Origin of the sequence: Kribbella sp. NPDC048915 (genome assembly GCF_040649595.1) — a bacterium.
Taxonomy (GTDB): Bacteria; Actinomycetota; Actinomycetes; order Propionibacteriales; family Kribbellaceae; genus Kribbella.
Genome location: NZ_JBEZFT010000026.1, coordinates 1 through 56,910 on the forward strand (window position 1 = coordinate 1; position 56,910 = coordinate 56,910).

57 protein-coding genes (1 of these 57 only partly in view) are annotated in these 56,910 nt (G+C 68.5%); 24 read left to right on the forward strand and 33 right to left on the reverse strand.

The annotated features are described in order from the left end of the window. The first annotated feature begins 485 nt into the window (after positions 1–485). The 5 genes from AB0B82_RS16045 to AB0B82_RS16065 all read left to right on the forward strand — a co-directional run bounded on the left by AB0B82_RS16045 (position 486) and on the right by AB0B82_RS16065 (position 4,932). A complete protein-coding gene (locus tag AB0B82_RS16045) occupies positions 486–692 on the forward strand; it encodes a hypothetical protein (protein WP_360167930.1) in 207 nt (68 codons plus the stop codon). Positions 693–696: 4 nt separating this feature from the next. Beyond that, positions 697–1,728: a lysylphosphatidylglycerol synthase domain-containing protein gene (locus AB0B82_RS16050; RefSeq protein WP_360167933.1), complete on the forward strand. Its 1,032-nt coding sequence runs from the start codon at positions 697–699 to the stop codon at positions 1,726–1,728. A gap of 76 nt (positions 1,729–1,804) precedes the next feature. Then, positions 1,805–2,644 (forward strand): hypothetical protein, encoded by an 840-nt coding sequence (locus AB0B82_RS16055; protein WP_360167936.1) that lies wholly within the window; start codon positions 1,805–1,807, stop codon positions 2,642–2,644. A 45-nt stretch (positions 2,645–2,689) separates the two neighbouring features. After that, complete coding sequence (locus tag AB0B82_RS16060; protein WP_360167939.1) at positions 2,690–3,790, forward strand: hypothetical protein; 1,101 nt, start codon at positions 2,690–2,692, stop codon at positions 3,788–3,790. A gap of 20 nt (positions 3,791–3,810) precedes the next feature. Beyond that, positions 3,811–4,932: a trypsin-like peptidase domain-containing protein gene (locus tag AB0B82_RS16065; protein WP_360167942.1), complete on the forward strand. Its 1,122-nt coding sequence runs from the start codon at positions 3,811–3,813 to the stop codon at positions 4,930–4,932. On the opposite strand, the gene glsA is transcribed toward AB0B82_RS16065, so the two are convergent. The 9 genes from glsA to AB0B82_RS16110 form a co-directional block, all read right to left on the reverse strand. Further along, the gene (gene glsA, locus AB0B82_RS16070; RefSeq protein ID WP_360167945.1) at positions 4,926–5,924 is read right to left on the reverse strand and encodes a glutaminase A; all 999 of its coding nucleotides are present in this window, start codon (positions 5,922–5,924) and stop codon (positions 4,926–4,928) included. The genes AB0B82_RS16065 and glsA overlap by 7 nt on opposite strands. Continuing rightward, positions 5,925–7,721, reverse strand: coding sequence for an SLC13 family permease (locus AB0B82_RS16075; RefSeq protein ID WP_360167947.1), 1,797 nt, complete (start codon positions 7,719–7,721; stop codon positions 5,925–5,927). It abuts the gene before it with no gap. Positions 7,722–7,730: 9 nt separating this feature from the next. Continuing rightward, entirely contained in the window at positions 7,731–9,398 is a 1,668-nt protein-coding gene (locus AB0B82_RS16080) for an AbgT family transporter (RefSeq protein WP_360167950.1), read from the reverse strand. A gap of 10 nt (positions 9,399–9,408) precedes the next feature. Further along, positions 9,409–10,920, reverse strand: a complete 1,512-nt coding sequence (locus AB0B82_RS16085; protein ID WP_360167953.1) for a leucyl aminopeptidase — start codon at positions 10,918–10,920, stop codon at positions 9,409–9,411. Positions 10,921–10,945: 25 nt separating this feature from the next. Then, entirely contained in the window at positions 10,946–11,428 is a 483-nt protein-coding gene (locus AB0B82_RS16090; RefSeq protein ID WP_360167956.1) for a DUF1269 domain-containing protein, read from the reverse strand. A 153-nt stretch (positions 11,429–11,581) separates the two neighbouring features. Further along, a complete protein-coding gene (locus AB0B82_RS16095) occupies positions 11,582–12,376 on the reverse strand; it encodes a c-type cytochrome (protein ID WP_360168150.1) in 795 nt (264 codons plus the stop codon). A 35-nt stretch (positions 12,377–12,411) separates the two neighbouring features. Beyond that, positions 12,412–12,921 (reverse strand): hypothetical protein, encoded by a 510-nt coding sequence (locus tag AB0B82_RS16100; protein ID WP_360167959.1) that lies wholly within the window; start codon positions 12,919–12,921, stop codon positions 12,412–12,414. Next, on the reverse strand, positions 12,918–14,186 hold the full coding sequence (locus tag AB0B82_RS16105; protein ID WP_360167962.1) for an amidohydrolase family protein: 1,269 nt from the start codon (positions 14,184–14,186) through the stop codon (positions 12,918–12,920). Before AB0B82_RS16105 ends, AB0B82_RS16100 begins: the two co-directional genes overlap by 4 nt. Positions 14,187–14,280: 94 nt before the next feature. Continuing rightward, positions 14,281–14,553, reverse strand: a complete 273-nt coding sequence (locus AB0B82_RS16110) for an alpha amylase C-terminal domain-containing protein (RefSeq protein WP_360167965.1) — start codon at positions 14,551–14,553, stop codon at positions 14,281–14,283. A gap of 357 nt (positions 14,554–14,910) precedes the next feature. On the opposite strand from AB0B82_RS16110, the gene AB0B82_RS16115 reads away from it, so the two are divergent. Next, a complete protein-coding gene (locus AB0B82_RS16115; protein WP_360167968.1) occupies positions 14,911–18,204 on the forward strand; it encodes a hypothetical protein in 3,294 nt (1,097 codons plus the stop codon). Here AB0B82_RS16115 and AB0B82_RS16120 read toward each other — a convergent pair. Both AB0B82_RS16120 and AB0B82_RS16125 read right to left on the reverse strand, forming a co-directional pair. Beyond that, complete coding sequence (locus tag AB0B82_RS16120; protein ID WP_360167971.1) at positions 18,189–18,836, reverse strand: DUF2461 family protein; 648 nt, start codon at positions 18,834–18,836, stop codon at positions 18,189–18,191. The genes AB0B82_RS16115 and AB0B82_RS16120 overlap by 16 nt on opposite strands. 10 nt (positions 18,837–18,846) lie before the next feature. Further along, entirely contained in the window at positions 18,847–21,264 is a 2,418-nt protein-coding gene (locus AB0B82_RS16125) for a LuxR C-terminal-related transcriptional regulator (RefSeq protein ID WP_360167974.1), read from the reverse strand. A gap of 806 nt (positions 21,265–22,070) precedes the next feature. Between AB0B82_RS16125 and AB0B82_RS16130 the strand changes: the two genes are divergently transcribed. Further along, positions 22,071–22,421, forward strand: coding sequence for a DUF488 family protein (locus AB0B82_RS16130; protein WP_360167977.1), 351 nt, complete (start codon positions 22,071–22,073; stop codon positions 22,419–22,421). Here the strand turns inward: AB0B82_RS16130 and AB0B82_RS16135 are convergent. Then, complete coding sequence (locus AB0B82_RS16135; protein WP_360167980.1) at positions 22,408–22,794, reverse strand: hypothetical protein; 387 nt, start codon at positions 22,792–22,794, stop codon at positions 22,408–22,410. The two genes, AB0B82_RS16130 and AB0B82_RS16135, sit on opposite strands and share 14 nt — an antisense overlap. Then, positions 22,787–23,497, reverse strand: coding sequence for a DUF2249 domain-containing protein (locus AB0B82_RS16140; protein ID WP_360167983.1), 711 nt, complete (start codon positions 23,495–23,497; stop codon positions 22,787–22,789). Before AB0B82_RS16140 ends, AB0B82_RS16135 begins: the two co-directional genes overlap by 8 nt. 75 nt (positions 23,498–23,572) lie before the next feature. Here AB0B82_RS16140 and fdxA point away from each other — a divergent pair, with 75 nt between their 5' ends. Beyond that, complete coding sequence (gene fdxA / locus AB0B82_RS16145) at positions 23,573–23,899, forward strand: ferredoxin (protein ID WP_360167986.1); 327 nt, start codon at positions 23,573–23,575, stop codon at positions 23,897–23,899. 4 nt (positions 23,900–23,903) lie between these two features. Continuing rightward, positions 23,904–24,635 (forward strand): helix-turn-helix domain-containing protein, encoded by a 732-nt coding sequence (locus AB0B82_RS16150; RefSeq protein WP_360167989.1) that lies wholly within the window; start codon positions 23,904–23,906, stop codon positions 24,633–24,635. Here AB0B82_RS16150 and AB0B82_RS16155 read toward each other — a convergent pair. Then, complete coding sequence (locus AB0B82_RS16155) at positions 24,614–25,216, reverse strand: TetR/AcrR family transcriptional regulator (protein ID WP_360167992.1); 603 nt, start codon at positions 25,214–25,216, stop codon at positions 24,614–24,616. The genes AB0B82_RS16150 and AB0B82_RS16155 overlap by 22 nt on opposite strands. A gap of 94 nt (positions 25,217–25,310) precedes the next feature. On the opposite strand from AB0B82_RS16155, the gene AB0B82_RS16160 reads away from it, so the two are divergent. Then, positions 25,311–25,838 (forward strand): DUF302 domain-containing protein, encoded by a 528-nt coding sequence (locus AB0B82_RS16160; RefSeq protein ID WP_360167995.1) that lies wholly within the window; start codon positions 25,311–25,313, stop codon positions 25,836–25,838. A 29-nt stretch (positions 25,839–25,867) separates the two neighbouring features. Here AB0B82_RS16160 and AB0B82_RS16165 read toward each other — a convergent pair whose 3' ends face one another. Both AB0B82_RS16165 and AB0B82_RS16170 read right to left on the reverse strand, forming a co-directional pair. Continuing rightward, complete coding sequence (locus tag AB0B82_RS16165) at positions 25,868–26,641, reverse strand: BTAD domain-containing putative transcriptional regulator (RefSeq protein ID WP_360167998.1); 774 nt, start codon at positions 26,639–26,641, stop codon at positions 25,868–25,870. A 213-nt stretch (positions 26,642–26,854) separates the two neighbouring features. After that, positions 26,855–27,076, reverse strand: a complete 222-nt coding sequence (locus tag AB0B82_RS16170; RefSeq protein WP_360168001.1) for a hypothetical protein — start codon at positions 27,074–27,076, stop codon at positions 26,855–26,857. Positions 27,077–27,307: 231 nt separating this feature from the next. On the opposite strand from AB0B82_RS16170, the gene AB0B82_RS16175 reads away from it, so the two are divergent. The 5 genes from AB0B82_RS16175 to AB0B82_RS16195 all read left to right on the forward strand — a co-directional run bounded on the left by AB0B82_RS16175 (position 27,308) and on the right by AB0B82_RS16195 (position 31,205). Then, complete coding sequence (locus tag AB0B82_RS16175; RefSeq protein WP_360168004.1) at positions 27,308–27,499, forward strand: hypothetical protein; 192 nt, start codon at positions 27,308–27,310, stop codon at positions 27,497–27,499. Positions 27,500–27,568: 69 nt separating this feature from the next. Next, positions 27,569–27,766: a hypothetical protein gene (locus tag AB0B82_RS16180; RefSeq protein WP_360168007.1), complete on the forward strand. Its 198-nt coding sequence runs from the start codon at positions 27,569–27,571 to the stop codon at positions 27,764–27,766. A gap of 57 nt (positions 27,767–27,823) precedes the next feature. Next, positions 27,824–30,133: a MinD/ParA family protein gene (locus AB0B82_RS16185; RefSeq protein ID WP_360168010.1), complete on the forward strand. Its 2,310-nt coding sequence runs from the start codon at positions 27,824–27,826 to the stop codon at positions 30,131–30,133. Next, on the forward strand, positions 30,130–30,807 hold the full coding sequence (locus tag AB0B82_RS16190; protein WP_360168013.1) for a hypothetical protein: 678 nt from the start codon (positions 30,130–30,132) through the stop codon (positions 30,805–30,807). The genes AB0B82_RS16185 and AB0B82_RS16190 overlap by 4 nt, the downstream gene beginning before the upstream one ends. A 14-nt stretch (positions 30,808–30,821) precedes the next feature. Further along, positions 30,822–31,205 carry a hypothetical protein gene (locus AB0B82_RS16195; protein ID WP_360168016.1) on the forward strand — a complete coding sequence of 128 codons (384 nt, stop codon included), beginning with the start codon at positions 30,822–30,824 and terminating at the stop codon, positions 31,203–31,205. A 14-nt stretch (positions 31,206–31,219) separates the two neighbouring features. Here the strand turns inward: AB0B82_RS16195 and AB0B82_RS16200 are convergent, their stop codons facing one another. Both AB0B82_RS16200 and AB0B82_RS16205 read right to left on the reverse strand, forming a co-directional pair. Continuing rightward, positions 31,220–31,360, reverse strand: coding sequence for a hypothetical protein (locus AB0B82_RS16200; protein ID WP_360168019.1), 141 nt, complete (start codon positions 31,358–31,360; stop codon positions 31,220–31,222). Between the two features lie 640 nt (positions 31,361–32,000). Beyond that, a complete protein-coding gene (locus tag AB0B82_RS16205) occupies positions 32,001–33,539 on the reverse strand; it encodes a hypothetical protein (RefSeq protein ID WP_360168022.1) in 1,539 nt (512 codons plus the stop codon). Between the two features lie 189 nt (positions 33,540–33,728). Here AB0B82_RS16205 and AB0B82_RS16210 point away from each other — a divergent pair, with 189 nt between their 5' ends. Further along, positions 33,729–34,973 (forward strand): GAF domain-containing protein, encoded by a 1,245-nt coding sequence (locus AB0B82_RS16210; protein WP_360168025.1) that lies wholly within the window; start codon positions 33,729–33,731, stop codon positions 34,971–34,973. Positions 34,974–35,053: 80 nt separating this feature from the next. Here AB0B82_RS16210 and dhaK read toward each other — a convergent pair whose 3' ends face one another. From dhaK to AB0B82_RS16240, 6 genes are all read right to left on the reverse strand, one after another. After that, positions 35,054–36,049, reverse strand: coding sequence for a dihydroxyacetone kinase subunit DhaK (gene dhaK, locus AB0B82_RS16215; RefSeq protein ID WP_360168028.1), 996 nt, complete (start codon positions 36,047–36,049; stop codon positions 35,054–35,056). Further along, the gene (gene dhaL / locus AB0B82_RS16220) at positions 36,046–36,690 is read right to left on the reverse strand and encodes a dihydroxyacetone kinase subunit DhaL (RefSeq protein ID WP_360168031.1); all 645 of its coding nucleotides are present in this window, start codon (positions 36,688–36,690) and stop codon (positions 36,046–36,048) included. The genes dhaK and dhaL overlap by 4 nt, the downstream gene beginning before the upstream one ends. A gap of 1 nt (position 36,691) precedes the next feature. Beyond that, positions 36,692–37,480 (reverse strand): HAD-IA family hydrolase, encoded by a 789-nt coding sequence (locus AB0B82_RS16225; protein ID WP_360168034.1) that lies wholly within the window; start codon positions 37,478–37,480, stop codon positions 36,692–36,694. Then, entirely contained in the window at positions 37,477–38,334 is an 858-nt protein-coding gene (locus AB0B82_RS16230) for a class II fructose-bisphosphate aldolase (protein WP_360168037.1), read from the reverse strand. Before AB0B82_RS16230 ends, AB0B82_RS16225 begins: the two co-directional genes overlap by 4 nt. Positions 38,335–38,407: 73 nt before the next feature. Then, positions 38,408–39,526 (reverse strand): adenylate/guanylate cyclase domain-containing protein, encoded by a 1,119-nt coding sequence (locus tag AB0B82_RS16235; protein ID WP_360168040.1) that lies wholly within the window; start codon positions 39,524–39,526, stop codon positions 38,408–38,410. 266 nt (positions 39,527–39,792) lie between these two features. Next, a complete protein-coding gene (locus AB0B82_RS16240; RefSeq protein ID WP_360168043.1) occupies positions 39,793–43,038 on the reverse strand; it encodes a discoidin domain-containing protein in 3,246 nt (1,081 codons plus the stop codon). A gap of 825 nt (positions 43,039–43,863) precedes the next feature. Here AB0B82_RS16240 and AB0B82_RS16245 point away from each other — a divergent pair. Further along, on the forward strand, positions 43,864–44,379 hold the full coding sequence (locus AB0B82_RS16245) for a DinB family protein (RefSeq protein ID WP_360168046.1): 516 nt from the start codon (positions 43,864–43,866) through the stop codon (positions 44,377–44,379). Between the two features lies 1 nt (position 44,380). Here AB0B82_RS16245 and AB0B82_RS16250 read toward each other — a convergent pair whose 3' ends face one another. Continuing rightward, entirely contained in the window at positions 44,381–44,695 is a 315-nt protein-coding gene (locus tag AB0B82_RS16250; protein ID WP_360168049.1) for a metalloregulator ArsR/SmtB family transcription factor, read from the reverse strand. 61 nt (positions 44,696–44,756) lie between these two features. Between AB0B82_RS16250 and AB0B82_RS16255 the strand changes: the two genes are divergently transcribed. After that, positions 44,757–45,827, forward strand: coding sequence for an NAD(P)/FAD-dependent oxidoreductase (locus tag AB0B82_RS16255; RefSeq protein ID WP_360168052.1), 1,071 nt, complete (start codon positions 44,757–44,759; stop codon positions 45,825–45,827). A gap of 67 nt (positions 45,828–45,894) precedes the next feature. Here AB0B82_RS16255 and AB0B82_RS16260 read toward each other — a convergent pair whose 3' ends face one another. Together AB0B82_RS16260 and AB0B82_RS16265 are read right to left on the reverse strand one after the other, a co-directional pair. Next, complete coding sequence (locus AB0B82_RS16260) at positions 45,895–46,998, reverse strand: MFS transporter (protein ID WP_360168055.1); 1,104 nt, start codon at positions 46,996–46,998, stop codon at positions 45,895–45,897. Then, complete coding sequence (locus tag AB0B82_RS16265) at positions 46,998–48,377, reverse strand: FAD-dependent oxidoreductase (protein WP_360168058.1); 1,380 nt, start codon at positions 48,375–48,377, stop codon at positions 46,998–47,000. Before AB0B82_RS16265 ends, AB0B82_RS16260 begins: the two co-directional genes overlap by 1 nt. A gap of 78 nt (positions 48,378–48,455) precedes the next feature. On the opposite strand from AB0B82_RS16265, the gene AB0B82_RS16270 reads away from it, so the two are divergent. Both AB0B82_RS16270 and AB0B82_RS16275 read left to right on the forward strand, forming a co-directional pair. Then, entirely contained in the window at positions 48,456–48,812 is a 357-nt protein-coding gene (locus tag AB0B82_RS16270) for a metalloregulator ArsR/SmtB family transcription factor (protein ID WP_360168061.1), read from the forward strand. Positions 48,813–48,814: 2 nt separating this feature from the next. Next, positions 48,815–49,870, forward strand: coding sequence for an ArsO family NAD(P)H-dependent flavin-containing monooxygenase (locus tag AB0B82_RS16275; protein ID WP_360168064.1), 1,056 nt, complete (start codon positions 48,815–48,817; stop codon positions 49,868–49,870). An 18-nt stretch (positions 49,871–49,888) separates the two neighbouring features. Here the strand turns inward: AB0B82_RS16275 and AB0B82_RS16280 are convergent, their stop codons facing one another. From AB0B82_RS16280 to AB0B82_RS16295, 4 genes are read right to left on the reverse strand one after another with little or no spacing between them, the layout of a single operon-like run. Further along, positions 49,889–50,290, reverse strand: coding sequence for an arsenate reductase ArsC (locus tag AB0B82_RS16280; RefSeq protein ID WP_360168067.1), 402 nt, complete (start codon positions 50,288–50,290; stop codon positions 49,889–49,891). Then, the gene (locus AB0B82_RS16285; RefSeq protein WP_360168070.1) at positions 50,287–51,021 is read right to left on the reverse strand and encodes an MIP/aquaporin family protein; all 735 of its coding nucleotides are present in this window, start codon (positions 51,019–51,021) and stop codon (positions 50,287–50,289) included. Before AB0B82_RS16285 ends, AB0B82_RS16280 begins: the two co-directional genes overlap by 4 nt. Then, a complete protein-coding gene (locus tag AB0B82_RS16290) occupies positions 51,018–51,686 on the reverse strand; it encodes an arsenate reductase ArsC (protein ID WP_360168073.1) in 669 nt (222 codons plus the stop codon). The genes AB0B82_RS16285 and AB0B82_RS16290 overlap by 4 nt, the downstream gene beginning before the upstream one ends. After that, a complete protein-coding gene (locus AB0B82_RS16295) occupies positions 51,683–52,369 on the reverse strand; it encodes a helix-turn-helix domain-containing protein (RefSeq protein ID WP_360168076.1) in 687 nt (228 codons plus the stop codon). The genes AB0B82_RS16290 and AB0B82_RS16295 overlap by 4 nt, the downstream gene beginning before the upstream one ends. 70 nt (positions 52,370–52,439) lie before the next feature. On the opposite strand from AB0B82_RS16295, the gene AB0B82_RS16300 reads away from it, so the two are divergent. From AB0B82_RS16300 to AB0B82_RS16315, 4 genes are all read left to right on the forward strand, one after another. Continuing rightward, the gene (locus AB0B82_RS16300; RefSeq protein ID WP_360168079.1) at positions 52,440–52,688 is read left to right on the forward strand and encodes a hypothetical protein; all 249 of its coding nucleotides are present in this window, start codon (positions 52,440–52,442) and stop codon (positions 52,686–52,688) included. 71 nt (positions 52,689–52,759) lie between these two features. Beyond that, positions 52,760–53,059: a hypothetical protein gene (locus AB0B82_RS16305; protein ID WP_360168082.1), complete on the forward strand. Its 300-nt coding sequence runs from the start codon at positions 52,760–52,762 to the stop codon at positions 53,057–53,059. After that, entirely contained in the window at positions 53,056–53,625 is a 570-nt protein-coding gene (locus tag AB0B82_RS16310) for a DUF6879 family protein (RefSeq protein ID WP_360168084.1), read from the forward strand. The genes AB0B82_RS16305 and AB0B82_RS16310 overlap by 4 nt, the downstream gene beginning before the upstream one ends. Positions 53,626–53,635: 10 nt before the next feature. After that, on the forward strand, positions 53,636–54,514 hold the full coding sequence (locus tag AB0B82_RS16315) for a helix-turn-helix transcriptional regulator (RefSeq protein WP_360168087.1): 879 nt from the start codon (positions 53,636–53,638) through the stop codon (positions 54,512–54,514). A 24-nt stretch (positions 54,515–54,538) separates the two neighbouring features. Here AB0B82_RS16315 and AB0B82_RS16320 read toward each other — a convergent pair whose 3' ends face one another. Both AB0B82_RS16320 and AB0B82_RS16325 read right to left on the reverse strand, forming a co-directional pair. Beyond that, positions 54,539–55,783 carry a DUF4041 domain-containing protein gene (locus AB0B82_RS16320; RefSeq protein WP_360168090.1) on the reverse strand — a complete coding sequence of 415 codons (1,245 nt, stop codon included), beginning with the start codon at positions 55,781–55,783 and terminating at the stop codon, positions 54,539–54,541. A gap of 242 nt (positions 55,784–56,025) precedes the next feature. Further along, positions 56,026–56,910, reverse strand: partial view of a hypothetical protein gene (locus tag AB0B82_RS16325; RefSeq protein ID WP_360168093.1) — the 3' portion only. It continues 294 nt past the right edge of the window; the window shows 885 of its 1,179 coding nt (coding positions 295–1,179); its start codon lies beyond the right edge, outside the window; its stop codon occupies positions 56,026–56,028.

Genomic DNA, 56,910 nt, shown 5'->3' on the forward strand with positions numbered 1-56,910 from the left:
CCACCACCGACCGCAACAACTACAAGATCACCCACACCATCCACATCCACGACGGTTGACAACCACACCCCAGCCCTAACTGAGCGGCATTGGGGTTGCCCCCTCAGATTTTCAGTGGGCAACCCTCCAGTTCAGGGGATGCCCATCCAACTGGAGGGTTGTGCCCAACGGCCGCCGATACGCGGCGCACGGGGGTGCGCGGGCGGGAGCGAGCGAGAGTGGGCGCGGGCGAGGCTGCGGGCGAGGGCGGACGGGTACGGGTGCGCGGGCGTGTTGGTCGCGTAGAAGCGTGCGGCGGCGGGTGAAGCGTGCGGCCGAGCGCGGGGCCGGGCTGCGGCGGTGGCGGTGGCGGTGGAGGCTGCGGCGGTGGCGGGTGGGGCGTGGGGAGCTTGGGGTGGTGGGTGGGGGCGGTCCCCCGGGATGGGTGATGTTGTTCGGGGGTGGGGGTCGCAGAGTGCTGTCAGGACTCGGAAGAGGACAGTGCCATGGCTCATTACGTGATTCGGGTCAAGGGCGACCTGTCGCCTGAGCTGACCGGCGTGTTTCCGTCGCTGACTGCGGATCGGGAGCCCGCGCAGACGGTGTTGCACGGCGAACTGGAGGACCAGTCGGCGCTGGCGGGCGTCCTCAATCATCTGGACACGCTCGGGATCACCATTGTCGAGGTGGTCCAGGTTCCCCCGTCCAGTTGAGGCGGTGGTGCAGATCAGGTTCGCCGGCCGCCGCGGACGCCTCGCGCGACGGCTGGTTCGGCTGGTGCGGGTCGTGCTGGTCGTGGTGTGCGCGTGGCTGCTCCTGCGGCTGTTGCGCGGCGTCGACTGGAGTGAGGTCTGGTACTCGCTGACGCATCTCGCCGCCTGGCAGGTCGCCGTACTGCTGGCCGCAATGCTCGTACGGCGGTTCGTGCTGGCCAGCCCGCTCGCGATTCTCATCCCGGGCCTGCGCCCGCGGCAGGCGATGGTGAACGACGTCGCCGCGACCGCCGTGGCCACGATCGCCCCGTCGCCGGGTGACGTGCTGGTCCGGCTCGCCATGCTGCGCTCGTGGCAGATCGAGTCGACCCATGCGACGACCGGGCTGACTCTGAGCACCCTGCTGTACTACGTGGCGCGCCTGGCCGGGCCGGCCGTGGGATTCCTGCTGTTCTGGGCGAGCCGCACGTTCTACGCACCGTTCGCCTGGACGGCGCTGTTGTGCGGTGCAGCCTCAGCGGTCCTCCTGGGCGGTCTGTTGTACGCCCTGCGCGCCGAACGGACCGCAGCGATCATCGGCCGCCTCCTCGGCCGGATTCTCTCCAAGGTGCGTCCGTCGACCGCAGGCCCCGAGGTATGGCAGGAGCGACTGGTGACGTTCCAGGCGCACAGCGCGGCAACGCTCCGCAGGCACTGGGCACTCACCTCGGCGGCGCTGGGTGCAGTGCTCGCGGTCGAGGCCGGCGTACTCATCCTGTGCATGGCGTTCGCCGGCGTACCGCTCGGGGGCTCGAACCTGCTCCTGCTGCTGTGCGCGTTTCTGGTGGTGTATCCGCTCACCGGACTGCCGCTGATGGGGGCCGGCGTGATCGAGGCGACGTACGTGACGTTCGTGGTCGGCCACAGCACGCTCGAGGCGACGGCCCTGACCGCCGGGTTGATCGTGTGGCGCGTGGCTGTCCAGTTCGTCCCCGTCCTCATCGGCCTGCTGACACTGGGGGCCTGGCGACGCCTCCAGGTCACCCGTAGCGGGTGATCCGATGGCCAATCAACGGTGGTGCCGCGGCAACAGGAGGCGAGACATGCTGCCGATCCCGAACAGGAGGCCACACATGCGGTCGATCGTGAAGGCAGTCGGGGCACTGGGCGCGCTGGTCGCGCTGATCCCACAGAACACCGCTGTCGCCGCCGAGGATCCCGAGGCGGCCGCCCAGCAGTTGGCCGAGCGCTACTCCCCCGTGGTCCGGATGCAGCAGGAGGCTCCGCGCTGCGACGACGGCGAGCAGTTCCGGCCGACCGACGTCGAGGCCGTGCTGGGCAATCAGCAGGTCGCGCTGCGTGGTCCCTGGCGCCCGCCCGACCTCGTCAAAACGCAGCCGAAGGGCAACGATGTCGGACGTGGCTACCCGGGCCACGCCCTGGACTTTCCCGGCGATCCGCTGCGCCCCGGCTGTGACTACGCCGACTGGTCGAAGGAGATCAACCGCGAGCACCCGGCCACGGTGTACGCGCACGTGGCTGCCGATCCGAAGTTCCCGGACAAGCTCTCGCTGGAGTACTGGTTCTTCTACATCTTCAACGACTACAACAACACCCACGAAGGCGACTGGGAATCGATCCGGCTCGTCTTCGACGTCCCGACGCCGCAACAGGCACTCACCACGGACCCCGAGGCGGTCGGCTACAGCCAGCACGGCGGCGCCGAGCGGGCACGCTGGGGTGATACCAAGCTCGAACTCGCAGACGGCACGCATCCTGTGGTGTACCCAGCGGCGGGTTCGCACGCCAACAAGTTTGGCCAACGCCTGTACCTCGGCCGCGGCTCCGAAGGTCTCGGCTGTGACGACACGACGAGACCCGGTACGGCGTTGCGCCCGATTGTCCGCTACGTACCGATGCAGCAGGCCGACTACCTGAAGGAGTACCCGTGGCTGGCGTTCGAGGGCCGATGAGGTGAACGTCAGCGCTCGTTCTTCGACGGGCCGACCGGGCCGAACATGAAGGAGTCGTGGACGGCCCCCATCCAGGACGCCGAGGCGACCTGGCGCGACGACAGCACCACGGTCCCTGGCGGTGCTCTCCTCGGCCCGAGCAGTACCGGAGCCTTCTGTTCGGTGGTCGCGACCGGGTCCAACCTGGTCCGCGAAACCCTTGACCGCACATGGCTTCTCGGTTTGTTGCTCGCGGCACTCGTCGTCGCCGTCTGGCTGGCCGGGAGCCGGACGAAGTGGTCCGATGCCGACCCGCTCCCCGCCCGCCGGCGGCGTGCCTGGGGGCAGTCGGTGGTCTCCGCGATCCGGCTGTTCCGCCTGCGTCCGTTGCTGTTCGGAGCCTTCGCCCTCGCCTTCACCGTCCTCAGCCTGGTCATCGTGATCCTGGCCAGACTCCAGGTCGCCCGGCGCGACGCCCCGACGGACCTCGGCGCGCCGACCGAGGACGCGACCGGCTTCTGGGCCTCGCTGCTCGCGCTGGCCATCACGATCCTCACGATCACGACGTACGTCGCGCTGCTGGCCGCTGTGACGAGGATTCTCGATCAACTCGATCGCGGCGAACAGGTGACCGCCGCATCCACGGCGAGGGCGCTGCTGTCGAGGCGCGGGGCACTCGCCCGCGCGGTCACGCAGTACGCACTCGTCCTGCTCGTCCTGACGTTTTTCGTCGCGACCATCCCGTTGGCGGTGTACTACGCCGTCAGCCGGGCGTTCGTCGTCCAACTGGTCGTCGCGGAGCATTGCTCAGGGCGTGACGCGCTGCGTCGCAGCCGCCGCCTGGTCCAGGGTCGGTGGTGGCTTACCGCCGTACCGCTCGCGGTCATCGTCGGGCTCGGTCTGGCCGCCGGACCGATCGCCGGCATCGTGCTACTGCTCGCGACGGACTGGTCGCCGACGCTCATCAACGTGGTCTCGTCAGTGCTGTTCGCGCTGGCGATGCCGATCGCCGCCGCGGCGGTCGCTTACCTCTACTTCGATCGGGCAGCAGAATCAGCAGCAGACAGCTCCCGGTCACCCGGATCAGGTGAGATGCCCGCCGCCCGGCACACCTATTCTCGGAACGACGGGAGCGCCGACCAGGAGGTCCCGCCGCTGCGCTCCTGAGCGGACCGAGGAGGCCGACAATGGCCCAGGCAGACAGCGGAGCACCGGCACCGCCGCCCTGGCGAACCCGCCTGGCGCGGGCCACCCACAGCCTGCCGGTCGCGGCCGTCGCCGGCGTGCTGGCCGGAGCGCTCGTCACCGCGCTGATCTTCCTCGCCGTACGGCGCGACTCCACGGCCGGTGCGGTGACGCGCGCGGGGGCCGCCGATCCGGGTACGGCGATGTGTGCGGCCGTCCCGATCGCGGACAAGGTGCTGCCGTCGATCGTCACGATCTCCGCCCGCCGCGGGCCTCAGGCGGGAACCGGCTCGGGGCAGATCTTCCGCGACGGCGGGTACATCCTCACCAACGACCACGTCATCTCCCCCGGTGCGAACGGCGGCGCGGTCACGGTCCGGTACAGCGACGGCCACACCTCCGCCGCGACGATCGTCGGGCGGGATCCGAGCACCGACCTCGCCGTCCTGAAAGCCGCCGACGAGGCGAAGAACTTCCCCGTGATCGGCTTCGGCTCGTCCGCGGCGCTGAAGGTCGGCCAGCCGGTGGTCGCCTTGGGTGCGCCACTCGGCCTGTACAGCACGGTCACCAGCGGAATCGTCAGCGCCCTCGACCGCTACGTCCCGGTCCCCGGCGACAGCGTGACCCACCATCTGATCGGGGCGATCCAGACCGACGCCTCGATCAACCCGGGCAACAGCGGCGGCGCACTCGTCGACTGCTCCGGGCAACTGGTCGGCGTGAACGCGGCGATCGCGACCGTGCCGGACGAGGCCGGTGTAGGCGGCGGAGGGAGCGTCGGGCTCGGCTTCGCAATCCCTGTCGACCTGGCGAAACCGATCGCCGATCAGCTCATCGCCACCGGCAAACCCGGCCATCCGACCACTGGGCTCCAGGTCCAGGAAATCACCGACCCGGCAGGTACGCCGGGGTTGTTCGTGCTCGGCGTCGACGCGGGCGGACCGGCCGTGCAGGCGGGACTCCGGGCCGGCGACGTCATCACGAAGATCGACGGCGAACCGGCCGTCAGCAGCGAACAGATCGTCGTGGCGACGCTGACCCGCAAGCCCGGGGACACGATCGAGCTGACCTACGTGCGCGCCGGCGCGACCGCGACCACCACGCTGAAACTCGCCGCTCAGTAGGCGGGCGCAACGGGCCGGGACGCCAGCAAGTCCAGGCCGAGGCTGCTCGCCAGGAACCGCGCGGCCAGCTGACCCGTGACACTGTTGCCGGCCGCATCGAGCCGCGGACCGAACGTCCCCAGCGCACCCTTGCCCGGTGACACGGTCACGATGCCACCGCCGATCCCGCTCTTGCCGGGCACGCCGACGTCGAGCAGCCAGTCGCCCGAGGTCTCGTACAGACCGGCGATCGTCATCACTGCCAACGTCACCCGCGCGACATCCGGTGCGACGACGCGCTGCTGCGTGACCGGACAGACTCCGCCGTCCGCGAGGGTCGCGCCCATCACCGCGAGGTCTTTGGCGGTGACGCTCAAACAGCTCTGCCGCGTGTAGAGCTCGACCGCCTCGCCCGGATCACCCGCGAGTGCACCGACACTCGTCAGGAGGGCGGCGAGCGCGCGGTTGCGATGATTCGTCGCCAGCGCCGAGGAGAGGACGTCGGTGTCGAGCTCGAGCCGGCGGCCCGCGAACGCGGACAGGCCGTCGAGAACGAACTGCCACCGGCGCTCCACCGACCTGCCCGGGACGAGGCTGGTCGTCGCGATCGCGCCCGGGTTCACCATCGGGTTGGTCCGTCCCTGCGGCGACTGCTCGACCGCCAGGACCGAGTTGAACGGCAGCCCGGTCGCGTTCACCCCGACGAGCTCCCGGACCGTGTCGACACCGACCGCCTGTGCCACCAGGGCGAACACGAACGGCTTGGCGACACTCATGATCGTGAACGGCCGCCGCGAGTCACCGGCCTCGAAGCACCGCCCGTCACTCGCCTCGACGCAGAGACCGAAAGCACCCGGGTCGGCGCGCGCCAGCGCCGGATAGACCTCCGACACCGCACCGTCCTCGACGTCGTGGAACCGCTCGTACGCCGTCCGCACCAGCCGATCGATCGTGTCCGTGCCGGGCAGGCCGCCTGTCGAGACGTACCGGTCGAGCATTCCGGAACCGGACATCTAGAACGGCCAGACCAGTGGGATGATCAGCAACGCCATCAGCAGCCACCACGCCATCACGACCAGGCCGAGCCGCCAGTAGTCGCCGAAGCGATAGCCCGCCGGGCTCATGATCATCATGTTCGCCGGGGTGGAGATCGGCGTCAGCAGCGCGGCGGCGCCGGCGACCGCGATCAGCATCAGCACCGGCTTGACCGACGTACCGGTGCCTTGCGCGGCCGCGACCGCGATCGGGGTCACGATCAGGACGGTCGCGGTGTTGCTCACCATCTGGCCGAGCGCCGCGGTCAGCACGAACAGGGCCAGCAGCAACAGGTACGGGCGTCCCGGACCGACCGCGTCGATGACCAGGTCGGCGATCCGGTCGGCGGCCCCGCTGCTCTGGATCGCCTTGGACAACGGGATCAGCGCGCCGATCAGCACGATGATCTGCCAGGAGATCGCGCGGTACGCCTGCCGCGGGCCGACCACCTTGGTCAGCACCATCGCGGTCGCGGCCAGCAGCCCCGCCATCGCCGGCGGGATCAGTCCGGTCGCCAGCAGCACGACCATCGCGCCAAGGATCGCGACCGCGATCGAGGCCTTGGATCCCCACGGGATCGCCTGCCGCCGGATCATCTCGGGTGAGTCGACCAGCAGCACGTCCCGATCCCGGGTCAGCTCGTCCAGGGCCTCCCACGGGCCGTGCACGAGGATCGCGTCGCCCTCGGCGAGCTGTGTGGGCTGGTTGCCGCGGTCCTTGCCCATCCGCTGGACGGCGACGATCAGCAGGTCGCGGCTGCGCAGCATGCCCGGGAACACGGTTTCACCGACCATCGACGACCGCGGCGGGATCACCGCCTCGACGACACCGGTGTCGCGGTTCATCCACCCGTTCGCGGGCACCGGCGCCGCACTCACGGCCAGCGCCGCGTCCCTGGTCAGGCCGCGGACCTGATCGCCCGGCCCGACCACCACGAGCACGTCACCGACATCGATGGACGCATCGGTCCGCGCCCGCCCCTGTTCGTCCTGCAGGCCCACGATCGTCACTTCGGGATAGTCGGCGAGGTCGACCTCCTGCACCGTGCGGCCCAGCAACGGCGAGCCGTCAGATACGCGCAACCGGTAGAACCGGTCGGTCACGACGTAGTGGCTGCCCAGGGTTTCCGCGTGGACGGCGAGATCCGCCGCCGGATGCGCGGGGCGAGCAGCCGGCAGCAACCGCGGGCCGAGCAGCGCCGAGATCGCGATCGTACCGATCACGAGCGGGATCCCGACGGCGGCGAACGAGAAGAACGCGAAGCCGGTGGCGCCCGCGTCCTGCGCCGCCTCGGACACGATGATGTTGACCGGCGTACCGGTCAGCATCAGCAGCGAACCCGCGCTGCCGGCGAAGGTCAGCGGCATCAGCATCCGCGACGGCAGTTCACCGATCCGGGCGGCCAGAATGACGACCAGCGGCAGCAGCGCGGCGACCGCGCCGTTCAGCGTGATCAAGGCGGTCAGGACCGCGCACAGCAGGCAGATCGCGACCACCACCCGGATCCGCGTGGTCCCGGCGTGCCGCACGATCATCTGACCGGCCCACGCGGTCACGCCGGTGGCATCGATCCCTTCGCTGACGACGAACAGCGCAGCGATGAAGATGACCACCGGATCGCCGAACCCGGCGAACACCTCGGGGAACCCGACGACACCGGTGGCCCACAGCGCAAGCGCCGTCAGCACGGCCACGACCTCGACCGGCAGGCGGTTCCATACGAACACCGCGACGGTGAGCCCGAGAATGATCAGGCTCAGGGTGCCGTCGTCCATCGCCGCCACCTAGCCGCTGTGCACCGGGGCGTCCGGCCCCCACGGTATCCCGATCACGTACCAGAGCACGTAGAACAGCGTCCACGTGACCAGCACGATCGCGGTGTACGGCAGCATCATCGAGACCACCGTGCCCAACCCCGCCTTCTTCCGGTACCGCTGGGAGACCAGCACGATGAACGGCAGGTACACCATCAGCGGCGTGATCACGTTGGCCGGCCCGTCCCCGACCCGGTACGCCGCGACCACGGTCTGCGGTGCGATCCCGAGCCGGTAGAACAACGGGACGAAGATCGGCGCCAGGATCGCCCACTTCGGGATCACGCCCGGCATGATCAGGTCGATCACGAAGACCAGCAGGATGAACCCGATCAGCAGCGGCAGCGCACCGATGTCGGCCCGCTCGAGCAGGTCGGCCAGCCCGGTGGCGGCCAGCGTGGACATGTTCGTGTAGTTGAAGTACGCGATGAACTGCGCGATCAGCAGCATCAGGAAGATCAGCCCGCCGAGCCCGTTGAACGTCTTCACGATCGCGTTGATCACGTTCGTACTGCCGGTCAGCGACTTCGCGCCGCGCCCGTAGCCGAGGCCTGCGGCCAGGAACAGCATCGAGATGATGAACAGCAGGCTGCTCATGAACGGCGAGTTACCGAAGATCTCGCCGGTCTCCGGGTTCCGCAGCGGCGCGCCCGGGATGAACGTCAGCGCCGACACGATCGCGATCGCGACCAGCAGGTAGTACACCGACCAGCGCAGCCCGCGGGACTCCAGCGCCATTTCCTCCTCGGTCGGCTGATGGTCGGCCGGGGCGTCGGTCGGCGCCTCGCTCGGGTCGTACGCGCCGAGCCGCGGCTCCAGCAGCCGCTCCGTGATCAGCGTCATCACCACCGCGCAGAACAGCGTCGAAGCGATCGCGAAGTAGAAGTTGTGCGTGACGTTCAGCTCGACGTCCGGAGCGACCAGCCCGATCGTCTCGTTGGTGACCTCGGTGATGATGCCGTCGGCCGGCGTGATCAGGATGTTGACGAAGAACGACGCACTGACCCCGGCGTACGCCGCTGCGATGCCGGCCAGCGGATGCCGCCCGAGGGACGCGAAGGCGGCCGCACCCAACGGGATCAGCACCAGGTACCCGGCGTCCGAGGCGACGCTCGAGATGCCGCCTAGCAGCACGATGATGAACGTGATCAACGCCTTCGGCGCGACCTTCACCATCTTCCGGATCAGGGCGGCGATCAGCCCCGCTTCCTCGGCGACGCCGACGCCGATCATCGCCACCAGGATGACCGCGACGACGCCGAAGTCGTTGAAGTTCTGCACCACAGTGGTGAACATGAACCGGACGCCGTCTCCGGTCAGCAGGCTCTCGGCGGTGATCGTCTCGGTCTCGAGCTCGTAGTTCGGGATCGGCGGCGGCGCCGGCGCGTCGTTGCCCGGCACGCTGGTGCCCTGCGGGTACTCCGGCGCGACCTCGACGGTCTCCGGCTCGGCGACCTCGGTGGTGACGCTGGCGCCGGTCCACGCCAGGATCTGGGACAGTACGACGACCAGCAGGATCAGCCCGAGGAAGATCAGCGCCGGGTGCGGGACCTTGTTGCCGACCCGCTCGATCCCGTCGAGCATGCGCTGCATCGCGCCCTTCTTGGCGGGCTTGTCCTCGACCGATTTCGCGTTCATGGCCACGCCTTCACCGTCGGTTCGCGGAAGGTTGGAAGCGCAGCGCGAACTCGATCAGCAGCCGAGTGCCGAACCCGGTCGCGCCGCGGTTGCGCCAGGTCCGCGCCGCCGGGAGTTGCGCCGTACCGGCGATGTCGACGTGCGCCCAGGGCCGGCCGTCGACGAACTCCTCGAGGAACAGCGCCGCGGTGATGGAGCCCGCGTTCACGCCGCCCATGTTGGTCATGTCGGCGATCGGCGAGTCGAGCTGCGTGCGGTACGGACGATGCAGCGGAAGCTCCCACACGGGCTCGTCGACGTTCTCGCCGGCGCGCCGCAGCTGCTCGATCACGTCCTTGTCGTTGCCCATCAGCCCGGCGATCTCGACGCCGAACGTGCGTAGGCACGCGCCGGTCAGCGTAGCGATGTCGACGATTGCGTCGACGGGTTCTTCCGTGGCCAGGGCGAGGGCATCCGCCATCACCAACCGTCCCTCGGCGTCGGTGTTCAGCACCTCGACGGTCTTGCCGTTGCGCATCCTCAGTACGTCGCCGAGCTTCATCGCCGACCCGGACGGCATGTTGTCGGTGCACATCATGTAGCCGGTCACCGCCGTACGGCAGCCGAGCGCCTGCAGGGCCGTCATCGATGCCAGTACGGCGGCCGCGCCGGTCATGTCGTTCTTCATCTGGGCGTGGGACTCGTCGCTCGGCTTCAAGCTGATGCCGCCCGAGTCGTACATGACACCCTTGCCGACCAGGGTGATCCGCCCGGTCGGGTCGGCCGGCTCGTACCGGAGCCGGATCATCCGCGGCGGCTCCACGCTGCCGCGGTTGACGCCGAGGATCCCGCCGCAGCCCAGCTCGATCAGCTGGTCCTTGTCGAAGACCTCGACCTGCAGGCCCGTAGCAGGTCCGACTTCTTGCGCCACCTCGGCGATCCGGACCGCGGAGAGTGTGGTGGCCGGGCAGTTCGCCAGGTCGCGCCCGAGGCTGCACGCCGCGGCCACGACGCGGCCGCGCTCGACGCCGGCCGCGGCCTCCTCGGCCTGGTCGTCGCCGGCGACCACGAGCAGCGACTCGAGGGTGGGCTGGTCGGAGCCGCGCCCGACGAAGTACCGCCACCGAGCCAGCAGGACGCCTTCGGTGACGGCTTGCGCGAAGTCGGCGACCGGCATCGCCGAGTCACCGGACGGCACCTCGACGGCGAGCTTCTTGTGCCACGGCACGGCCCGGGCGAACTCGGCCGCCAGGTCCCGGACCAGCGTGCCGTCCAGGCGGTCCGCCGTACCGATGCCGACGGCAACACGGACCGGGCCGTCCGTCGTGGGCCGGACCAAGGTCTGGCCGCGCTCGGCGGTGAAGCCTGCCGCCGCGAGCCCGGCGGCATCGATGCCGAGCTCCGCGGCGGGCTCCTCCCCGGCCGCGACCGGAACCGCGAGCGCGTCCGCCTCGGACACGGCCTGCTTCAGACTGCCGACGGCGACCGTCGGCCGGCGGCGCGTCGAAGGAATCGGATCGAAATCGTCGAGCGTCGTGTTCACGAGACCTCCTCGGCCGGCTCCAGGGTCAGCTCTGCAGGGCTGCGACGAGTTCTTCCTCGCGGTCCTTGGTCAGGTTCGTCTGGATCACCGTCGGGCCGAGCGGCTTGAGCGCGTCGACCACGCGGTCCACCGTGGCTGACCGGGCCAGCAGGAACACCGCGGCGTGGTCCTCCTGCAACTCGCGTCCGACGTCCTTGATCAGTTGGTCGTCGATGCCGATGTCGGTGAGCTTGCCCGCGACGGCACCGCTGGCCGCGCCGACAGCCATACCGGCGAGCGGATTCAGGAACAGCAGTCCGAGCAGCGTGCCCCAGAGCGCACCGCTCGCGGCCCCGGCGCCGGTCAGGTTCATCGTCTGCTGGATGCGCACCTTGCCCTTGCTGTCCTTGTAGGCGATCGCCGCGTCTTCGCGCTGCAGCAGTTGCTGCTTCGCCAGGTCGTCGGTCACCTGGAGCACGCGTTCGGCGTCGTCACGGCTGTTCACGCCGAGCACCACGAGATGCGTCATGTCTGATTCCTCCCTGGGGTGGCGCGACCTACAGGCCGCCGAGCGTCTCATTCCACCAATCCGTCGGGCGGCGAAGATCCTCCGCTCAGGGTGAGCGTCCGCGGGCGGTGGCAGGCGGACGACGGTCGGTCACATCGGCCGGTCGCGGCGTCCTCACCCTTTACGGGTGATCCGTGGCACCTTGGCGCCGATCCAGACCGCGATGACGACCAGCGCCCCGATGCCGATCAGCCAGCCCCACAGGCCCTCGGACACGGGCCCGAGCCGGCCGAGCGGGAAGCCGCCGGGGTCCTTCTGCTCCTGCAGGGTCGCGATGTACGCGATGATCGCGCGCTTGTCCTCGGGCAGCAGGACGGCGTCCGAGAACACCGGCATCTGCTGCGGGCCGGTCAGCATCGCCTGGTACATGTTCCGCGGCGTCGTGTGCATCAGCGACGGTGCATAGCGGCCGTCCGGCAGCGCACCGCCCCGGCCGGCGAAGTTGTGGCAGGCCGTGCAGTTGGTCCGGAACAGTTCGCCGCCGCGGGCGATCTCCTCCTGCGGCACCGCGCTGACGTCGTACGACTCCGACGGAGGGATGGCGGGGCCGGGCGCGAGCGAGGCGACGTACGCCGCGAGCGCCGCGATCTCGTCCTCGGTGTAGACCGGCGGCTTCTGCGGGATCTGCGCGCCAGGCTGCTGGGCCGGCATCCGGCCCGTGCTGACCTGGAAGTCGACCGCCGCCGCGCCGACACCGATGAGCGACGGCCCGGCCTGCCGCCCCTCGCCGTCCGTGCTGCCCTCGGCGAACAGGCCGTGACAGCTCGAGCAGCCGACCGCGAACAACCGGCGCCCTTCCTCGATCTGCTGCGACTGCGGTCCGTCCGCTCCGGCCGCGCCGTTCGGCACCAGCGCCGAATATGCCAGGCCGACCGTCACCAGCGCCGCTCCGAGCGCCAGCGCCTTCATCGGCCCGCGCCGGTGCAGCGGCCGCTTCCCGGTACTCATTTCTTGTCGCGCTTGGCTTGCCGCCTGGCACCGAGCGCCCGGGTCGAGGCGTCCTTCTTCAGCCCACCGGTCGTCTTCGTCGCGCGCGGCGGCGGGTCGGTCGTCGCGGTGGTCCGCCGTACCAGCTTGTCTGCTGTGGCCTTCCGGTCCGGGACGGCCTTGGCCGCCTTCGCCGCCGCGATGCGCTCGGTGCGGAGCTCGATCGCGGCCCGCCGGGCGGCAGTGGCGACCTCCCTGCTGACCCGCGCCAGCGCATCCTCGAAGAGCTCGGCCTTGTCCCGGTCGCGCTGGTTCCGGGCGTACGCCATGCCGCGACCGCCGGCCGTCGCGACCGACATACTCGCCCCGCGGCGGTAGTTCTTCAGGTACTTGGTGCGGGCGCGCCGGATCCGCTGGTGCAGCTCCAGCAGCTCGTCCTCGTTCAGCGTCTTCAGGGCATCGCGCTCGGTTTCGGCGACGAGTAGACGCTCGGCGTCGGTCAACGAGTTCATCAAGGCCTGATTCACTGCGTGCCTCCCTCGGCGACGACGACTCCTTGTTTCATCACGACGGCGAACGCGGTGTCCGGCGTGGCCAGCAGCTGGATGTCGTCCAGCGGATCGCCGTTCACCAGGATCAGGTCGGCCAGCGCGCCCTCCTCGACCACGCCGAGCACGCCCGGGTACGGATTGCGCGGGCCGGACAGCGCCAGCAACTCCGCGTTGGTGACGGTCGCCATCGCGAGGACCTCGGCGGGCTCGAACCATTTCGTCAGCTTTGCGAGCTGTTTGCCCTGTTTGACGGCCAGCGCCGGCTCGAACAGGGTGTCCGTACCCCAGGCCAGGCGTACCTCGTGTTTGCGCGCGAGTTCGTACGCCGTCTCGGTGCCGCGCACCATCTGCTCGTACTTCGACTGACTGTGCGGCGGTACCGGAATCGCGTCCTCGTCGTCCAGGAACGGTTGCAGCGACCACCAGATGCCGTGCTCCGCCATCATCGCGGCGGTCTCGTCGTCGAGCAGCTGGCCGTGTTCGATGCATTTGACGCCCGCGTGGATCGCCTGCTGGACAGCGCGCGGTGTGTACGCGTGCACCATCACGTACGTTCCCCAGTTCTCCGCCGCGTCGACCGCGGCGTGCAGCTCGGCCTCGGTGTACTGCGTGACGTCGAGCGGGTCGTACGCCGACGCGACCCCGCCACCGGCCATCAGCTTCAACTGCGACGCGCCGAGCATCAGCTGCTCCCGCGCCGCCTCGAACACCGCGTCCACGCCGTCCGCGATCCGCACCGCGCCGACCAGCTCCGCATGACTCAGGTGACCCATGCGGCCGCGCGGGACCTCGTGCCGGATCCGGAAGTCGCCGTGACCGCCGGTCTGGGAGATCATCGCGCCGGACGGGAAGATCCGCGGACCCGGTACGAGTCCGCCGTCGATCGCCTGCTTCAGCCCGAACGACGGCCCGCCGACGTCGCGGACGGTGGTGAAACCGCGCCGTACCGTCTCACCGGCCGCCGTCGCGGCGAGGATGTGCAGGTAGCCGATATCGCCCATCATCGCCAGCGCCAACGGGGCGGCCGCGAACATCGAATGCCAATGCGCGTCGATCAGCCCCGGGATCAGCGTCTTTCCGGCACCGTCGATCGCGCGCGCGTCGTCCGGGACGTCACCCGCCGCGCCGATGCTCTCGATGACGCCGTCGCGCACCACGACCTGCGTCGGTTCGCCCGTTCGTCCGTTTCGAACGTCCACGACCCGTACGTCCCTGAACACGACCGATCCGCTCGTCGCCACGCTGCCACCTCCGCTCCTCTCGACCGTAGAGCGGCAGAGCGTCCCAGCACTCCCCCGTTATGGAGGATGAAACCCGGCTCCGGGTGGTACGGGGCTACGAGACGCGAGCGGCGGTGTGCAGAGCGAGGGTGTCCGTGGCTCCGATGTCAACGCGGAACCAGCCGGACGCGTCGACCGTGTACGTCGGGCCGGTGCACTGCCCCGCCGCGTAGTCGCCGTGGATCACGTCGCAGTGCACCCCGGCCGGAAGATCGGTCTGGAACGACCGCCCGGTCAGCGCGACGCTCTCGTCGTTGAGTACGACGTACCCCTCGGCGCCGCGTCCGAACGCGATCGCGTCGTTGCCGTTGTCCCACCAGCGCGTCACCCCGGTGCCGCGGGTACAGGTACGCCGGTCGCGACAGCCGGGCCTTGATCGCGGCGATGTCCGCGGCCGGCAGATGCTTCGAGGCGTCCAGCCGGAACCCGTCGACACCGATCGCGAGCACATCGTCCAGGTACGCCGCGATCCGGCCGCGCACGTAGTACACCTGGACACCCGCTGCCGTACGGCGACGTCCACCGACGTGCTCATGATCCGGCCGCCGGGTCGTACTTCGGGCACAGCGGCGATGCTAGCTGTGGACGGCCGTGCGCGCCAGGACGTATCACCCGCCGGGTCCGGACCTCCTATGAGTGAGGGGATCAGTTCCCGAGTGCGCCGCTGAACAAGGGTGGTGGGCAGATGGCGAAGTTCCTGGATCCGCCGGCCGACGGTCTCGACGAGACCACCGACGTCTCGTTCGACTATTGGCGCCGGGTGCTCTGGCTCGTGCTGGGTGTCGGCCTGTTCTTCGCCGCTCTGCCGGCCATCGGCGGCCGGGACGGCTTGCTGCCGCAATGGCTCGGGATCACGATCCTGCTGCTCGCTGCGGTGCTCAGTGCGGCGGTTCTGCTGGCACGCGCGCATCTGCAGAGGCGTCAGATCCCGACGTGGGCCGATCGGCTCCTGCACCGCCTGGAGAAGGTGCCGCATTGGCTTCCGCTGCTGCGGTGGACCGCGTTCGCCGCCGGCCTGATTGCCGCCGCGCACTTCGGCGACGCGGCCAGTCTGAAGGGGCAGAACACGACGATCGTCGACATCGAACTGGCCTCCACCAGCCAGGCCTGGCGCGAGTGCGCCTGCGACGAAGCCTTCACCAGGGCTGTCCAGCAGGACTTCTGGTTCATCGCGTCGTACGTTCTGCTGCTCAGCCTGCTCGCGTTGTGGGCCGGTGCGTACTACCGGCTGCCGGCTCTCCGGCGGGCGCGCGTCCCGGTGGCCGTCGCAGTCGTCGTCGCCGGCGGGCTCGACGTCGCCGAGAACATCCTGATGCTCACCGCGGGGGCCTCCGACGGGCCGTGGCGGTTCGTGGCGATCTGCGCCTGGGCGAAATTCGCCATCCTGCTCGTGGCCGTCCTGTACGTCGTCGCCGGGGCGTTCGCGTGGTGGTCGACGCCGCGCTGGATCCGGCTCGCCTCCTGGGCGCTGCCGGAGTACGCACGCAGGGCCGCCGACACCACCGCCGAAGCCGAGCCTTCGCAGGAGGTCACGCAGGAGGCCGCGGGCACCATGACCAAGCGCGGCACGCCGCCCCCGCCGGCGCAGACGAAGTACGGCATCGCGCTGTCCGGCGGCGGTATCCGAGCATCGTCGATCAGCCTCGGCGCGCTCCAGGCACTGGACGACGGGCCACTCGGATGGTCCGGGGCGCGCGCGGTCACGGCCGTGTCCGGCGGATCGAACCTGGCCGCCGGCTGGAGCATCTCACGGTCCGCCTACGACACCGCCGACGGCGGGAATCCGAACCGGGTCCCGCCCGCCGCGCTCGATCCGTTCCCGTGGGCGGGGCTGGACGACGGCACGCTCACTCCGGAGGAGCGGCATCTCCTCGACAACCTCGGCTACCTCGCCTCGAACGAGCCGCGCGGCTCGCACACGGACCCGGCCGCCACGAACGCGGTCCGGACGGGCGAGCAGAACGGCGACGGGGCGTCGTACCGGCCAGCGGTGTTCGCGACGGTCATTGCCGGGCTGACCGTCAACGTGCTCGTGCTGCTGAGCATCCTCTGGGCGATCACCCGTCCGGTCGGCTGGGCGCTGCGCGGGTTCACCGGGCGGGACGGTCAGCTGCCGAAAGGCTCGATGCATGACCTCGTCCAGCAGCATTCGCTCGCACTGCCCGGCATCGTCTTTCTCGTTGTCGGGTTCGTCGTACTGCTGATCTGGGTGCTCGTCGGCCGGGTGCTCATCGGCCCTGCTCAACAGCATGAATGGGCGCGAGTGACACTGCGAACGCTGAAGCGGGCAGCCTACGCCGCCGTCGCTATCGGGGTGCTTCTCGCGCTGACGATCTGGGGATTCGTCGAGCTGGTCGGCGCAGTGGCCTATCTGTCGCTCGCCACGTTGGCGGCCACGGCCGCCGCGAGCGCCGGTCTGGTGGGCTCGATCGTCCGCATCCTGCGCAAACCGGCCACTCGCTTCGCGCCCAAGCTCGGCGGGTTCGCGTTCATCGTGGTCGTGCTCGGCCTGGCTGCGTTGGCGACCTGGACGGCGGCCGAGCAGGGCGTCAGCTGGTCCCGGGACGATCTGGTCAGTTGGCAGTCCGGCTGGAACTGGATCCTCGCCTTGGTGGTGGTGATTGTCGCGCTCCTCGGCCCGAGTCCGGAGAGCTGGGCGTTGGCTCCGTTCTACCGCGGGAAGTTGCGGTCGGCCTACGCCACCTATCGCCTCGAGGACCAACGGCACGTCCATCCGTACGAGAACGACAACGTCGCCGGCACGGACTGGACGCAGCGCGAACCCGGACTGTTCGCATTCAACCAGGCCTCCGATGCCCGGACGCCGCTGGTGGTGTGTACAACCTGCACCGTGGCCTCGCGGGCAGTCCGATCGCATTACGGCACGCCCGCGCTGAGCGTGACGTTCGACCCAGCACGGACCACCTTGCACCTGCCGCAGGACGGACGCGGCAACATCCTCGAGTTCGCCGCGTCGACACGGATTCTCGACCGGCTCGGCAAGCGCCTGCACAAGCGGATCACCACGATGATGGCGGTCGCGATCTCGAGTGCGGCGGTCTCGCCGGCGATGGGCAGGTTCCAGATCGGGCCGACCAGCACGCTACTGACGTTCTTCAACATCCGGCTCGGTGTGTGGATCGCCAACCCGCGGTTCATCGCCCAACTGGAAGCGGCCAACCTGCAGGACCGACCGGACCTCAGCTATGCCCGCACCGGCCTCGGCTATCTGTTCAAGGAGTTCTTCGGTGTCCACGACCTCGACGATCCCTACCTCTACCTGACCGACGGCGGCCACTGGGAGAACACCGGCCTGGTCGAACTGCTCCGGATCTCCGAGATCACCGAGATCGTCTGCGTGGACGCCGACTCCGGCCCGGGTGACGCGACCAGTTCGCTCGGCAAGGCCATCGCGATCGCCCCGAGCGAGTGCGACATCCGGATCGACATCAGCCTCGATCCCCTGCGCGCCGCCCCGAGCGGTTCGCGCGTCCCGGCGTACTCGCCGCGCACGGTGAACATCGGCTTCTTCACCAAAGGCGCGGGCACCTTCACCCAGACGACCTCGGTCGGCATCCTCTGGTACGCCAAGCCCGGGCTCGCCCGGCAGATGCCCGCGGGCTTGCTCGCCTTCCACGAGCGCTACCCGAGCTACCCCAGGGAGTCGACCCTCAACCAGTTCTTCGACACCGCGAGCTTCGTTGCCTACCGCAACCTCGGCCGCTACAACGCCGGCGAGATCCTGCTGGCCCGCAACGCGCTCCAGGAGACGCTCGACACGCTCCTGACGATCGTCCCGCCAGCGGACGTCGACGCCACGTTGACGGCGCTGGCGGGCGATCCGGAAGCGCACTGGGTCGTCGTCGAACTCGCCCGCGCCGCGCACAGCGCCGTACCATCCGACGCCGTCGACGCGAACGCATTGATCCGGGCGTACTGCTGCGCGGTCAGCAACTCACTCGTTCAAACGCTGCCTTGATGCGCCGTTGCGACGTTCTTGACCAGCCACTGCGTCAGCGGGCGTAACTGGGTGAAGGTTCGGAGGACCCGGTCCGCGGCGGCCCCGGTGTGAATCCAGTCGTCGCAGCCGAGGTGTCGTGAGGCGATCAGCGATCGGTGCCGCAGCAGCTCTGCTCGCGGATGGTCGGGCGGGTGTCCGCGCAGCGGTCGCTTCAGCAGGTCGCCCGAGATCTCGAAGCCTTCGCGCTCGAGCTTCCGCAGTACGGCGACCAACCGGCGGCCAGTACCGTCGTCCGCGACCGCGGCGCGGTACCGCTCGATCTGCTCGGGCGGCGCGTACCACCACGCGACGCGGACCTCCAGCCCGTCGAGATCGAACCCCACCGCGAGCTCGACGTTCCGCGCCATCCGGACGATCGCCGACTGCCGCTGCCACGCCGCCAGCAAGACCTCGCCGTATCGCCAGACCGCGAAATCCTCGTACGCCGGATCCGCGTCGGCGACCGTGTTCAGCAGGTCGACCATCGGCTGCCGCACGAGCTCTTCCCGGTCCTTCCGGCACTCCCGCCGGACCTGCTCCGAAGGCTCACCCTCCAGCCGCAGCAGTACGTCGAACGCACCGCGCGGCCACCCCTCGAAAGCCCCAGTCACACCGGCCACCCTATCGAGCGCGCGCGTCACCTCCGCGGTCCAGCCGGAGGCGCCCGGCGACGGCGGCTGCCTGGACCCTGCTCCGGACCCCCAACTTGCCGAGGATGTGGGTCACGTGGACGCTCGCGGTCTTCGGGCTCATGTACAGCGCGCGGCCGATCTCGCGGTTGGTGAGGCCGGCGGCCAGCAACGCCAGGACCTGCTGCTCGCGCTCGGTCAACGCCTTCGGACCTGCCGGGGCTCTGCTGTGTTCCGCGTGGGCGTTGTCCGGGCGTTCGGCATCGATTCGGCCGAGGCGTGCGACGCGATCGATCTCGTGCAGCAGCGGGCCGGCACGCAGCCGCTGCGCGAGCCGGCACGCCGCGACGAGTTGCTGGGCCGCCGAGCGGCGGGCCATCACGCCGCGGCGGCTCGCGAGGATCGCCTCGGCCGCGCGAAACCGTGCGCGCGCCTCGTCGTACGGCCGCCCGAGCGCGAACCACTCGTGGGCCGCGCGCAACCACGGCCGCGGGTCGAAGGAACCCCGAGCCCGCGCTCGCTCGCCGTCGATCACCGCAGCCACGGCGGCGCGCGTCCGGCCGGTCGGTGGGCCGCCGAGATCGGACACCAGCTGTTCGAGGCCGTCGGGTGCGTTCGCCGCGGCGGCCGCTTCGAGACCGGCGAGCAGCAGCCCGACCTCCACGTCTTCGTCGTCGGTGGCCCGCGCGGTCCCGGCAACCGACAGCGCGAGGTCCAGTGCCTCCTGCGCGCGGCCGGTCTGCACCAGGAGCCGCGCCCGCGCCTCGCCGTACGGGCCGACGAACTGCGGCTGGTCGCGCTCGCTCAACGATGCGGCCTGCTGCAGCAAGTGTTCCGCTGTCGCGACATCGCCGCGGGCGAGGTGGACGGGGACCACCATCACCTGGAAGAAGCCGAGCTCGGACAGCTCGGACGGCTCCGACGGCTCACCCAGCCATGCGACAGCCTCGTCCCATCGGCCGGATTCGTAGAGCGCCTGGACGACGTTGCCGTCCATGATGTCCTCCAGCCAGTGCCGGCCGAGCATCAACCGCCGTACCCGCGAACCGACGAAACTCGCCACCCGCGCGGCGCGGTCCGGATTGCCCAGCCGCAGGTACAGATCCGTGAGCCCGACCCCGGCCATCGCAAGATCCTCCGGCTCGGCCACCGCGTGGGCGATCACCAACGCCCGCTGGTGATGATCGACGGCCTCCGCGACCTGTCCTCGCAGGTTCGCCCGAACGCCGAGCAGGAAGTGCGCCTTGCCGACGGTTCGGATGTCTGCGTACCGGGCACCGAGCTCGAGCGCGGTCCGCGCCGGCACCTCGGCCTCGTCCCAGCGTGAACAGGTCCCGAGCGCCATCGCCTCACTGGCACAGATCCTGGCCAACGTCACCGGGTCGTCGGCGGGGACCAGGCGATGAGCGAGTTCGATGTCACTCAAAGCCTGGGCGGTGTCTCCTACCGCGGTGCCGAGCCAGCCGCGCGTCAAGGCCGCGGCCAGGACCTGGTCTGGGGTCTCCGACAGTGTGGTCAGGTCGCCTCGCAGCAGCTCCATCGCCCTGGTGGTCTCACCGACGGAGGCCAGGTGGGTCGCGGCGGAGACGAGCAGCGACAGGCGCTCCGGGATGTCTGCTTGCGTCCCAGCTTGGGTTTCGGGAGCCCATAACGAAGCGGCGACCGCATACCAGTGACCGGCCTCGGCGATGGCATATCCCCGCTCAGCCACGCGCGCCGCCCGTACCGACCAAACCAGCGCCTGCTCGGTGTCTTCAGCCCGCCGGTACTGCTCCGCGATCTCCGCGATCTCCGCCGCCGTCGGCCGCTCCGGCAGCACGGCGGCCAGATTTGCCGCCAGCCTGCCGTGCACCTGTCGGCGGTTCTGCGCGAGCAACGTTTCGTACGCCACCTCGGCCAGCACCGGGTGTCGCGCGAACGCCCCGTGCTTGGGCTCGCGCACCATCACGCCGACCTCGCACGCCTCCCGTACGGCGTCCTCGTCACCGCCGGCCGCCGCCACCGCGGCCTGGTAGCTGTCCACCAGTACGGCGATCGCCTCGCCCACGGCCCGCAGTACGGACTGCGCCGAGGCACGAACTGTGTCGCGATCGCGGTAGGGCACGACATCGGGGAGATCGCGCCACATCCTCGAGGCGGCGGACAGGTACAGGTCGACGACGCGGCCGACGGGGATACCTTGCTCGGCGGCGCGTCGGCCGAGTTCGCGGACGATGGCGATCTCGTGTTCCTTGGGCCGCCGGCCCGAGATCGCGGCATCAGCGAGCAGCGACAGATACTCGACCAGCAACTCCAGCGGTGCCTCGGCGGATCCACCGGCCGCCGCCTGCGCGATCGCCGTCAACCACGCCTCGTCGGCCGCATTCGCACCACCGGACCCCGGCCATTCCACTCGCCTGGAGCCGCCCATCCCAAACCCCTTACGCCCGGCGTGGCCTCAGTACAGCACCCGCACCAACCGCCGACCATAAGCCCCCTCACAACCGCCCACCTCGACAGCGCGTGGCCAGTAGTCGGGGGCGTGAACACCACGCGGACCCAGGCAACAGGAAATAACCCACGCCCACGCCCCGCTTCCTGTCCACACCCCCGGCAACTGGCCCACCGCTACGTGGCATGCGGTGGCCGGGCCGCGGCCGACGGGTCCGCGGTGAGCCAGGACTACGGGTCCCCGGTGAGCCGGACTACGCAAGACCAGCCAGTTGCCGGGGGTATGAACACCAAACCGACCCACGGAACACGAAATAACCCATCCCCAGGCCCCAGTTCCTGTCCACACCCCCGGCAACTGGCCCAGCTGTACGTGCGTTGGTCGGGGGTGGGCGCGGGCGGCGGAGGGTGCGGGTGTCCGGGCCGGGCGCCTCCGCCGTCTGCGCGGGTGTCGCGGGGCCGAGATGTCCGCCCGCACTTGCGCAAGTGCTGTCTCGGCGCCGCCCGGTTCGCCGTTGTCCGTACGGCGGATCGGGATCTGCCCGTCTCCCGGTGCAGGAGGCGTGCTCGACACGTTCCACGATGACGCGACGAGGTCCGAAACGGTACGGGCCTCGTCGGCGATGTCGAACCCAGTGAATTGCCGGGAGTCGGCAACGACATTCCGCGGAGAGATACTTGTGCAGACCAGCCGCTGGCATCGCAAGTGGGCAACGGCACGCGGCGTCGTAGCATCCGTGGAGGACGTGATCACATGCAGCGCAGCTCATCCGTCGGGGGTACGGCGTGATTCGGGTACGCCGCAGCTACGACGACCCGTCCGCCGACGACGGCGTACGGGTGCTGGTCGATCGGGTCTGGCCGCGTGGCCTCCGGAAGGACGCGGCCGCGATCGACGAGTGGAACAGGGATGTCGCGCCGTCCACCGAGCTCCGCAAGTGGTACGGACATGCGCCGGAGCGGTACGCCGAGTTCGAGGCCCGGTACCGCGAGGAGCTCAACGAGGCCATCGCACAAGCCGCACTCAACCACCTCCGCGCGTTGGCCGAGCGCGACAACCTGACCTTGCTGACGGCAACCAAGGATGTGGAGCACAGTCAGGCGGCAGTCCTGGCCAAGCTGCTCAACGAAGCCTGATCGACCGCGCCTTGATCTGCAGCCCGGGCCGTCTGCGATGAACGGTCAGGTACGACAGACCGTCACCACCGGCCGTGACGCTCCGCGTCGAGCCGTGCGGCAGCCAGACGATGTTGCCGGCGGCAAACTCCTGCGATCCATCGGGCGTGCCAATGATTCCGCTGCCGTCCACTACGACCAGGAGTACGTCGAGATCGAGCTCGGTGTGGGTCTCCACCCGCTGCCCGGCCGGTAGGTGGACCAGATTGGCGTCGAGCTGCCGCCCCGGTTCGGCGAGCCTCCATCGAGCGCCGGACGGTACTCGCGGATCGGCGATCAACTCGTTCAGATCCGCCAGCACGCGCACCTGAGCCGCTGTTTGCTCCTCAGTCATCGGCAGCCGGCCGCCCGATGCGTACACGCCACTCGTCGGGCCCGGTCTGCAGATACGCCCAGCTGAACTCACCCGCATGCATCGTCTCGAACTCCCGCCGCAACGGCTTCGGATCATGGCTGTGCACCAGCACGAAGGATTCTCCCGGCGCCAGCCTCTCAAATGTCGCAAACACCCGTGGATGACGCCCACCCCGAGCGATCCGCCGTACGTCGACAAGGCCCGGATCAACTGTCAGCTCACGCGCGCCGTTCATGCCCTGCGGGGACGGATCTTCTGCGTTGGCGAGCGCCGATGCGACGGGAGGGTGCTCGAGGGCCGGTAGCAGCACCGACTCCTCGATGCGGAGTTGTAGATCCAGGCAGGCGGCAAGTGCCGCGCCGAGGCGACCCAGATCGCCGGGGTCGTCAGTAGCCAACTGGTCGATCTGGGTGTTCAACGTGACGGCCCCGATCCGTAGCGCTTCGGCGAGCAGCCGGGTCCTGTCGTTCGCGGCGGCGGGCGTGTGCAACGTCCGGTCGGCGGTGATCAGATACTCGCGGAGCTCCCGATCACAGAACTCCACCAGCGCCGACTCGTCCGGCCGGCTTGCCAGTTCGGCCAGGCGTTGGCGTAGCCGGTCGTGAGTCGCGCGGAGCTCCTGCCGAGCGATCACCTCCGGATCCGACCCGACCTCTTGGATGAAGATCTCCGTGGTCGCCATACCGCCCCCTTCGCACTGTTTCGTCTATTTATTACATGTGCTATTTGTAGTAAATACAAGAGCTGAGGAGGCGTTGTGACGTACGTGATCGCGTTGCCGTGTGTCGACGTCAAGGACCGTGCTTGCGTCGACGAGTGCCCGGTCGACTGCATCTACGAAGGCGGCCGGTCGCTCTACATTCATCCGGACGAGTGCATCGACTGCGGTGCGTGCGAACCGGTCTGCCCGGTCGAGGCGATCTTCTACGAGGACGATCTGCCTGAGGAGTGGCAGGAGTACCAAGGCGCGAACGCCGACTTCTTCGAAACGCTCGGCTCGCCCGGCGGGGCGTTCAAGGTCGGCGCGCTGCCGCACGATCCGCCGCTGATTGCCGCCTTACCGCCGCAGGAGCAGGCAAGCTGATTCCATGGCTCACTCCACGGCCCAGCCCGACCGCGACACCGCCGACCGCAGCACCGTCGGCCGCAGCACCGTCGGCCAAAACGACGCCGGCCGAAGCGTTGTCGACCGACCGCGACGACAGGCCGTCCTCGACGCCCTGCGCGGTGCGCCCGCCCCACTGGGCGTCAGCGATCTCGCCGAGCGGCTCGCTCTGCACCCGAACACGGTCCGCTTCCACCTCGACGTACTCGTGACGCAAGGCCTGGTCGACCGCGAACTGGAGAAGCCGGCGGGGCGCGGCCGCCCACGGACCGCGTACGCCGCACATCCGGGGATGGATCGCAGCGGCCCGCGCCAGTACCACCTGCTGGCGAAGATCCTACTCGGGCAACTGACGACCAGCCCAGATCCAGCCGCCGCGGCCGAGGAAGCCGGCCGCGAGTGGGGAGGCTACCTGATCGAGAACGTACCGCCGACCCATCGACCGGACGCCACCGAGTCGACTCGGCGTCTGAACGCGATGATGACCGACCTCGGCTTCGCACCCGAGATCGACAACTCCTCCCCCAACAGCATCCGGCTACGGCACTGCCCTTTCCTGGAGCTCGCGGAGGAGTACTCAACCACGCTCTGCCCGCTACACCTCGGCCTGATGCAAGGCGCCCTCCAAACGATCCGCGCCCCCATCACTGCGCACACCCTCGAACCCTTCGCCCAGCCCGACGCGTGCGTCGTTCACCTGACCGATATGCCCTGAGTCGCCTGATCCAGCAACGCTTCGGCCAGGTCTCGCCCGTCGCGGAGGGGCCGGGTGTCGTTGAGTGACGTCGACAGAGCGCGCGCCCCCTCAAAAATCAAAGCCAGCCGGCGACCCAGCACCTCAGGCTCCTGCGCACCCGCCTCGGCCGCGGTCTCGATGAGCCGCTTCGCGAAGCGCTGCTTGTGCCGCTCGACCAGAACCGTTGCCTCCGGCATCGTCCCCGCGGCCTCGACCGTGACGTTGTGCAGCGGGCAACCCCGTATCGTCCCCGCCGCATCCAGCGCCACCTCGACGAACAGCCCGAGGATCCGCTCCCGTGGACTCAGCGCAGCCTGCTCGAGCGACGCCTCAGCGGCGAGCACCCCGTCCGATTCGAGCCGCTCGAGGTACGCCCTGACCAACTCGTCCTTGCTGGCGAAGTGCTGATAAAGGGTCCGCGTCGACACCTGCGCGGTCTCGGTCAGCTTCGCGATCCCGGTTGCCTGTACGCCGTCGCGCGCGAACAACTGCACCGCCGTGCGCAGGATCCGCTCGCGCGCACCGCGCCCGCCGCTGCGCTCCCCAGCCGCGTCACTCATGGCGCAAGTATAGCGATCACTGTACTTCGCGGCAGTCGCGCCCTACCGTCGAAGTACAGCGATCACTTTACATCTCCTGGAGAAGGAAGCTCCGATGTCCGACGTCATCGCAGTACCCCACGAAACCGTCCGCTGGTCGATCCCGACCGACGCCACGTTCGAGGACTTCCGCGCGCGATACGAGGCCGCCGTACCGGCCCTGGATCTCGCCGAAGCCGCGAAAGCCCGCGCGGAGCGGCCGAGCTGGGACGCCATCCTCGCCGCGACGGCCAAGAGCGCACCGCACGGATTTCTGCGGTACTGGAGCACCGACGCCGGCGACATCATGCGCCTCGCGGGCGACGACGGCCTGTGCGTCACGTACCTGATGGGCAACCACACGATCGCCGAACGGATGTACCGGCACGACCCGACGGTGATGCTCTACGCCCCGTTGCGCACCACGATCCACCAGGACCGCGAAGGCGTCACCCGCTTCTCGATCGACCAGCCCAGCACCCAGTTCTCGAGCTTCGGCATCGTCGACATCGCCGCCGTCGGCCGCGCACTCGACTACAAGGTCGCCAACCTCCTCCGCGACCTCGACGTCGCAGTACCGCCAGGCCTGCTCACCGAGAGCTGAGGACACCGTTGCGAAGCGGCCGGATGCCGTCAGCGGAGGCGGGCGAACTGGCGCGGGGTGGCTACTTGGTAGGGCTCGACGAGGGCTTTGAAGAGGTCGCTGGGTGGGAGGCCGAGTTCGCGGTCGAGCATCGCGCGGTACTGCTCGTAGTGCCGCACCGCCTCGACGATGTCACCGTCGTCCAAGTGCGTCTGCACAATCACCCGGTGGGCACTCTCGTGCAGCGGTTCGATCGCCGTCGCGGCGCGGGCGGCCTGTAATGCCTCGTGGTTGCGCCGCTGCCCTCGCCGGTACGCCGCCAGTGCGTCGAGCGCACCGAGTCGCAAGAACTGCAACCGCTCGCGAGCGGCCAGCACCCAGTCGTCGTACCAGCCCGGCAGCAACTCCGCGGAGTGCAGGACGGCGGGCGCGGCATGGTCGACCATGTCGTCGGTCAGTTCGGCGGAGTGGATCAGCTGTTCGGCGCTCGTCCGCAGACGCTGCGCGTCGACCTCGACATTCGATGCCAGGGCCAACGAATCGTCGTCGACTTCCAGCAATTGCGGTACGGAGGAGTGCCGGTGGTGCAGCCGCCACAGCACGGCACGTAACCGGGCCGACGCGACGTTGTCGGTGCAGTCGGGCCACAAGGTCGCGGCCGCCTGCGTGCGCGGACATCTACGGTGCAGCGCGAGCAACGCGATCAGATGCTGTGGACCTGACGGCAACTTGATCCGTGCCGGGTCAGGGTTGTCGTTCCTGGTGGTCAGTAGCCAGTCTCCCAGCAGTTGCAGCTGGACCTCGCAGGCGACGGAAGTTCGCACCGCCGGCCTCCCCACGTCTCATGACGGTGAGCCGCTGCGGACCCCTTTTCCCCTCAGCGCTGGGCGCCCGCCACCGTCCGCTCCGCGTGACGATCGGGACACCACATGCCACCGCCCCCTACAGCACCATTCGGCAGGATGGGCCCGATGTCAACCCTGACGGCCCGATCGGGTACGGCGTGTGTCGGCGCCGGCCCGCCAGGCCACCCTCCGCTAGCGCTCGGGTGCTGAGCGCTGCAGAAATCCTTCGAGCCAGTCGCGAACCTCGCGGTACACGTCGTCCGCGGAGGCGACGACGACACTCGTTTCCGCGTCCACGTCGAGGTCGTCCCGGCGCGAGATCCGCGCCCGCAGGCCGACGTCGGCCGGCTCCCGCCAGACCCTGATCACCAGCGCGGCCGCCCCCACCGGCTCGGCCGGTCCTTGCTCGGTCATGATCCACTCCCCCGCGGGCCGCACACCTGCCTGTCCCGGACCTCACGGTCACGCATCACCGGAAGACCCACGTTGAAGGCAACGATCCCCTGACGACAGGCGTTACGTCGACCTCCGGAGTCCTGACAACGCTGTGACAACGCCGAGACAACGCCGTGACAACACACTGAGGATGCACGGGGGCATGCACTGATCGTGAACACCGATCAGGGCGGAGGGGAGGTGTGACTGATGAACGAGTTGCTGACAAGCGTCGACCTCGACCTGGAGGAGGTCCAGGTTCTTCCGGAGCGTGAGGCGCTGGGGGCGTACAACTGGGCGAACATCTACGCGTCCAACACGGCGGTGGCGCTCAACGCGTCGTCGTACTGGTCCGCGGCCAAGGCTGCGGCGTACCAGTCGATCTACGTCAACCAGCACTAACCGGAACCGGCGGGTGGGCGGCGATGAGGATGGGCGCCGCCCACACGCCACCAGGCTCAGGGAGTTCAGATGACGGAACTCGGAACGATCTCCCGTACGGAGGTCGCGAGCCAGTCCGCCGAGCTGTTACCCGCTCGGGAGGCGCTGGCACTCGTCAACTTCACCAACATCACCGCGGTGAATGTGGCGATCGCGGTGAACGCGGCATCGGTCGGCTCGACCGCGGCCGCCAACGCGATGCAGTACATCGTCGCGTATCAGCACTGAACAACCGCGGGCGGGGGACCACGACGGCCCCCGCCCCAGGTCGAGGGCCGGCACATCATGACGACGAACGAGTTGGCGCACAGCACCGTGCCGCACTACGGCGGGCCGCGGCCGAGCCGTGCTGCCGGCGTCCGCCTGCTCGGCAGGTACGAAGGCTCAGGGTTTCGCGACGAGCGCTACCTGGCAGCGCGCGCCGATCGGCAGATGGTGCTGCTCACGAAGCTGCTGTACCTGATCGTCGAGCACGCGGACGGGCGTACGTCCCTCGACCTGCTCGCGGACCGGGTCAGTCGGGCCTACGGGCGCCGCCTCGAGTCCGACGACCTCGTCCGCCTCATCGACGAACGGCTGGCGCCGTCCGGGCTGGTTGCCCTGCGCAACGGCGCACCGATCGGTCATCGGCGAGCGGATCCCCTGCTTGCGTTGAGTCTTCGGGGCATCCTGTTGCCGACCGCCGCCGTACGGGTGGTGGGGCGGACCTTCGCTCCGCTCTTCCATCGACCCGTGGTCGCGTTGGTGCTGCTCGCGGTGATCGCCTTCGACACGTGGGTCGTCACCCACCTGTCCGTGACCGATGTCTTCGCCGCGCTCATCACACCGAGCGGAGTACTGGCGGTCCTGATCCTGCTGCTCGTCGCGACGTTGTTCCACGAGTTCGGCCATGCGGCAGGGTGCACGTACGGCGGTGCGAAACCAGGGCCGATCGGCGTCGGGATCTATTTGTGGATCCCGGCGTTCTACACCAACGTCACCAACGCGTATCGGCTCAACCGTGCCGGGCGGCTACGGACCGATCTGGGTGGTGTGTACTTCAACACGGTGTTCATCGTCGCCGCGGCAGGCGCGTACTTGTGGACGGGTTGGGCGCCGCTGCTCACGATCGTTTTCCTGTCGCACCTGGAGATCGTGCAGCAACTGCTGCCGGTGATCCGCTTCGACGGGTACTACATCCTCGGCGATCTGGCCGGCGTACCGAACCTGTTCGGGCACGTGCGTCCGATCATCCGGAGCCTGCTCCCGCACCGACGCGACGATCCGGCCGTGCGCCAACTCCGGCTCCGGACGCGCGTGATCGTCACCGCTTGGGTGCTGGTCACCGTCCCGAGCTTGTTCATCGGCCTCGGGGTGATCCTCTGGAACGCGCCCGGGTACCTGAGCCGCTTCGTCGATCGCGCGACCCAACTGGTGACCGATGCGGGCGCGATGTTCGGTGCGGGGCAGCTCGGGGCGGGGGCCCTCGCGATTCTCTCGCTGCTGGCCATCACGCTCCCGATCGTCGGCCTCAGCGTCGTACTGGCCAAGTCGCTGCTGCATCTCGTACGGGCGTACCGGGCCCGCAAGACCGGGTTGCCACCGGCCGAGGAGGAACCGATGAACCAGGCTGACGAACCGTTCGGCGCCGCGGCGTTCACCGAGGACCGGATGCTGCAGCGCCGCGTCCCGCCGCCGACCCACGGCTGGCGCCACGGGCTGTACTTCGTGACCAGCGGCCGGATCAACGTCGGCCCGAGTCCCGCCGAGCAACGCGAGCTGGAACGCATCGAGCGCGTGCGGGCTCCGTTGCGAGGACCTCGGCGGGTCGTGACGTTGAGCCGCAAGGGCGGTGCCGGAAAGACGACCACGACACTCATGCTCGGGCACACACTCGCCATCCACCGCGGCGATCGAGTCGTCGCACTGGATGCCAATCCGGACGCCGGTTCGCTCGTCTATCGGGTACGGCGTGAGTCGCCGGCCACGGTCACGAACCTGCTGGGCGAGCGTGACCTGATCACGAAGTACGCCGACCTGCGCGAGTACACCTCCCAGGCGCCGAGCCGGCTCGAGGTGATCGCGTCCGACGACGACCCGACGATCAGCCAGGCGCTCGGCGACCGCGACTACCGCGTCGTACTCGACCTGCTCACCCAGCACTACAACCTCATCCTGGTCGACACCGGCACCGGCATCCTCGACGGTGCGATCCAGGGCATCCTGCGCGAGGCCGACCAGATCGTTGTCGTGATGCCACCCGCGCTCGACGGCGCCCGGGTCGCCGCCGGAACGCTCGACTGGCTCGATCAGCACGGTCACGCGGACCTGGTGTCGTCCGCCGTGGCCGTCATCAACACCACCCGGAACCGGCAGCGCTGGGTGCAGCTCGACGAGATCGAGAAACACTTCTCGGCCCGCTGCGCCGGCACCGTCCGCATCCCCTGGGACCCCGCCCTCGACAGTGGCGCCGCCGTCGACCTCAACGATCTGCGCGCTGCCACTCGCGACGCCTACCTCGAACTCGCCGAGCTGGTCGCCGACGGATTCACCTTCAACCGCTGGAACGCCGGCTCGCTCACCAAACCGTCCACCACCGTTCAAGGAGCGCCATGACCAACCGCCTGCAAGCGATCCTCGTCGTCGCATCCCTCGTGTCCGGTACGGCCGGTGCCGCGACCATGCTCACCGCCCGCGACGGCCGCGACTTCGACCTGGTCGCGTCCGCGAACCCGGGTACGCCAGGAAGCAGGGACACCGACCGCACCGCAATGTTCGAGCGCGCCCGCGGCCGAACGGCACAGGCCGACGCCGTCGCCAGTGCGTCCGCCACCTGCGACGGCTGCCGCGGTACGGCGGCCACGGTCCAGGTGATCTACGTGAACAAGGCGAAGCGGCCGACCGCGGACAACCTCGCGAACGCCTGGTCGACCTGTACCAACTGCCGAGCGACAGCCGTCTCGGTGCAGGTGCTCGTGGTACGTCCCGGTGTTTCGGTCGCCGCCCAGAACCGGGCGTTCGCGGTCAACGCGTCGTGCTCCGGCTGTACGTCGGCCGCGGTCGCCGTACAGCTCGTTGTGGTGACCAACAAACATCGAACCCTCTCGCGGAAGGGCCGGCAGCAACTCGAAGCGCTCGCCAACGAGCTGCAGAACCAGCTCACGAACCGGACCAAGGCGAAGCTTCTCGCAGCGCCCAAGAACAGCGACTCGACCGGACTCGAAGCAGTGGTCCGCAAGGAACTCAAGCCGCTCAGTGTGAAACCCCACATCTCCGTCCAGACCCGCTGACGGGAGGCGACGCGATGCCCCTCCACCCCGCATCGCAGCACGGCCTCCCCCTCGCGGCCGCCGCGCTCGTCGCCTGTGCCCTGACAGGCTGCGAGCCCACCGACCCCCCGGGCGGCGGCAGCAAGGGACGGCCGATCACCTCACAATCCGGAGCCACGGTGAAAATCACCACCTCCAAGAAGACCTGCTGGTCAGGCCAAATCGGCACCACCACCCGAAAAGGCTGCGGCTCCGCCACCATCCAGCTCAAGTCCTCCAAAGGCACCTACACCGTCAACATTCACAAAACCACCGGCGCCGACGGCCTGACCGTCGCGCTGGTAGTCAACGGCAAGAGGGTCAACAGCACCCACAGCAACTCCAGCAGCACCGTCGCGATAACCCACACCAGCAACTGATCTGTCACCCATCTCTACGGCGGTACGGCGGTACGGCGGTACGGCGGTACGGCGGTACGGCGGTACGGCGGTACGGCGGTACGGCGGTATGGCGGTACGGCGCGGTGCTGCGCGGTGCTGCGCCGCCGCCGCCCGAGGAGTACCGGTGCGTCCACCCGAAGGTGGGTTCACCCACGCTGTTGTGGGTTCCCCACCCTGCAGACGGGTCAGGAACCCACAACACGGTGGGTAAACCCACCGCGCGAGCACGTGTCGGGGCGCGGTGGTAGGGCGCGGACGGTGGAGGTTTGAGAGGCGGCCAGCTCTCCTGACTTCGTACCCGAAGGCGTCGGCGAGCTTGCGCTGCAGGGCGGATCGGTTTTGCCGCGTGGATGGTTGGAGGCCATTCGACGGCGGGCACGGCCGGGAGGCCTGCCCGCCCGGCGGGGGCCTGCCCGCGCGGCGGGGGCGTTGAACAGGAAATAACCGGTGTACGCCCACCGCTTCCTGTTCAAGCCCCCGGCAGTTGGCGATGGGAGGCGGATGTGGTCCAGCGCGCACGCCGGCAACGCGCATACCGCCACCGCGCGGCGCGGCACCGCGCGGCCCGGCACCGCGCACTGGCACCGCGCACTGGCACCGCGCGGCCCCGGCAGCGCGCACACTGGCACTGCGTCGGACACAGACACCGCGCCGGGCGCCGGCACCGTGTGCACCCGGGTCGGTTCAGCCACCACACAGAGGTGCGGCGGCCGCCCTGATGGGACAGTCTCCTGATCCAAGCTCGCGTTTGGCCGCGCGTCAGTGGCCTACTCGTCAGGCTGTCTTGAGGAAGATCGGGTTGGAGTAGAACCAGAGGTCGTCCCAAGGGCTTTCGAGGCCGTCGGCGGCCGGTTCGGCCTCGTCGGTGCTGGTGCCGCGGACTCGGAGGTAGCAGTTGGCGGTGACGTCGCGCAGCGTGTGGCGCACGACGTATTCGGAGCCGACGCGGCGGAAGTCGGACTTGCCGTAGCGGGCGACGACCTTGGTGGTTGGGTTGGTGGCGGCGTCGCGGTCGGAGACGGGGCCGGTGATCTCGCCGACGATCAGGTCGACGCGGTTGACTTCGGGGCGATCGCCGTTCCCGTTGCGTCCGGTGAGCGGCCGGAACCGGATCTCCACCGTGACGTCGTTGTCGCGGCGGTTGGTGATCGTGAGCTGCTGCCCGACGGTCGCGATCTGCCGGCCATTGGTGGCGGCGATGTCGAGTCCGGTGATCAGGTCGCCGGTCGTGACGAAGATCCGACCCGTGCGCAGGCCGTCCATGATGTCGGCGTAGTCCTGCCGCGCGTTGACGTACGTCTTGGAGTACTCACCCGGCCAGAAGTCCGAGCCACCGCGTGTCCAGTGTACGTGCGAGTCCGAGGTGGCGGTGATCCACCACTTGCGGCCCTCGCCCAGCAGCGAGTCCCACAGCCCGCCGACGATCGCGGTCATCTGGTCGTAGCCGCCGTGCGTCGGGTAGCTGCCGTACCCGCCGCGGGCGCCGCCGTTCAGCGGGCCGGCCTGGTGACCGGGCGCACCCTCGAACCCGACGTACACGTCCGGGGCGGCGTCCTGGTTGTTCCGGAACTCGTGCGGCGTGTCCTGGCCCCAGACGCCGAGGCCGGTCGCGGAGCGGGCGGCGTGATGGGCGATCACCAGCGGCTTCGCGGTCAGGTTCTTCGCGTAGTTGAGGAATTCGACCATCTTCGACTCGGTGTCCCGCGACCGGTCGGCGGGAAACGGGTCGTTCTTCGCGAAGCGCGATTCCAGGTCATACAGCAGCTGGGCCTCGTTGTCGCGGCGCGGGATCATCAGCGTGTGGTGGTCCATCGCCGGCGCGTCGAACTCCATCCCCCAGAACTGCAGTACCTCGGGAACGAGCCGGCGTGACTTCAGCAGGTCCGGGTACGCGAGCTCGAGGTTGACCTTGGAGTGCGTCGGACCGCCGTGGTCGGTGCACATCACCCACGACAGCCCGAAGCTCTTCGCCATGATCGCGTTCGTCACGATCGGGTACACCGCGTCCGCGCCCTTGGTGAAGATCGGCGGGTTCTTGGTGGTGTCGAACCGGCCTGAGTACTCCGAGTGGATGTGGTGATCGCCCGCCCGCCATGCCCGGCCGCGCCCCGCACCGCCGGGCTGCGGACCGTGCGCGGAGGCAGCGAACGCCGTACCCGGGATCGCGGTCGCGGCGGCCAGCGTGGCACCGACGCCGCCGACCTTCATCAACTGCCGGCGCGAGAGCCCGGCCGTGGTGCTGTCCTGCGGATCGGCCGCCTCGAAATCAACCGCTTCGTGGTGGTGGTCGTGGCCGTGATCATGATCGTGCACAACAACTCTCCTACGCTGAAAGGACGGACAACCGCATCCCACGCGCACCCCGTGAACACCGTCTGAACTCCGATCGACCGCACGCCGAACGCAACCGCCACTCAGGCCACCGACACGGCGGGTAGGAATCCCTTTGACGGTGCGTGAACGGGGGTGGACTTTCGCCGAATTCGGCAGTTCTCTGGAAGCGTGGATTCCATCGACCGATGGCTGCATCGGCGGCACGAGGAGTTCGTCGAGGGTGGGGAGCAGCAGCCGGTACGTGGGCTGGTCGCGGCATCGTGGAGTCGTTCGATCGCGGCCGGGCTGCGATCCGACGCGGCCGCACCGTTCGCGTTCCGGGCCGACGAGTTGGCGTCGTACCGGGCCGAGCACCCGCTGGCCGCGGTCTTCCCGATGCTGTACGACGTTCTCGGCCGAGCGGCTGTGGACAGTGACTACGTGATGGCCGTCGGCGACAGCGACGGCCGGCTGCTCTGGGTATGCGGACGGCCCGACGTACTGCGTGCCGCGGACGGGATCCACTTCAGCGAAGGCGCGTGGTGGGCCGAACGCCAGGTCGGCACGAACGCGCTCGGTACCTCGCTCGAAGTGGCCGCACCGATCCAGATCCGATCGGCGGAGCACTTCACCACGCTGGTGCAGCCGTGGTCCTGCGCGGCGGCGCCGATCTACGACCCGGACACGCAGCGGCTCCTCGGCGTCGTCGACATCACCGGCGGCGTCGACGCCGGTTCACCCCAGTCGCTCGCTCTCGTCCGGGCCGCCGCCCGCATGGCCGAGGCCGAACTCGGCCGGCTGACCATCCTGCGCAAACTGACCGGCGACACCGGCCGCCGGATGCAGATCGCCGCGCTCGGACGACCGGATGCCGAAGTACGTGTCGACGACCGCGACGTCCGACTCAGCCGCCGGCACAGCGACATCGTCGTACTGCTCGCCGAACATCCCGAGGGCCTCACCGCCGAAGAGCTGTCCGATGCGCTGTACGGCGAGACCGACCACCGATCCTCGCTCCGCGGCGAGATGACTCGGCTGCGCGCGCTACTGGGCGCTGACGTCGTCGAGTCCCGCCCGTACCGGCTGCGCCGCGACATCAGCGCCGACTGGCTCGATACCGCCGACGACCTCGACTCGCACCTGCTCTCGTCGGCGCTGCGCCGGTACGCCGGGCCGCTGCTGCCGCAATCCGACGCGCCCGGTGTCGTTGCCTCGCGCAACCGCCTCGAGAACCGGATCCGCAGCGCCGTACTCATGACGCACGACGTCGATCTGGTCGTCGCCTGGACACGCTCGTACGCCGGCGTGAACGATCTGAGCGCGTGGGAGCACCAACTGACACTGCTCTCGCCGGGGTCACCTCTATGGCAGTCGACCTGGTCCGAAGTACGGCGACTCCGCCGCGACTACGGCCTGGACGAAGCGGAAAGCTGACGTGGGGACGACCGGCCGAGGCCCACGGTCCCCACATCAGGCTCAGCACACCCGGGATGGTTCAGCACACCCGGGATGGTTCAGAACACCCGGATCGCGATCTCGGCCGGCGCGGACAGCAGCTCGTCGATCTCGTCGTCGAGTTTGACCAGGGTGACCGAGGCCCCGGCCATGTCCAACGAGGTGCAGTACTCACCGACGTAGTTGCGCCGTACGTTGATCCCCTGGTCGGTCAGCACCTGGTGCGCCCGCCCGTACAGCAGGTACAGCTCGCTGATCGGCGTGCCGCCCAGGCCGTTGATCATCAGCGCGACGTCGTCACCGGACTCGTACGGCAGGTCCGAGCGGACCGCCTCGAGCATCTGGTCGATGATCTCGTTCGCCGGTGCGAGCTTCTCCCGGCTGCGCCCCGGCTCACCGTGGATCCCGACACCCATTTCCATCTCGTCGGCCCCGAGCTCGAACAGCGGGGAGCCCTTGGCCGGCGGGGTGCAGGCGGTCAGGGCCATCCCCATCGTGCGCGTCACCGAGTTGACCTTCTCGCCGATCCGGACCACCTCGTCGAGCTCCGCGCCCTGTTCGGAGGCTGCGCCGACGGCCTTCATCACGAAGAAGTTGCCGGCCACACCACGCCGGCCGACGGTGTACGTCGAGTCCTTGACCGACACGTCGTCGTCGATGATCAGCGTCCGCACGTTCAGCCCGTCCGCGACGCTGAGCTCCTGGGCCATGTCGAAGGCCATCCGGTCACCGGTGTAGTTGTTGACCAGCAGCAAAACGCCCTTCGGCGACGCGAGCAGCTTCGTGGTCTCGTACACGTACTCCATCGGCGGCGCCGCGAAGACGTCCCCCGGACAGGCTGCGTCGAGCATCCCCTTGCCGACGGTCATCACGTGCGCCGGCTCGTGCCCGGACCCCGAGCCCTGGATGATCGAGACCTTGTCGTCGCGCGGTGCGTCCGTGCGCATGATCAGGTTGTACTCCGGGACGTACCGCAATGTCTCGGGATTGGCCAGCGCGATACCTTGCAGCATCTCCGGCACGTAGTTCTTCGGATCGTTGACGAACTTCTTCATCTGGAGCCCCTCCCCTTCCAGCTCTGTGCAATCTGCTCCATCAGGACGGCGACCGCGACGGCTCCCGCATCGACCGATCCCCGGCTGCGCTCGCCGGTGTACGCGGCCCGGCCGCGCATCGCGACCATGCCCACCGTCGCGTCCGCCGCCGAACGCGCGGCCGCGGCGGCCCGGTCCACGACTTCGTCGCTGTCGAGGCCGGCCTCGAGCGCCTCCTCGATGGCGTCGGTCATCGGGACCAACGCGTCGAGCAGGGTCTTCTCCCCCAGGTCCGCACCGCCGCGGGTCTTGATGCCCTCGATGGCGGCCCGCAGGATCGCCACCACAGTCGCGCCGTCCAGGCTCGTGGCGGTTCCGGCGGTCATTCCGGCGCGCAGGAACGCGGTGCCCCAGATCGGCCCCGAGGTGCCACCGATCCGCGACGTCACCAGCATCCCGACCTTCTTCAGGAACGTGCCGATGTCGGTCCGGTCGAGCTCGCCGTACTGGTCCTTGAGCTTCTCGAAACCACGAGCGAGCGAGTACCCGAAGTCGCCGTCGCCGACCACCGAGTCCAGGTCGCCGAAGTACTTCTCGTTGGCGAGGCAGGTGTCGATGATCGTCGTCATCACCAGGTCGACGTCGCTCCAGCTGTCCGTCATGTCAGCCCTCCTTGGGTACCCGGCCGGTCAGCCGGGAGAGATCGGCGAGCTCGAGCGCGTCCGCCGGGGCGACCCCCCAGGGATCGGCGAGGACCTCGAGGCGCTCGCCGCCGGGGTCGCCGAGGCTGGTGACGACGAGCGCCGCACCGGTGAAGTCCTCGTCCCGCGTGTAGCCGCTCACTGTGACCACGGTCGGCAGCCCCGCGCCGGTGGCCGCCAGCAGACCGTTGCGCGAGTCCTCGACGACCAGGGTGTCGGCCGGGTCCAGGTCGAGCTCCCGTACGGTCAGCTCGTACACCGCCGGATCGGGCTTCTTCCGCGGTACGACGTCTCCGGCGAACACCGGGATCGTCGCCGCCAATTCGTCCCCCACCGCGCCCGCGAGCACCGCCCGTACCGACGGCTCCGCGGACGTCGACGCCACAACCACGGTCCAACCGGCCGCCAATGCATCGGTGATGATCCGTCGTACGCCGGGACGCGGCGGGATCACGCCCGCGGCGACCAGGTCCGTGAACGTCTTCGTCTTCGCCCGATGCCAGGTCGCCACGACGTCGGCGCGCTCCTCGGGCGTCGCGGGCGAGCCGGCCGCACGCCATACCTCCGGGTCGTCGAGCACCGTGGCCAGGCGTTCCTTGCCGCCACCGATGCGCAGCAGCCGGCCGTATTCCTCGACCGACCAGCGCACCGGCAGACCGAACTGCTCGAACGTCGCGTTGAACGCCGGCAGATGCCCGTCGCGTTCGGTGTCACCCAGTACGCCGTCGCAGTCGAAAATCAGCGCGGTCATGCCCGGCCGCCACTGCCGAACATCTCGATGTGCTCCACCGCCATCGCCTTCACGGCCGCGTGAATGTGGCGGAACAACGTCGGCGGATCCCACTTGTCGGTTGCCCGCGCCTGCTCCAGATGTTCGAGCGACGACTTCATGTAGGCGACCTTGAGCGCGGTGGAAATGTTCACCTTCGCGCAGCCGCGGCTGATCAGGTCCCGGAACTGCTCCGGCGTCAGCCCCGAGCCGCCGTGCAGCGCCATCGGAATCCCGGTCGCCGCGACCAGATCGGTGATCCGCTGCGAATCGAGCTCCGGCCTCGACCGGTAGATGCCGTGCGCGTTGCCGATGGCGGGCGCGAACACGTCGACTCCGGTCGTCTCCACGAACATCGTGGCGACCTCCAGCGACTGACGCTCCGACTCGGTGTCCGATCCCACGCCGTCCTCGACGCCGGTGATCCCTTCGATCTCACCTTCGACGTGAGCGCCGTACTTCCGCGCCTCGGCGACCACCTCGACGGTCTGACGCTGGTTCTCCTCGACCGGCAACGCCGACGCGTCGAACAACACCGAGTTCCAGCCCGCCTCGAGACACGAACTGATCACCGCCCGATCCGGACAGTGATCCAAATGCAGCGTGACCGGAACGGGCACCGGCGCGACGGTCGCGTCGAACATCGCCTTCAGTACGTCGCGCCCGACCGACTTCACGGTCTTCACCGACGTCTGCACGATCAGCGGCGACCTCAACTCCACCGCGGCGTCGACGACGGCGCGCAAGCTCAGCTCGTCCACGATGTTGATCGCCGGAACCGCGTACCCCTTGGCGAGAGCTTCGTCCACAAGCTCCTTCAACGGCGCAACAGGCATGCTCCCCTCCCCCGAAAGCTCACCCCCACCCTGCCTCCCGCAACGCTGCAAGAACGCTGCAACGGCGGCAGTTCTACCGAGATTGGTGCGCCGCCGGCGGGCGATCGAGGAAGTAGGTCCGCATCGGGCCCTTGCCCTTGACCTCGATGGCGCCGCGTGGGCGTACTGCGAACTCCGGTCCGAGCGCGGCGGCCACGCGTCCGGTGACCTGGATCTCGCCGGGGACGCCGTGCGACTCCATCCGGCTCGCGGTGTTCACGGTGTCGCCCCAGAGGTCGTAGATGAACTTGCGTCGCCCGATCACGCCGGCCACGACCGGACCCGAGTCGATGCCGATGCGCACCGCGAGCCATTCCTGACCGGGCAGCGCCGCGATGCGCGCAACCTCGGACCGGAGCGCGAGCGCCGTACGAACAACCGCCGCGAGATGGTCCGGCCGCGGGGTCGGCAGGCCGCCGACCAGCATGTACGCGTCCCCGATCGTCTTGATCTTTTCGACGCCCTCGGAGTCGGCGATCCGGTCGAACGCGGAGAACACGTCGTCCAGCAGGTTCACGACGTCCGCCGCCGGCATCGCCGCCGACCGCTCCGTGAAGCCGACGATGTCGGCGAACAGCACGCTCACCGCGTCGTAGTGCTCCGCGATCACCCCCGGCTCGGTCTTCAGCCGCTCGGCGATCGGCTCCGGCAGCACATTGAGCAGCAGCCGCTCCGAACGCTCCCGCTCGGCCTGGAGGTCCCGATGCGCTCGTTCCCGTTGCTCCACGAAGTAGCCGAGCATCACGTACGCGCTCACCATCACCCCCGCGATGTTCAGCACCAGGAAGGTGACCTCGAAGCTGGGTGGCAGCTCCGACGGGGATCGCGCGAGCCGGGAATCGAGCACTGCGAGTACGAGCAGCTCGACGAAGAACGCCACCAGCCACGGTACGGAACGCCGGATGCCGAGCAGGGCGAGCGCCGCCAACGGCGTGAAGATCGCCCAGAGGATCATCGCGCTCGAAGCCACAAAGCCGCCGAGCGACACCTGCAACAGAGCCGGCAGCACGAGGAACGCGACCATTTGCGTATTGCGGAACATTGCGAACCGCCGCGTCCGCGCCAGCACACCCAGACCGACGAGCGTGATCACCTGGTAGAGCCCCGGAATCGCCGCCGACACCGGGTCGCCGTACGCGAGGTACGTCGTCACCCAAACCGTGGACAGCGCCGCTATCAACAACGACGAAAAGATCAGCGTCCCCTGCCGCAAGCGCTCGTCATGGCTGTCACCAGGCCGAGCCCCAAGATCTGCCAGCCGCTCCAACCAGCGCCCAACACTCCACCCGGCCTGACCCCCACCATGCAGCCGGGTCCCTATCACAGGAGACTCATCAGCACGCGCTCTACTCGCCCCCTAGCAATCCCGCACCCCAGGGACCCGTCGCGGGCGAGCCGAGACGGGTCGCTGGTTGCGTGTCAGTTCGGTTGGGTGCCTGTCACTATCACCTCGGCCAGGCTGATCACGCCGGCGCTGGTGGCCGGCGACTGTACCTTGACGTAGCGGGCCACGGTGTTGGTCGACAGGCTGGTGACCGGCCCTGGCGTCGGCCCGAGGCTCAGCTTGGTCACCGTGGAGTCGGCCATCAGCTGGTTGTAGCTCCGGCCCGACATGCTGGCGGTGGACAGGAACACCACCGCGTTGTTCAGCTTGTTGGCCGAGGCATCAGTCCGGTTGTAGACCGTGACGTTGCTGACCCGGGAACTGGTCTGCAAGTCGACCTGCCACCACGGCTGCGAGCTCGACGCCGTACGGCTCACCGACCCCGCCGCGAAGACGCCGTTGGTGTTCCCGTCCACGGCCCGGGCGGCGGTGCCGACGTCGGTCGACGACTGCGTGGCCGGCCGGTTGGTGGACAGGTTCACGGGCCCGGTGGTGCCACCGACCTGCACCTCGGCCAGGCTCAGAGTGGCCAGGATGCTCGACAGTTGCACCCGCACGTACCGGCCGGTGGCGTTGCCCGCGTTCAGGGTCACGCTGTTGGTGGTGGACGAGAGCGCCGAGAACGGCAGTTCCTTCACCGAGTTGTCGGCCTTCAGCGAGGACATCGACCGGCCGGTCATGCTGGTCGAGGAGATGAACACCGAGCCGCTGCCCAGCCGGTTCGAGTCGGTCCGGCTCCACAACGTGACCGTGGAGACAGCCGCCGCGGAACCGAGATCGACCTGCCACCACGGCTGGACGGAGAGGTTGGTCTGGGACACCGAGCCGTTCGAGAACACGCCGTTGGTGTTGCCGTCCACCGCTCGTGCCGCCACCGCGCTACCGCTGGTGCTCGACTGAGTGGCGGACTTGCCCTGGGCCAGGTTCGAACCGGTGACGGTCACGGTTGTGGTCGCCGGTGCGCTGTTGGCCTTGCCGTCTCGCACCACCAGGCTGAAGGTCAGCGTGGCCGGAGTCGCCGGCGCGGTGAAGGTCGGCTTCGCGGCCGTAGTACTGGACAGCGTCACCGCCGGTCCACCGGTCTGGGTCCACGCGTACGTCAGCGGGTCGTTGTCCGCGTCGGTGCCCGACCCGTTGAGGGTCACGGTCGCACCAGCCGCGACCGACTGCGCGGTACCGGCGTTCGCCACCGGCACCTGGTTGGCCGCGGTGGTGGTCACCGTAGTGGTCGCCGGTGCGCTGTTGGCCTTGCCGTCTCGCACCACCAGGCTGAAGGTCAGCGTGGCCGCTGTGGCCGGTGCGGTGAAGGTCGGCTTCGCCGCCGTCGTACTCGACAGCGTCACCGCGGGCCCACCGGTCTGCGTCCACGCGTAGGTCAGCGGGTCGTTGTCCGCGTCGGTACCGGACCCGTTGAGGGTCACGGTCGAACCAGCCGCGACCGTCTGCGCCGTACCGGCGTTCGCCACCGGGACGTGGTTGGCCGGCGCCGAGAGCGGCTGCGGTGTGCAGTTGCTGATGGAGACCGTGAAGGGCTGGACGTCGTTGTCCGTCTCGATCATGGCGCCGTCCTCGGAACCAGTAAGCGAGATGGTGTACGACTCGCCGGCATTCACCCGGGTCTCCCGCCACTCGTCAGTACCGCGCTCCCACTCGATGATCAGGATCCGGCCCGTGACCACGCGAACGGTGCACCCGTCGGCCCAAGCACCCATGTACGGGTAGAGCGGGACGCCCGACTCCGAGTAAACGTTGCGCGCGTTGTCGCCGGAGCGGCCGTTACCCTGGTACGCCGTACCTTCCGGCCAGGTGATCACGCCGCCGTACCAGTCGCCGGGGTTCTCGCCGGTGCCGGCGTAGCGCCAGCGGGCGTTGACCCAGGAGACCGGGTCGCAGGTGGTCGGGTCGATACAGTCGGGCGGCGTCGGCGGGACCGGCGGGCCGGGGACGAAGGTGTACTCGAACGGCGAACCGCTCTGTACGCTGACGATGCTGCTACTGCTCAAAGTGGTCGGCACGGTGTAGCTCTCGCCCGCTGACAGGTTCGCCAGCGAGGCGTGCGAGTCCCCGACCGGGCCCGCATACACGGCCGCGCTGCCCGAGGTGACCGTGATCTTCCAGTTCGCAACCTGCGGAGCCGTTGCGTAAACGTCGTGCGAGGCGGTGTAGCCGTAGCGCAGCCGGCTCGGGTCGGTCTCGACCGGCCAGACGGCGGCGTACCCGCTGTCCGACGGACCCCACGGGCACGGGCTGCCGGTGCAGGTCCACGTCACCAGAGGCGACTCGTTATCGCCGGCCGGCGGCGGCGTGGTCGGCTCCCCCGGAGTCAACGTGTACTCGAACGCCGAGCCACCCTGCACGCTCACGATGCTGCTACTGCTGAGCGTGCTGGGCACGGTGTAGCTGTCGCCGGCCGACAGCGCGGCCAGCGACGAGTGCGAATCATTGGCCGGACCTGCAAACACGGCGGCGCTGCCCGACACCACGGTGATCTTCCAGCCGGCCACCTTCGCCGCCGGGGCGTACACATCGTGCGAGACGGTGTAGCCGTACCGGCTCCGGGTCGGTTCGGCCGCCGCGGGCCAGACCGCCGCGTCGCTGGTGTAGCTGTCACCGGACGGGCAGGGCGTACCGGTGCAGTCCCAGGTCGCCAGCACCGAACTGTCACCGGACGCCGGTGGCGGAGTGGTTGGCTCGCCCGGAGTGAAGGTGACCCCGAACGCGCCATCGTCCTGCACGCTGACGATGCTGCTGCCGGTCAGCGTGCTTGGCACGGTGTAAGTGTCACCGGCCGACAGCGCGGCCAGTGACGAGTGCGAATCGTTGGCCGGACCCGCGTAAACCGTGGCGCTGCCGGAAGTGACGGTGATCTTCCAGCCCGCCACCTTGGACGCCGGGGCGTAGACATCATGCGAAACGGTGTAGCCGTATCGGGCCCGGACCGGCTCGGCCGCAGCCGGCCAGACGCCCGCGTTGCTCGTGTAGCTCTCGCCCGACGGGCAGGGGCTGCCGGTGCAGTTCCAGGTGGCCACCACCGAGCCGTCGCCAGAGGGCGGCGGCGGGTCGGTCGGGGTGCCTGGCGTGATCGTGTACTCGAACGACCCGCCGTCCTGCACGCTGACGATGCTGCTGGCGCTGAGGGTGTTCGGCACGGTGTAGCTGTCACCGGCCGACAGGCTGGCCAGCGACGAGTGCGTGTCGTAGGCCGGACCCGCGAAAACCGAGGCGCTGCCAGAAGTGACGGTGATCTTCCAGCCCGCCACCTTGGGCGCCGGCGCGTACACGTCGTGGGAGACGGTGTAGCCGTAGCGCCCCCGGACCGGCTCGGCCGCAGCCGGCCAGACCGCGGCGTTACTGGTGTCCGTCGGACCCCATGGGCATGGGCTACTGGTACAGGACCAGGTCGCCACAACGGACGACACAGGATCCCCCTCGGCTGCCAACGCAGGCGGAGTGGTGAGGCCCAGCATCGTCCCCACAGCAGTGATGAGAACGAGAAATGCGGTCGCAAAACGCTTCGGCATGCCGATCCCCCCGGATTGTGACTCGCCGCTTTGGAGCAAACCGTAGCCTAAGTCGCCCTCCGACAGTCGAAAAAGAGCCAAATTAACCGACCCACGAACGATTTCCGCTGGCCGTCGTCACGCTACGAAAGAACCTCACTACTCACCGCTGAGAACCCGGAGCCGATACCACTCAACGGTTCACAACGACAGCAGAACATCGCGCCCCCAGACCCGCGGCACGCCAGGAACCTACGCACGATGCGGGATCAGCCGACCGGTGACCTGTCGACACTCCGCATCATCAGCGGATGCGCATGCCCGAGATGGCTCGGGAGATCACCAGGCGCTGAATTTCGGAGGTGCCTTCGAAGATGGTGTACATCTCTTCCAGCGTCGCGGCGCCTGGAGCGCGAACGGGAGAATTCGGCCTCTGATGACCTGCGGTTTCGTCTTCCAGTGGTGATCAGTGGTGATCGTCGTTTCTCAGCGTCCCACGTAGCAGTGACGTAGCAGTGACGTAGCAGCAATTTGCCTAGGGCAACTTATTTGGAGGCCGGTGAGCCCTCATCTGGCGCTCTTCGCCCAGGTGCGGATCATGGAGGTATGGACAGGCGGCTGGTTCACGACGAGCTTGAGCGGGTTCGTGCGGATTTCCGGAAGTTGGTGGAGTCGGCCGATGACGACGCCCTGCGCAGGCCGTCGAACGGTACGCGGTGGAACAATCGGCAGTTGCTGTTTCACATGCTGCTGGGCTACCTGATCACCCGTGCGCTACTTGGACTTGTCCGTATCTTCGGGCGGCTTCCGCGCGGGGCCAGCCGCGTCTACGCGAACGTGCTCAACGCCGCGACCCCGGCGTTCGACGAGGTGAACTTCCTCGGTTCGTGGGCCGCAGGCCACACGGTCAGCCCGGCGCGAATGGCCGTGATGCTCGACCATACGGTCGACAAGCTCCACCGCCGCCTTGACGCCGAGACGGACGCCGATCTCGCCCGCAGTATGCATTACCCGACCCGCTGGGACCCGTACTTCAAGGACTACATGACGCTCGCCGACGTGTACCACTTCCCGACTCAGCACTACGACTTCCACCGCCGCCAGTTGACGCTCGACGAGTGAGTCAGCAGCAGCCTTTCAGGTAGGCCTGGAGGTCGGCGAGAGCTTCGGCGGCACCTTCACGGTCGGCGCGGTAGAGGACGGTCTTGCCTTCACGGCGGGAGGTAACGATGGCACCGCGGCGAAGGATGTCGAGTTGCTGGGAAGCCGTGGACTGGCCAATGCCGGCTTGTTCGGCGACCTCGTTGACGGAGAGCTCGGCGCCGTGGGCGAACAGCAGCATGATCCGCTGTCGGGTCGGGCTCGACAGGGCCTTGAGGAAGTCGTGGGTGGCAGTGCGCAGCTCCGCGGGTAGCTGTGGGCCTGCTTGCTTCGCCATGTCGCCAGCGTAGCCAATTTCATCGTTTCGTCCTATCGGGATATTACGATATGTTGAGGTCATGAGAGACAACTCCGTGGTGATCATTGGTGGCGGCCAGTCGGGACTGGCGGGGGCGTTCGCGGCGCGGGATGCGGGACTGCGGCCGGTGGTGCTGGAGGCCGGCGAGCGCACGGTGGGGTCCTGGCCGGAGTACTACGACAGCCTGACACTGTTCTCCCCCGCCGGATACAGCGGATTCCCCGGCGCACCCTTCCCGGGTGACCCCGACAACTACCCGACCAGGGACGAGGTAGTGGCGTATCTGGATCGGCTCGCCGCAGGGCTCGATGCAGAGATCCACACGAACACGCGCGTGACGGCCGTCGAGAAGGACGGCACGGGCTTCCTCGTGCACACCGACGCAGACGTGCAACTCCAGACGAGCGCGGTCATCTGCGCAAGCGGCTCGTTCACCAACCCGCACATTCCGGACATCCCAGGTGAGTTCACCGGTCGGCTGTTGCACGTGGCGGGCTACCGCAGCCCGAAGCAGTACGCCGGTCAGCGGGTCGTCGTGGCCGGCGCAGGCAACTCCGCGATCCAGGTCGCGTACGAGCTTGCCGAGGTGGCGAACACGACGCTCGCCGTGCGGCGCCCAATCCAGTTCGTACCGCAGATCCGCGCAGGCCGCGACATGCACTACTGGCTGCACACACTTCGCCTCGACCTACTGCCGCCCTCGGTACTGAAACGGCTGATCCGCGGCACCCCGGTCTTCGACACCGGCATCTACAGCAACGCCCTGATGTCCGGGCTGCTCGACCAGCGACGCATGTTCACCCGCTTCGACGGCGACCAGGTGGTATGGGCGGACGGCACCGGCGAGCGAGTCGATGCTGTCATCTTCGCCACCGGCTACCGCCCCAACGTCGCCTACCTCACAGGCCTTGGCGCACTCGACAACACTGGCATGCCGCTCCACAAACGCGGCCTCTCATTGACCCACGAACGCCTGGCATACCTCGGCATCGAATTCCAGCGCTCGTTCTCATCGAACACGCTGCGCGGCGTCGCCCGCGACGCGAAGTACGTCGTACGCGCTATCGCAGACGGCCGCGACACAGCCAGGACCCGACTTGGGTCAGTCTGATCCCGCAAGGTCCGCTGCCATTTCAGGTGCCGCGACCCGAAGCCAGCCAAATCGGGCGCACTCCGTCTCACCGGCGAGTTGCCTGCGCGTCGGCAGGCAGCCGCTGTACAAGGAACAGCAGCAGACCGGCGACGACGCAGGCTGTCGCGACCAGTAGAACGAGCGTCCGGTAGCCCACCGCGGCCGCGAGCAGTGCGCCGCCCAGCGGCGCGGTGGCCTTCGCGATGAGGATCGGCGCGGCCAGCGTGCCCGAGATCGTGCCGTAGCCGGTGGCGCCGTACCTCTCGAGCAGGATCGCCGGAGTGGCGATCGAGGCGACGCCGAAGCCGAGACCGAACAGCACCAGGCACGCGATCGCGCCGAGCAGATCGCGACCCAGGACAGGCAGCAGCGACATCGCCGCACCTTGACCAACGAGAATGGATCCGACGATCGTCGCCATGGGCAACACTCTCGTGGAGAGCATGGCGACGACCCGGCCCGTCACCGACATGAGCCCGAGCAGACCGGCCAGGGTGGCGGCGACGACGGCCGGGTGGCCGAGAGTGATGAGGTACTGCACGAGGTGTACGGCGATGACGGCCAGTGCCGCGCCGTGGAGCACGAAGGTTGCGGCGAGCAACCAGAACGCCGGGTCCCGCAGTACCCAGGTCGGTGATGCGCGACGCTGTCGTGTGCGATGGCCCGCGGTGGAGGCGCGGCGCAGCCCGATGCCGTGCAGTGGGACGGTCAGCGCCGCCAGCAGGATCGCGAGCGTGACAAGTGCTGGTCGCCACTGGATCCGGTCGACCAGTTGTCCGGTCAGTGGGATGAAGATCGAGCTCGCGAATCCGGCGACCAGCGTGATGCCCAGCAGCGCCCGCGCGCGGCGTGCGGGCTCGGTCGCCGCGACGACCACCGCGAACGCAGGCTCGTACAGCACCATCGCCGACGCCACACCAATGAGCACGAACACGCCGTACAGCTGAACGGCGTTCTGAACCTGCGACCACCCGAGCACCGCTGCCGAGCCGACCGCGGATCCAACCGTCATCAGCCCGTGTCCGCCGCGGGCGTCCAGCCAGCGCCCGACAGGGATCGACAGCCCGACGGTCTGCGTGACCGCGAGCACACCGACCAGCCGTCCGGGGCCGACCACCGCACGAGTGGTCAGCCCCGGAGTTGTGGTCATCAGTTGCAGCAGCCCGACTGCGTGCTGGGCTTGGACTCGACCACGGTCAGCAGTCCGCCGCTGATTCCGGTCGCCAGGCCACGGCCCACCGGCGCCTCGACGCTGACCGGCGCCGGGCCGCAGCAACCACCTGTAGCCTCGTCGGCGGAGTCGCCGTATGCCAGGTTCGACGAGCACACACCGGTCTCCGGCAGGTTCAGCTGGACGTCGCGTGCGGCGTCCCAGTCACCGGCCAGCGCGGCTACAACTGAACGGGCCTGCTCGTAGCCGGTCGCCAGGAGGAATGTCGGCGCCCGCCCGTACGACTTCGCTCCGACCGCGTAGTACCCCTGCTCCGGATGCGCCAGCTCATCGACGCCGTGCGGCGGGACCGTCCCGCAAGAGTGCTGATTCGGGTCGATCAACGGCGCCAGCGCCCGCGTCGAACCCAAGATCGGGTCCAGGTCGAGCCGCAGCTCGCTCACCATGTCGTGGTCCGGCCGGAACCCGGTCGAGTTCACCACCGTGTCCACCACCACCTGCTGGTCCCCGGCCGTCAGCGCGACCCGGCCGTCCGCCGTGCGAGCCATCGACTCGGTCCTGAAGCTGCTCATCAGTTCCACCCGGCCCGATTGCACCAGCCGCTTCAGCCGGGCGCCGAGCGCACCGCGTGCGGGGAGCTCGTCAGCCTCGCCACCGCCGTACGTCCGCACCTGGTCCGTGCCCCGAACGACCCAGATCACCTCCGTCCCCGGCTCATGCTCGGCCAGCTCGCCCAGCTCCAGCAAGGTGGTCGCGGCCGAGTGACCAGCACCGACAACCGCGGTACGGCGACCAACGAAGCGCTCACGGTCGTGCCCGAACACATCCGGCAGCGCGCGCGAGATCGCGGCCGCGACCTCGGCCTCGCCACGTGCCGGGATGCCCGAAGCCCCGAGAACGTTCGGACGGCGCCACGTACCCGCCGCGTCGATCACGGCCGAGGCCACGACCTCCTCACCGTCGGCCAACCGCACCAGGAACGGCGCCGATTCGCGTCCCGCCGTACGGATGCGGTCATACCCGACGCGGGTCACCGCGATCACTTCGGCGCCGTACCGGATCCTGTCGCCGAGTGTCTTCGCCAGCGGCGCAAGGTACTCGTCGATCAGGTCGCCACCGGTCGGCAACGCGTTCAGGTCCGGCGCGACCCAGTCGCCCTGCTCGAGCAGCCGGCGCGCGGCACCGTCGATGTCGTAGCGCCACGGGCTGAACAGCTTCACGTGCCGCCACTCGTCGATCGCCGCAGCCACGCTCGGACCCGACTCCAGGACCAGGAACTCGAGCCCACGTTCGGCCAGATGCGCCGCCGCAGCCAGTCCTACCGGCCCTGCTCCGATGACTACCACCGGCTCTGTCACGATCACCCTCCATACTGTCTAGAAGTTCATCTAATCAGGAAGCTTGCCTGTTGATTCGACAAGAGTCAAGATAGATCCATGTCTAAACAGCTGCCGGTTCTCGCCACCTGCTGTACGCCGATCTCCGAGGCGGCACTAGAGCCGGCTCAAGCAGCAGAAGGCGCGGCAGTCTTCAAGGCGCTGGCCGATCCGATCCGGTTGCGGCTGATGTCGATCATCGCGTCGGCCGGCGACGAGATCTGCGTCTGCGACATCACGCCCCACTTCGACGTCAGCGGCCCGACGATCTCGCACCACCTCAAGGTGCTCCGCGAGGCCGGACTGGTCGACTGCGAGCGCCGCGGCACCTGGGTCTACTACTGGCCGATCCCCGAACGCCTGACCTGGCTCTCCGCCCTGCTCGCCACGCCCGCTACCGCCACCGCCACCGCCTGACGATGGAGGCAGCACCGCGCGAGGTGCGGGCGGTGGTCATCGGAGGCGGCCAGGCCGGGCTCGCGACCGGGTACTACCTCAGGCGGTCCGGTCTGACGCCGGGCCGGGACTTCGTCATCCTGGACGCGGCGACGACGGTCGGCGGCGCCTGGGCCAGGATGTGGCCCACGCTGCGGACATTCTCGCCCACGCAGCACTCGTCACTGCCTGGGTGGATGATGCCGCCGTGGACCGGCGACGGTGGATACCCGCCGGCCGCACATGTCGTCGACTATCTCACGCGGTACGAGGAGCGCTACGACCTCGACGTACGACGGTCCGTGTCGGTTGAGTCGGTCAGCCGCGGCGAGAAACTCGTCGTGCACACCAGCGACGGCGACTGGTTGGCCGACCACATCATCTCGGCGACTGGTACGTGGTCAAGGCCGTTCGTGCCGACGTACCCCGGATCGTTCGTTGGGCGCCAGCTGCATACGGCCGGCTATCGGCGTGCGGCCGACTTCGCCGGTGAGCGTGTGCTGATCGTCGGCGGCGGCAACTCGGCCGCTCAGATCCTGGCCGAAGTCTCGCAGGTCGCCGACACCACCTGGGTGACGCTGCGTCCGCCTCGGTTCCTGCCCGACGACGTCGACGGCCGGGCGCTGTTCGAGATCGCCACCAGGCGGCACCGGGTCCGGCAGCTCGGCGAGCCCGACACCGGCGGGGTCGCGGGACTCGGTGACATCGTCATGGTCGACAGCGTGCGCGATGCTCGCGACCGCGACGTCCTGCATGCCCGCCGGACGTTCGCACGCCTGATCGAGCACGGTGTCCGCTGGACCGATGGCGGCGAGTCGACGTTCGACACCATCGTCTGGTGCACCGGGTTCCGACCGGCACTCAGCCACCTGAGCCGCCTCGGCCTACGTGGGCCCGACGGCCTGATCCCGACCCATGGCACACAGGCGATCAACGAGCCGCGCCTCCATCTGATCGGGTACGGCGACTGGACGGGCCCCGCCTCGGCGACACTCATCGGCGCCGGTCGCGCCGCCCGCGATCTGGTCGCCGGACTCTGACCGGCCAGATGGCAGGCGTCAGGAGGCCTGCAGCTCGCCGACAAGCTTCTCGACGCGCTGGCGGATCTCGTCGCGGACCTGGCGGACGACCTCGATCGGCTGCCCGGCCGGGTCGGTGAGCTCCCAGTCCTCGTACCGCTTGCCCGGAAACACCGGGCAAGCGTCACCGCAGCCCATCGTCACAATGACATCGCTGCCCTTCGCGACGTCGTACTCGAGCTTCTGCGGGACCGCGCCGGTGATGTCGATGCCGACCTCACCCATCGCCTCGACCGCGACCGGGTTGATCTGGTCCTTCGGTTCCGAACCGGCCGAGCGGACCTCGACCGAGTCGCCCGCCAGCTGCCGCAACCAGCCCGCGGCCATCTGCGACCGGCCGGCGTTGTGGACGCAGACGAACAGAACACTTGGCTTGCTCACTTGGAAGCTCCAGTCGTGACTTCATGGGGGATGACAACCGCATCCGCAGCCTGCGCGGCTCGCGGGTACAACAGGGCCAGCAGGCCCATACCGACCGCGGCTCCGACGAACTGGGCGATGACGAAACCGGGGATCGACGCCGGGGCGATCCCGGCGAAGGTGTCGCTGAACGCCCGCCCGATCGTGACCGCCGGGTTGGCGAACGACGTCGACGACGTGAACCAGTACGCCGCCCCGATGTAAGCACCGACCGCCGCCGGCGCGAGCGCGGCACGACCGGAGTCCGCCAGCGCGAAGATCAGCACGATCAGCCCGGCCGTCGCCACGACCTCGCCGAGCCAGAGGTGTCCGGCGGCCCGTTCCGTCGTCGACCACGAGACCGCCGCCTCGTCGTACATCAGATTGGCCAGTACGGCGCCCAGGATCGCGCCGCTGATCTGCACCGGGACGTACGCCGCCAGGTCTCGCGCCGACAGCCCGCTGCCGGTCCCCCGCCCGAGCCACCAGTCAACGGCCGACACCACCGGGTTGAAGTGCGCGCCGGACACCGGGCCGATCATCAGGATCAGCACAGCCAGTCCGAGCGTGGTCGCGAACGAGTTCTCCAGCAACTGCAGGCCGACATCGTCCGGCGACAGCTTCGCCGCGGCGATGCCGGAGCCCACGACGACGGTCACCAGCAGACCGGTTCCAAGGCCCTCGGCAACTACCCGGCGCCACAGCGGCGTCATCGGCCGCTCACCACAGGTACGGCGAGCTCGCCGAGCAGACCGCGTACGCGGCGCTCGATCTCGTCACGGATCGGGCGGATGCCGGCCACCTCCAAGCCGGCGGGATCGTCCAGATCCCAGTTCTCGTAGCGCTTTCCGGGGAAGATCGGGCACGCGTCGCCGCAGCCCATCGTCACCACGACGTCGGCGGCGCGAACCACCTCGTCGGTCCACGGCTTCGGGTACTCGGCCGAGATGTCGATGCCCCGCTCGGCCATCGCGGCGACCGCGGCCGCATTCACCTCGATGCCCGGCTCCGAACCACCCGACCAACCAACCGCCCGATCACCGGCCAGGTGCTCGAAAAATCCCAACGCCATCTGACTGCGACCCGCGTTGTGCACGCAGAGGAACAGCACCACCGGCCGGCCGGCGTCGTGATGCCCCTCGACCTTCGCCAGCGCGGTCAGCCGCTGCCGCGCGAACCGTTCCGCCAGCAACGGCAGGAAGTTCGGGATCGTGCTCCCTTCCGCGAACTGGTCGTAACTCGAATGCAAGAACCGCTCAATCGTCTCCGCCCCGTAGAACTCGGCGAACTGCTCCCGCAACCGGGTCGCCGCCGTACGCAGCGCGAGTTGCTGATCGTTCGACAGATCCTTGCGGTGGTACCTCACGACTTCGGTCATGATGCCGTCCCCTTCGAAACCAGCGGCACCAGCCGATCGATCCGGCCGGCGATCTCGTCGTACGCCGCCTCGAAGGCCGCATCCGTGTCCGCCGGCGCCGGATCCGGCACCGACCAGTGCACCCGCGGCCGTGCCTCGACCGGCAGGTGCTCATACGCGATGTCGCACACCGCGATCACCAGATCGTCGGGCTTCACCACGTCGGCGACCTGAGCGGTCTTCCACTCCTGCGGGTCCAGCCCGCGGCGACGCGCCACCTTCACCGCCCGCGGATGCACCCGCTCCGCCGGTCGCGTCCCTGCCGACGCCGCCGGCACCTGACTACGCCCCGCCCAGATCGCCGCCGCCAACTGCGACCGCGCGGAGTTGTGCGTGCACACGAACACCACCCGCGGCACGTCCTCCAGCGACGGACTCACCGCCGACGCCAACCGCTCCGGAACCAGCCGCACGTACGTCCGCCGATGATCCCCCTCCGAGCGTCCCCGCACCACCAGCCCAGCCTCCTGCAGCACCTTCAAGTGATGCGCCACCAGATTCGTCGGCATCTCCAGCAGCGCACCCAACTCCCCCGGCGCCGCGTCCCCGATCGTCAACGCATCCACGATCGCCAGCCGCGCCGGATCCCCGAGCGCCGCATGCACCGCCGCCCGCTCCACCAGAGAAATCCGCTCAACGCTCATTGCCTCAATGATCACTGAGCTATCGGTCCCCGTCAACTCGCAGCGGAAGCCACCGGCCATCCGTGGCGGTGTGACCGATATCGCCATCGTTCCCCTCACCGCACCGGACTGGCCCGGCGTCGAAGCCATCTACGCCGAAGGCATCGCCACCGGCCACGCCACCTTCGAAACCGCGCCACCCACCTGGGAAGCCTTCGCCGCTGCCAAACTCTCCGACCACCGCCTCATCGCCCTCAACCACGACGGCACCGTCGTCGGCTGGGCCGCCGCCAGCCGGATAGGGCAGGAGATCGCGCTCAACCGCCGCCCTGGCCGATGACTACAACGCTAAGGAGCGGTCCGCGCGAGCTGAAGAAAGTTGCTTGCAATTTCTCGTGAAGGTGTTGACTGTTGCGCGAGCGTTCCCGCACGCTGAGTGAACAGCCGGATCGCCTCACCCAGGAGATTGCACATGGATCACAAGCAGCCCAACAGCTCGAACACATCGCCACTGACCCGAACACCGGGAAGGACGGCTGCCCGTCGTACTACGCGACCGACGACGGCCGATACATCGTGCAGGGCTACAAGCTCACCAGCGACCACGCCCGCGGCCAACTCGTGAACTTCCCCCACGGCGAGGACGCGGTCATCATCACGAAGGGCCTCGCCGACCTGATCGTTGCTCACCACACCGGTACGACGGCGTGACCGACTCGACCTTCGTCAGCGCCGGACCGGAATTCGTCCAGTTCGCCCGCAGCTACCAGCACACGGCGTACCGGCTGGAGGTGCGGGACAACTACGCCGACCCCGGTGAGGCCCAACACGTCCGGAACTTCGTCGCAGGACAGCCTGGCGACGACTCCTGGATGGAAGACTGGTTGGGCCTGATCCTCCGGCGCACGCTGGAGGGCCAGCGCATCGAGCGCGTCCGCGTCATCACCGAACCGTGGTCCGACTACACCCGCTTCGGACTCAACCTGTCCCGGCTCAACACCGCAGCAGGCGAAGACATCCGCTACATCGCACGCGACCGCGCGGACGAGCTGGGCCTACCGACGTACGGCTACTGGCTCCTCGACTCGCACAAGATGTGCATCCTTCGCCATGACGACCAGGACGTACTACTCGGCGCCGACGTGATCCATGACCCCGCGGTGATCGTCGAACACGCGCACTACCGCGACGTCGCGCGGCGGTTCGCGTTGCCCCGGGCCGACTATCTTGGCACCTTCGACGACGAGTTCCTCCGCAAGAACAACATCAACAAGTAAGCGAGCTTGGGTGTCCAGTTTCCAGCGAGCGCGCGAAGCGCTCGGCAACCGGCTTCGGGAGATGCGGCTGGACGCCCACCTCACCGGCCGCCGCCTCGCCAGCGAGGCCGGCTGGCCGCCGTCCAAGATCTCCAAGATCGAAGCCGGCAGGCAGACACCGTCCGACACCGACGTCACCACCTGGGCCCGGATCTGCGATCGCGAGCAACTCGTCCCGGAACTCGTCGCGACCCTGCGGTCACTGGAGCAGCAGTACGTCGAGTTCCGCCGCATGTTCCGGACCGGACTCCCTTCCCGGCAACGATCGATTGGCGAGATCGAGTCGAAGACCGAACTCACCCGCAACTTCGAGCCGTGCTTCGTCCCCGGTCTGCTCCAGACAGCCGAGTACGCCAGGTACCGATTCGCAGAGGGCGATCCCGACGAGTCCGAACGCGGCGTACCCAAGAGCGAAGCTGAACTCGAAGAAGCCATCGCCGCTCGCATGGACCGACAACGAGTCCTGCACCGCGGCGACAAGAGATTCCACTTCGTCATGACCGAAGCCGTACTCCGCTACCAGGTTTGCCCACCCGACGTCATGACCGGCCAGATCGGCCACCTCATCTCGATGACCACACTTCCGACCATCCGCGTCGGCATCATCCCGTTCGGCGTGCCACTCAGCGTCGGCCCACTCCACGGCTTCTACCTCTACGACAACAAACTCGCGATCGTAGAACTCTTCACCGCCGTGCTCAACATCAGCCAGTCCGACGAACTCGCAGCCTACGAACGGGTCTTCGGCCACCTGGCCAATGCAGCTGCCTACGGCAACGACGCCCGAACCATCCTCACGCGAACGCTCGGCCAGTCACAGGAAGCCCACCACACAACCGCCGGCGAGTGAGGAACGAGGGCAGCAACTCACTTACTAAGCCCGAGCCGGCCATGTGGCGTGACTCTGAAAATACTGTGTGGCTTCCGGTGCCTCTGAGAACTCCAGCAAGCTGCCGACCTTGGCGGCAAGGATCTCTCGCACCTCAGTCGGTGTTGCGAAGAAGAACTCTCGCCGGAGATTGACCTGGTTCAGCCGCCGATCCGCAAATACTGCGTGGAGTTCGTTCTCCAATGTGACCGCATCATCGGAGAAGTACAGTGCGTGAACATCGAACGGAAAGGGAACCGAGGCGTCGCCCAGCTCCCGGATCCGATCGAGCGGCTCAAGCCTCCGCGTGAGCCCGATCTTGACGACATCCTTGCCGAATGCACCGATATTGCTGATGACATAGACGTATCCGGCCCGGATGTTCGCGGCCCGGAAGTCATTCAGCTCGATTGCCTTGTCGATCTCGCCCAGCCGGGCTTCGAGCTCGACCGCCTCCTCGAGCTTGCCCTGTTCCCTCAAAGCCTGCAGCGCGTTCAGATAGTGGGTTCGCTCCTTGTCGAGGCGTTCACGCTCGGCCGCAAGTTCCTGTTCTGCTTTGCGCTCCTCACGGAGTCGCTCGCGTTCCTCGCGCGCTTGCTCGCGCTCCTCCTGCACCTTCATCAGGTAGTCCGCGGTGAGTTCGATCTCCTCGAGTCTCAGAGCGTGATAGTCCGGGGAGATCCTCATCTCCATCATGCTGCCCAGCCGCGCGATGGTCTCAACCGAGGCTTCGAGACGCTTCTTCGCAGTTGCCACGGCACCGGCTCGCAGGGACCGGACGCAGTTGTCCGCCTCGGCGTTGTAGGCCCGGAGCATCAACTTGGCGAAGTCAGCTGTCATCTTCCTCCCCTTCGCCAGGGAGTTGTTGTACGAGAACATGTCCGATGCGAGTACAGCTTCCTTGGAGCGAACGCGCGTCTTGATCTGCTCGCGCAGGCCGGCAAGCCGTACCCTGTAGGCGTCGGCGTTCTCCAGCGGATGGTGGTACTCGTAGATGCCAACTTGCTGCAGCAGCAGCGCATCGTCCAGCTCCACCAGCTGTGCGCGAAGATCCGCTGCCGACTGTTCCAACTCGTCGCGCACATCCGGCGGGTCCTGACGCCGCAGCTTGTCAGCCGACGCACGCAGATCGGCCAGAGTCTTCGTTGCTTCAGCGATCTCGTCTTGCACCGCAGCCAGTCGGCCGCGCTCGACCGTCAGAGCGTTGTCTTCGGCAAGCGGCACCGTCGACTCAGTCAAGATGTGCTCCACCGGGACAGGTTCAGCGTCAACTGGTGGGACTTCGGCGGGCTCGGTCACTGGCGTAGGAGCACGGTGCTTCGCTCCCAGTGAATCAGCCTGCTCTTGACGGTCCGGAACCCAGAATGCCCAGTCGGGTGGGGCCGGTGGCCAAGACGGGTCCGGCAACCAGCCGTCTGGCGGCTCCCATCCCTCAGGAGGCGGCGGCCAGCCTGGAGGAGCGTTGAACCTGAAGCCTCGCATGTCCCCTCCCCTCAGTGCCCGCGTACGCCGGCCGAAGTGTCGATGCCTGCGAGGGCATGCGGATTCTTCGAGACGACCGCCTTGAGGTACTTCAACGTCTCCGCAGGCGTGACCCTGGCCAGATCGATCGCGCAGAACGTCGTACGATCCACAGCTACCGCGATGAGCGGCGTAAACGCCTCTCGCCCCGTAGCTGGGTCGACATGCGCGACTCCACCAGCGAGGGAGATGCTGTCGATCTTCCCGTCGCGGTCCGACTCCCAAACTTCGTGCAGCGTCCTCAGAACCATGTTCTCGACCACCGACGAGTACCGGTCACGTTGCTCCTTCACCGTCTGCAGGGACTCGGTGATCTCGTCCTTGGCCTTCACATATTTGTACTGGCGGACCGTAGGGAGGGCACTCGGTTGCGGGAAGGTCAGGCTGACGCGAAGCTCGCGCGATTCCTGGTCGTACTCGTAGTCGACGCCCCAGGGGAAGCTGTCGGGATACACCGAGTTGCCGAATACAATCCCGACGTACTCAGTCACCGCGTCCTGCTTCCCCGCCTGGAAGTTGTGAATCAAGGTGTCAAGCTCAGCATTCGCGGCATCAACCTCGGCCTGGCGGGCCTGGCACTCCTTGTCATATTGCGACCGATCCGAGGCGAGGTGCTGAAGCCTCTGCTCCTCGGCGGCGGTGTGCGCCGTCAGTTGCTCCAGCTGTCGCATCGGGATCGATGCCGAGTACGCCTGCCACTGCCGATGCTGCTCTTCGAACGCTGCCCGCGCCGCAGCCACCGATGCAGCATGCTTCTTCTTGCCGGTGAGTGCGGACAGGCCCTTTGGGGCCTCCGGCTGCACGAACACCGGCTCAGGCGGCACCTGAATCGGAGCCGGCGAAGAAATCGGAGCCAG

Bases quoted from the DNA above. Each gene is read 5' to 3' on its own strand.
- AB0B82_RS16045 (WP_360167930.1), top strand. From the start codon at position 486: ATGGCTCATTACGTGATTCGGGTCAAGGGCGACCTGTCGCCTGAGCTG.
- AB0B82_RS16055 (WP_360167936.1), top strand. From the start codon at position 1,805: ATGCGGTCGATCGTGAAGGCAGTCGGGGCACTGGGCGCGCTGGTCGCG.
- AB0B82_RS16060 (WP_360167939.1), top strand. From the start codon at position 2,690: ATGAAGGAGTCGTGGACGGCCCCCATCCAGGACGCCGAGGCGACCTGG.
- AB0B82_RS16065 (WP_360167942.1), top strand. From the start codon at position 3,811: ATGGCCCAGGCAGACAGCGGAGCACCGGCACCGCCGCCCTGGCGAACC.
- glsA (WP_360167945.1), bottom strand. From the start codon at position 5,924: ATGTCCGGTTCCGGAATGCTCGACCGGTACGTCTCGACAGGCGGCCTG.
- AB0B82_RS16075 (WP_360167947.1), bottom strand. From the start codon at position 7,721: ATGGACGACGGCACCCTGAGCCTGATCATTCTCGGGCTCACCGTCGCG.
- AB0B82_RS16080 (WP_360167950.1), bottom strand. From the start codon at position 9,398: ATGAACGCGAAATCGGTCGAGGACAAGCCCGCCAAGAAGGGCGCGATG.
- AB0B82_RS16090 (WP_360167956.1), bottom strand. From the start codon at position 11,428: ATGACGCATCTCGTGGTGCTCGGCGTGAACAGCCGTGACGACGCCGAA.
- AB0B82_RS16095 (WP_360168150.1), bottom strand. From the start codon at position 12,376: ATGAAGGCGCTGGCGCTCGGAGCGGCGCTGGTGACGGTCGGCCTGGCA.
- AB0B82_RS16115 (WP_360167968.1), top strand. From the start codon at position 14,911: ATGGCGAAGTTCCTGGATCCGCCGGCCGACGGTCTCGACGAGACCACC.
- AB0B82_RS16125 (WP_360167974.1), bottom strand. From the start codon at position 21,264: ATGGGCGGCTCCAGGCGAGTGGAATGGCCGGGGTCCGGTGGTGCGAAT.
- AB0B82_RS16135 (WP_360167980.1), bottom strand. From the start codon at position 22,794: ATGACTGAGGAGCAAACAGCGGCTCAGGTGCGCGTGCTGGCGGATCTG.
- AB0B82_RS16140 (WP_360167983.1), bottom strand. From the start codon at position 23,497: ATGGCGACCACGGAGATCTTCATCCAAGAGGTCGGGTCGGATCCGGAG.
- AB0B82_RS16150 (WP_360167989.1), top strand. From the start codon at position 23,904: ATGGCTCACTCCACGGCCCAGCCCGACCGCGACACCGCCGACCGCAGC.
- AB0B82_RS16155 (WP_360167992.1), bottom strand. From the start codon at position 25,216: ATGAGTGACGCGGCTGGGGAGCGCAGCGGCGGGCGCGGTGCGCGCGAG.
- AB0B82_RS16160 (WP_360167995.1), top strand. From the start codon at position 25,311: ATGTCCGACGTCATCGCAGTACCCCACGAAACCGTCCGCTGGTCGATC.
- AB0B82_RS16170 (WP_360168001.1), bottom strand. From the start codon at position 27,076: ATGACCGAGCAAGGACCGGCCGAGCCGGTGGGGGCGGCCGCGCTGGTG.
- AB0B82_RS16175 (WP_360168004.1), top strand. From the start codon at position 27,308: ATGAACGAGTTGCTGACAAGCGTCGACCTCGACCTGGAGGAGGTCCAG.
- AB0B82_RS16180 (WP_360168007.1), top strand. From the start codon at position 27,569: ATGACGGAACTCGGAACGATCTCCCGTACGGAGGTCGCGAGCCAGTCC.
- AB0B82_RS16185 (WP_360168010.1), top strand. From the start codon at position 27,824: ATGACGACGAACGAGTTGGCGCACAGCACCGTGCCGCACTACGGCGGG.
- AB0B82_RS16190 (WP_360168013.1), top strand. From the start codon at position 30,130: ATGACCAACCGCCTGCAAGCGATCCTCGTCGTCGCATCCCTCGTGTCC.
- AB0B82_RS16195 (WP_360168016.1), top strand. From the start codon at position 30,822: ATGCCCCTCCACCCCGCATCGCAGCACGGCCTCCCCCTCGCGGCCGCC.
- dhaK (WP_360168028.1), bottom strand. From the start codon at position 36,049: ATGAAGAAGTTCGTCAACGATCCGAAGAACTACGTGCCGGAGATGCTG.
- dhaL (WP_360168031.1), bottom strand. From the start codon at position 36,690: ATGACGGACAGCTGGAGCGACGTCGACCTGGTGATGACGACGATCATC.
- AB0B82_RS16225 (WP_360168034.1), bottom strand. From the start codon at position 37,480: ATGACCGCGCTGATTTTCGACTGCGACGGCGTACTGGGTGACACCGAA.
- AB0B82_RS16230 (WP_360168037.1), bottom strand. From the start codon at position 38,334: ATGCCTGTTGCGCCGTTGAAGGAGCTTGTGGACGAAGCTCTCGCCAAG.
- AB0B82_RS16245 (WP_360168046.1), top strand. From the start codon at position 43,864: ATGGACAGGCGGCTGGTTCACGACGAGCTTGAGCGGGTTCGTGCGGAT.
- AB0B82_RS16250 (WP_360168049.1), bottom strand. From the start codon at position 44,695: ATGGCGAAGCAAGCAGGCCCACAGCTACCCGCGGAGCTGCGCACTGCC.
- AB0B82_RS16255 (WP_360168052.1), top strand. From the start codon at position 44,757: ATGAGAGACAACTCCGTGGTGATCATTGGTGGCGGCCAGTCGGGACTG.
- AB0B82_RS16260 (WP_360168055.1), bottom strand. From the start codon at position 46,998: ATGACCACAACTCCGGGGCTGACCACTCGTGCGGTGGTCGGCCCCGGA.
- AB0B82_RS16270 (WP_360168061.1), top strand. From the start codon at position 48,456: ATGTCTAAACAGCTGCCGGTTCTCGCCACCTGCTGTACGCCGATCTCC.
- AB0B82_RS16275 (WP_360168064.1), top strand. From the start codon at position 48,815: ATGGAGGCAGCACCGCGCGAGGTGCGGGCGGTGGTCATCGGAGGCGGC.
- AB0B82_RS16285 (WP_360168070.1), bottom strand. From the start codon at position 51,021: ATGACGCCGCTGTGGCGCCGGGTAGTTGCCGAGGGCCTTGGAACCGGT.
- AB0B82_RS16290 (WP_360168073.1), bottom strand. From the start codon at position 51,686: ATGACCGAAGTCGTGAGGTACCACCGCAAGGATCTGTCGAACGATCAG.
- AB0B82_RS16295 (WP_360168076.1), bottom strand. From the start codon at position 52,369: ATGAGCGTTGAGCGGATTTCTCTGGTGGAGCGGGCGGCGGTGCATGCG.